At 63.7% G+C, this 57,671-nt stretch carries 51 protein-coding genes, 1 tRNA gene and 2 pseudogenes (1 of these 54 running past the window's edge); 16 read left to right on the plus strand and 38 right to left on the minus strand.

From position 1 onward, the window contains the following. Window positions 1-19 precede the first annotated feature (19 nt). Window positions 20-1,015, minus strand: coding sequence for an L-histidine N(alpha)-methyltransferase (egtD, locus tag SAJA_RS02875; RefSeq protein ID WP_123657154.1), 996 nt, complete (start codon window positions 1,013-1,015; stop codon window positions 20-22). A 68-nt stretch (window positions 1,016-1,083) separates the two neighbouring features. Here egtD and SAJA_RS02880 point away from each other — a divergent pair, with 68 nt between their 5' ends. Beyond that, complete coding sequence (locus tag SAJA_RS02880) at window positions 1,084-1,821, plus strand: class II glutamine amidotransferase (protein WP_184999715.1); 738 nt, start codon at window positions 1,084-1,086, stop codon at window positions 1,819-1,821. A 19-nt stretch (window positions 1,822-1,840) separates the two neighbouring features. Then, window positions 1,841-2,980: an SUMF1/EgtB/PvdO family nonheme iron enzyme gene (locus tag SAJA_RS02885; protein ID WP_123657156.1), complete on the plus strand. Its 1,140-nt coding sequence runs from the start codon at window positions 1,841-1,843 to the stop codon at window positions 2,978-2,980. 22 nt (window positions 2,981-3,002) lie between these two features. On the opposite strand, the gene metC is transcribed toward SAJA_RS02885, so the two are convergent. Then, the gene (gene metC, locus SAJA_RS02890; RefSeq protein ID WP_123657157.1) at window positions 3,003-4,169 is read right to left on the minus strand and encodes a cystathionine beta-lyase; all 1,167 of its coding nucleotides are present in this window, start codon (window positions 4,167-4,169) and stop codon (window positions 3,003-3,005) included. 94 nt (window positions 4,170-4,263) lie between these two features. On the opposite strand from metC, the gene SAJA_RS02895 reads away from it, so the two are divergent. After that, window positions 4,264-5,070, plus strand: a complete 807-nt coding sequence (locus SAJA_RS02895; RefSeq protein ID WP_184999716.1) for a glycerophosphodiester phosphodiesterase — start codon at window positions 4,264-4,266, stop codon at window positions 5,068-5,070. A 461-nt stretch (window positions 5,071-5,531) separates the two neighbouring features. Here the strand turns inward: SAJA_RS02895 and SAJA_RS02900 are convergent, their stop codons facing one another. Together SAJA_RS02900 and sppA are read right to left on the minus strand one after the other, a co-directional pair. Further along, window positions 5,532-6,512 carry a glutathione S-transferase family protein gene (locus SAJA_RS02900; protein WP_123657159.1) on the minus strand — a complete coding sequence of 327 codons (981 nt, stop codon included), beginning with the start codon at window positions 6,510-6,512 and terminating at the stop codon, window positions 5,532-5,534. Between the two features lie 11 nt (window positions 6,513-6,523). Beyond that, window positions 6,524-8,371, minus strand: coding sequence for a signal peptide peptidase SppA (sppA, locus tag SAJA_RS02905; RefSeq protein ID WP_123657160.1), 1,848 nt, complete (start codon window positions 8,369-8,371; stop codon window positions 6,524-6,526). Between the two features lie 125 nt (window positions 8,372-8,496). Here sppA and trxB point away from each other — a divergent pair, with 125 nt between their 5' ends. Further along, window positions 8,497-9,513, plus strand: coding sequence for a thioredoxin-disulfide reductase (gene trxB / locus SAJA_RS02910; RefSeq protein ID WP_221180098.1), 1,017 nt, complete (start codon window positions 8,497-8,499; stop codon window positions 9,511-9,513). 90 nt (window positions 9,514-9,603) lie between these two features. Then, entirely contained in the window at window positions 9,604-10,116 is a 513-nt protein-coding gene (locus tag SAJA_RS02915) for a C40 family peptidase (protein ID WP_184999717.1), read from the plus strand. Between the two features lie 108 nt (window positions 10,117-10,224). Here SAJA_RS02915 and rplS read toward each other — a convergent pair whose 3' ends face one another. The 5 genes and pseudogenes from rplS to ffh all read right to left on the minus strand — a co-directional run bounded on the left by rplS (window position 10,225) and on the right by ffh (window position 13,934). Further along, the gene (rplS, locus tag SAJA_RS02920; RefSeq protein ID WP_123657163.1) at window positions 10,225-10,578 is read right to left on the minus strand and encodes a 50S ribosomal protein L19; all 354 of its coding nucleotides are present in this window, start codon (window positions 10,576-10,578) and stop codon (window positions 10,225-10,227) included. Window positions 10,579-10,691: 113 nt separating this feature from the next. Beyond that, window positions 10,692-11,450 carry a tRNA (guanosine(37)-N1)-methyltransferase TrmD gene (gene trmD / locus SAJA_RS02925; RefSeq protein ID WP_123657164.1) on the minus strand — a complete coding sequence of 253 codons (759 nt, stop codon included), beginning with the start codon at window positions 11,448-11,450 and terminating at the stop codon, window positions 10,692-10,694. A 4-nt stretch (window positions 11,451-11,454) separates the two neighbouring features. Further along, window positions 11,455-11,985, minus strand: a complete 531-nt coding sequence (gene rimM / locus SAJA_RS02930) for a ribosome maturation factor RimM (RefSeq protein ID WP_123657165.1) — start codon at window positions 11,983-11,985, stop codon at window positions 11,455-11,457. 180 nt (window positions 11,986-12,165) lie between these two features. Beyond that, a pseudogene (gene rpsP, locus SAJA_RS15330) lies at window positions 12,166-12,402 on the minus strand (30S ribosomal protein S16); the annotation flags it as partial. A 128-nt stretch (window positions 12,403-12,530) separates the two neighbouring features. Next, complete coding sequence (ffh, locus tag SAJA_RS02940) at window positions 12,531-13,934, minus strand: signal recognition particle protein (protein ID WP_123657167.1); 1,404 nt, start codon at window positions 13,932-13,934, stop codon at window positions 12,531-12,533. 215 nt (window positions 13,935-14,149) lie between these two features. On the opposite strand from ffh, the gene SAJA_RS02945 reads away from it, so the two are divergent. Both SAJA_RS02945 and SAJA_RS02950 read left to right on the plus strand, forming a co-directional pair. Further along, the gene (locus tag SAJA_RS02945) at window positions 14,150-14,956 is read left to right on the plus strand and encodes a cytochrome C assembly family protein (RefSeq protein WP_123657168.1); all 807 of its coding nucleotides are present in this window, start codon (window positions 14,150-14,152) and stop codon (window positions 14,954-14,956) included. A gap of 59 nt (window positions 14,957-15,015) precedes the next feature. Continuing rightward, window positions 15,016-16,311: an HlyC/CorC family transporter gene (locus SAJA_RS02950; RefSeq protein WP_148070953.1), complete on the plus strand. Its 1,296-nt coding sequence runs from the start codon at window positions 15,016-15,018 to the stop codon at window positions 16,309-16,311. Between the two features lie 106 nt (window positions 16,312-16,417). On the opposite strand, the gene radA is transcribed toward SAJA_RS02950, so the two are convergent. After that, the gene (gene radA / locus SAJA_RS02955; RefSeq protein ID WP_123657169.1) at window positions 16,418-17,794 is read right to left on the minus strand and encodes a DNA repair protein RadA; all 1,377 of its coding nucleotides are present in this window, start codon (window positions 17,792-17,794) and stop codon (window positions 16,418-16,420) included. Between the two features lie 83 nt (window positions 17,795-17,877). Here radA and SAJA_RS02960 point away from each other — a divergent pair, with 83 nt between their 5' ends. Continuing rightward, window positions 17,878-18,837, plus strand: a complete 960-nt coding sequence (locus SAJA_RS02960) for an alpha/beta hydrolase (RefSeq protein ID WP_221180099.1) — start codon at window positions 17,878-17,880, stop codon at window positions 18,835-18,837. Window positions 18,838-18,896: 59 nt separating this feature from the next. On the opposite strand, the gene alr is transcribed toward SAJA_RS02960, so the two are convergent. The 8 genes from alr to rnr form a co-directional block, all read right to left on the minus strand. Then, on the minus strand, window positions 18,897-19,970 hold the full coding sequence (gene alr / locus SAJA_RS02965; protein WP_123657170.1) for an alanine racemase: 1,074 nt from the start codon (window positions 19,968-19,970) through the stop codon (window positions 18,897-18,899). Further along, complete coding sequence (dnaB, locus tag SAJA_RS02970) at window positions 19,970-21,325, minus strand: replicative DNA helicase (protein WP_123657171.1); 1,356 nt, start codon at window positions 21,323-21,325, stop codon at window positions 19,970-19,972. The genes alr and dnaB overlap by 1 nt, the downstream gene beginning before the upstream one ends. A 1,911-nt stretch (window positions 21,326-23,236) precedes the next feature. Continuing rightward, a complete protein-coding gene (gene rplI, locus SAJA_RS02975; RefSeq protein ID WP_123657172.1) occupies window positions 23,237-23,842 on the minus strand; it encodes a 50S ribosomal protein L9 in 606 nt (201 codons plus the stop codon). A 9-nt stretch (window positions 23,843-23,851) separates the two neighbouring features. Then, a complete protein-coding gene (rpsR, locus tag SAJA_RS02980; protein WP_120097870.1) occupies window positions 23,852-24,082 on the minus strand; it encodes a 30S ribosomal protein S18 in 231 nt (76 codons plus the stop codon). A gap of 11 nt (window positions 24,083-24,093) precedes the next feature. Beyond that, complete coding sequence (gene rpsF / locus SAJA_RS02985) at window positions 24,094-24,456, minus strand: 30S ribosomal protein S6 (protein ID WP_123657173.1); 363 nt, start codon at window positions 24,454-24,456, stop codon at window positions 24,094-24,096. Between the two features lie 126 nt (window positions 24,457-24,582). Further along, window positions 24,583-25,338, minus strand: a complete 756-nt coding sequence (gene rlmB, locus SAJA_RS02990) for a 23S rRNA (guanosine(2251)-2'-O)-methyltransferase RlmB (protein WP_123657174.1) — start codon at window positions 25,336-25,338, stop codon at window positions 24,583-24,585. Window positions 25,339-25,634: 296 nt separating this feature from the next. Continuing rightward, window positions 25,635-26,363, minus strand: coding sequence for a YiaD family glycine zipper/OmpA-like lipoprotein (locus SAJA_RS02995; RefSeq protein ID WP_123657175.1), 729 nt, complete (start codon window positions 26,361-26,363; stop codon window positions 25,635-25,637). A gap of 23 nt (window positions 26,364-26,386) precedes the next feature. Next, window positions 26,387-28,747, minus strand: coding sequence for a ribonuclease R (gene rnr / locus SAJA_RS03000; protein ID WP_123657176.1), 2,361 nt, complete (start codon window positions 28,745-28,747; stop codon window positions 26,387-26,389). Window positions 28,748-28,847: 100 nt separating this feature from the next. Here rnr and SAJA_RS03005 point away from each other — a divergent pair. Together SAJA_RS03005 and SAJA_RS03010 are read left to right on the plus strand one after the other, a co-directional pair. Next, window positions 28,848-28,934, plus strand: a tRNA-Leu gene (locus tag SAJA_RS03005). 111 nt (window positions 28,935-29,045) lie between these two features. Continuing rightward, on the plus strand, window positions 29,046-30,047 hold the full coding sequence (locus SAJA_RS03010; protein WP_184999718.1) for an adenosine deaminase: 1,002 nt from the start codon (window positions 29,046-29,048) through the stop codon (window positions 30,045-30,047). 82 nt (window positions 30,048-30,129) lie between these two features. On the opposite strand, the gene SAJA_RS03015 is transcribed toward SAJA_RS03010, so the two are convergent. The 13 genes from SAJA_RS03015 to SAJA_RS03075 form a co-directional block, all read right to left on the minus strand. Beyond that, a complete protein-coding gene (locus SAJA_RS03015; protein WP_123657178.1) occupies window positions 30,130-31,485 on the minus strand; it encodes an NCS2 family permease in 1,356 nt (451 codons plus the stop codon). Window positions 31,486-31,573: 88 nt separating this feature from the next. After that, window positions 31,574-32,869: an adenylosuccinate synthase gene (locus SAJA_RS03020; protein WP_123657179.1), complete on the minus strand. Its 1,296-nt coding sequence runs from the start codon at window positions 32,867-32,869 to the stop codon at window positions 31,574-31,576. Continuing rightward, on the minus strand, window positions 32,862-34,064 hold the full coding sequence (locus SAJA_RS03025) for an ATP phosphoribosyltransferase regulatory subunit (RefSeq protein ID WP_123657180.1): 1,203 nt from the start codon (window positions 34,062-34,064) through the stop codon (window positions 32,862-32,864). The genes SAJA_RS03020 and SAJA_RS03025 overlap by 8 nt, the downstream gene beginning before the upstream one ends. A 192-nt stretch (window positions 34,065-34,256) precedes the next feature. Beyond that, window positions 34,257-34,442 (minus strand): DUF2065 domain-containing protein, encoded by a 186-nt coding sequence (locus SAJA_RS03030; RefSeq protein WP_123657181.1) that lies wholly within the window; start codon window positions 34,440-34,442, stop codon window positions 34,257-34,259. A 5-nt stretch (window positions 34,443-34,447) separates the two neighbouring features. Beyond that, window positions 34,448-35,332, minus strand: a complete 885-nt coding sequence (gene hflC, locus SAJA_RS03035; protein ID WP_123657182.1) for a protease modulator HflC — start codon at window positions 35,330-35,332, stop codon at window positions 34,448-34,450. Next, window positions 35,329-36,732 carry a protease modulator HflK gene (hflK, locus tag SAJA_RS03040; protein WP_123657183.1) on the minus strand — a complete coding sequence of 468 codons (1,404 nt, stop codon included), beginning with the start codon at window positions 36,730-36,732 and terminating at the stop codon, window positions 35,329-35,331. The genes hflC and hflK overlap by 4 nt, the downstream gene beginning before the upstream one ends. A gap of 596 nt (window positions 36,733-37,328) precedes the next feature. Continuing rightward, window positions 37,329-38,666 (minus strand): ribosome rescue GTPase HflX, encoded by a 1,338-nt coding sequence (gene hflX, locus SAJA_RS03045; protein ID WP_123657184.1) that lies wholly within the window; start codon window positions 38,664-38,666, stop codon window positions 37,329-37,331. 12 nt (window positions 38,667-38,678) lie between these two features. Next, window positions 38,679-38,948: an RNA chaperone Hfq gene (hfq, locus tag SAJA_RS03050; protein ID WP_123657185.1), complete on the minus strand. Its 270-nt coding sequence runs from the start codon at window positions 38,946-38,948 to the stop codon at window positions 38,679-38,681. Window positions 38,949-39,005: 57 nt separating this feature from the next. Then, window positions 39,006-39,962: a tRNA (adenosine(37)-N6)-dimethylallyltransferase MiaA gene (gene miaA, locus SAJA_RS03055; RefSeq protein WP_123657186.1), complete on the minus strand. Its 957-nt coding sequence runs from the start codon at window positions 39,960-39,962 to the stop codon at window positions 39,006-39,008. After that, window positions 39,962-41,845: a DNA mismatch repair endonuclease MutL gene (gene mutL, locus SAJA_RS03060; RefSeq protein ID WP_123657187.1), complete on the minus strand. Its 1,884-nt coding sequence runs from the start codon at window positions 41,843-41,845 to the stop codon at window positions 39,962-39,964. The genes miaA and mutL overlap by 1 nt, the downstream gene beginning before the upstream one ends. 650 nt (window positions 41,846-42,495) lie before the next feature. After that, complete coding sequence (locus tag SAJA_RS03065) at window positions 42,496-43,044, minus strand: SprT family zinc-dependent metalloprotease (RefSeq protein WP_123657188.1); 549 nt, start codon at window positions 43,042-43,044, stop codon at window positions 42,496-42,498. 4 nt (window positions 43,045-43,048) lie between these two features. Beyond that, the gene (locus SAJA_RS03070) at window positions 43,049-43,714 is read right to left on the minus strand and encodes a hypothetical protein (protein WP_123657189.1); all 666 of its coding nucleotides are present in this window, start codon (window positions 43,712-43,714) and stop codon (window positions 43,049-43,051) included. Window positions 43,715-43,806: 92 nt separating this feature from the next. Continuing rightward, window positions 43,807-44,775, minus strand: coding sequence for a helix-turn-helix transcriptional regulator (locus SAJA_RS03075; RefSeq protein ID WP_123657190.1), 969 nt, complete (start codon window positions 44,773-44,775; stop codon window positions 43,807-43,809). A gap of 180 nt (window positions 44,776-44,955) precedes the next feature. Here SAJA_RS03075 and SAJA_RS03080 point away from each other — a divergent pair, with 180 nt between their 5' ends. Beyond that, window positions 44,956-46,380: an SDR family NAD(P)-dependent oxidoreductase gene (locus SAJA_RS03080; protein ID WP_184999719.1), complete on the plus strand. Its 1,425-nt coding sequence runs from the start codon at window positions 44,956-44,958 to the stop codon at window positions 46,378-46,380. After that, on the plus strand, window positions 46,367-47,641 hold the full coding sequence (locus SAJA_RS03085; protein ID WP_184999720.1) for an ABC1 kinase family protein: 1,275 nt from the start codon (window positions 46,367-46,369) through the stop codon (window positions 47,639-47,641). Before SAJA_RS03080 ends, SAJA_RS03085 begins: the two co-directional genes overlap by 14 nt. Before the next feature lie 3 nt (window positions 47,642-47,644). On the opposite strand, the gene SAJA_RS03090 is transcribed toward SAJA_RS03085, so the two are convergent. The 5 genes from SAJA_RS03090 to SAJA_RS03110 all read right to left on the minus strand — a co-directional run bounded on the left by SAJA_RS03090 (window position 47,645) and on the right by SAJA_RS03110 (window position 53,394). Beyond that, window positions 47,645-49,672, minus strand: a complete 2,028-nt coding sequence (locus SAJA_RS03090; RefSeq protein ID WP_123657193.1) for an NADPH-dependent 2,4-dienoyl-CoA reductase — start codon at window positions 49,670-49,672, stop codon at window positions 47,645-47,647. Between the two features lie 178 nt (window positions 49,673-49,850). Next, window positions 49,851-50,255 (minus strand): heme-binding protein, encoded by a 405-nt coding sequence (locus SAJA_RS03095; protein WP_123657194.1) that lies wholly within the window; start codon window positions 50,253-50,255, stop codon window positions 49,851-49,853. 89 nt (window positions 50,256-50,344) lie between these two features. Beyond that, window positions 50,345-52,048: an L-lactate permease gene (locus tag SAJA_RS03100; protein WP_123657195.1), complete on the minus strand. Its 1,704-nt coding sequence runs from the start codon at window positions 52,046-52,048 to the stop codon at window positions 50,345-50,347. 324 nt (window positions 52,049-52,372) lie between these two features. Further along, on the minus strand, window positions 52,373-52,690 hold the full coding sequence (locus tag SAJA_RS03105) for an AzlD domain-containing protein (RefSeq protein ID WP_123657196.1): 318 nt from the start codon (window positions 52,688-52,690) through the stop codon (window positions 52,373-52,375). Then, window positions 52,687-53,394 (minus strand): AzlC family ABC transporter permease, encoded by a 708-nt coding sequence (locus SAJA_RS03110; RefSeq protein WP_123657197.1) that lies wholly within the window; start codon window positions 53,392-53,394, stop codon window positions 52,687-52,689. The genes SAJA_RS03105 and SAJA_RS03110 overlap by 4 nt, the downstream gene beginning before the upstream one ends. Before the next feature lie 67 nt (window positions 53,395-53,461). Between SAJA_RS03110 and SAJA_RS03115 the strand changes: the two genes are divergently transcribed. After that, window positions 53,462-54,037 (plus strand): helix-turn-helix domain-containing protein, encoded by a 576-nt coding sequence (locus tag SAJA_RS03115; RefSeq protein ID WP_123657198.1) that lies wholly within the window; start codon window positions 53,462-53,464, stop codon window positions 54,035-54,037. On the opposite strand, the gene SAJA_RS03120 is transcribed toward SAJA_RS03115, so the two are convergent. Further along, the gene (locus tag SAJA_RS03120) at window positions 54,028-54,531 is read right to left on the minus strand and encodes a GNAT family N-acetyltransferase (protein ID WP_123657199.1); all 504 of its coding nucleotides are present in this window, start codon (window positions 54,529-54,531) and stop codon (window positions 54,028-54,030) included. The two genes, SAJA_RS03115 and SAJA_RS03120, sit on opposite strands and share 10 nt — an antisense overlap. A 41-nt stretch (window positions 54,532-54,572) precedes the next feature. On the opposite strand from SAJA_RS03120, the gene SAJA_RS03125 reads away from it, so the two are divergent. The 3 genes and pseudogenes from SAJA_RS03125 to SAJA_RS03135 all read left to right on the plus strand — a co-directional run. Beyond that, window positions 54,573-55,043: a hotdog fold domain-containing protein gene (locus tag SAJA_RS03125; RefSeq protein WP_123657200.1), complete on the plus strand. Its 471-nt coding sequence runs from the start codon at window positions 54,573-54,575 to the stop codon at window positions 55,041-55,043. 110 nt (window positions 55,044-55,153) lie between these two features. Continuing rightward, a complete protein-coding gene (gene coaA, locus SAJA_RS03130; RefSeq protein WP_221180101.1) occupies window positions 55,154-56,098 on the plus strand; it encodes a type I pantothenate kinase in 945 nt (314 codons plus the stop codon). Window positions 56,099-56,464: 366 nt separating this feature from the next. After that, window positions 56,465-56,686: pseudogene (locus tag SAJA_RS03135) on the plus strand (transposase); the annotation flags it as partial. Between the two features lie 177 nt (window positions 56,687-56,863). Here the strand turns inward: SAJA_RS03135 and SAJA_RS03140 are convergent. Then, on the minus strand, window positions 56,864-57,671 hold the end of the coding sequence (locus SAJA_RS03140; protein ID WP_123657203.1) for a GmrSD restriction endonuclease domain-containing protein. Its footprint extends 995 nt past the window's final position; only the last 808 of its 1,803 coding nucleotides appear in the window; its start codon lies beyond the right edge, outside the window; it ends in the stop codon at window positions 56,864-56,866.

Below are 57,671 nucleotides of genomic sequence, written 5' to 3' on the forward strand. Positions count from 1 at the left end.
CGCGGGGCATTAAACACGCCTATGCGCGGGTGGCCAGTATCAGCGAGTACGCCTGATTCTCGGCCTCGAAATGATCCATGGCGGCCATGTCGCAGCGCGCGAGCAGATCATCAATGGTCTGTCGCGTGAATTTGCGGCTGATCTCGGTCAGGATGCCCTCGCCGGCCTGCATGACAAAGCCGGCATCGAGCGCGCTGAAGTAGACCTCATGGGCCTGCTGGGCGACCAGCCACATCTCGATACGCTCGTCTTCTTCGTTGAACACGGCTTGATGACCATAGGCCTCGATCGGCATGTCGCCGCCCAGCTCGCGGTTGAGCACGTTGATCACGTTGCGATTGAAGGCCGCGGTATGGCCGGCGCGGTCGTCGTAGGCCGCTTCCAGCACGCCCGGGTCCTTCACGCGGTCCAACCCCAGCAAGAGCGCATCGCCCGGGTTCATCAAGGCACCGATCTCGTCGAGCATCGCCGCGGCGGCCTCGGGCTCGAAGTTACCCAGCGTGCCGCCAAGAAACACGAACAGACGCCGCCCGCCGTCCTCAGCCAGCGGCAGGTTCGACAGCCCGCCCGTGTAATCGCCGCTCATGGCGTCCACGCGCAGCCAGGGGTAGTCGTCGACCAGCGCATCGGCCGCATCGAGCATGATCTGGCTGCTGACCTCGAACGGCCAGTAGCGTGTGGCCACACCGGCCCGATGACAGGCCGCGATCAGGTGTCGGGTCTTTTTCGAGCTGCCGCTGCCCAGCTCGATCAGATGATCGGGGGCCACGCGGGCGATGATGGCATCGCTGGCCTGAGCCAGCAGTGCGTCCTCGGTGCGCGTCGGATAATACTCCGGTGTTTCGCAGATGGCCTCGAACAGCTGCGAGCCCCGGTCATCATAGAAGTATTTCGGCGGCAGTGTTCTGGGTGCCTGTAGCAGGCTGGCGCGTACGTCGTCGATCAGGCTGGGGATTCGGCGCGTGGGCGTCACCCCGTGATGCACAACCCGTGCATCGCTGGGCATGTCTGACATGTCTCGTCCGATAAGAGAATTGCACTGACGTTATCATGGGCGGCTGCTGTATCGCCTGGACCGTTTTCATGTGTCGTATCGCTGCTTTCATCGGCGCCCCGTGTCGTCTGGACACGTTCTTGAGCGCCCCGCCGCACAGCCTGGCGCGACAGGCCTGGGACGCGCGCGAGACAATCAGCTCGACCGTCAACGCCGACGGCTGGGGCGTGGCCTGGTACGACGATGCCCATGTGCCAGCGGTCTATCGTCATATCCTGCCGATCTGGGCCGACGGCAATCTCGACGCCCTGTCGCGCAGCCTCACCCGGCCCGTGTGGCTGGCCAACGTACGCAGCGCGACCAGCGGCCTGGGCACCGACCATGCCAACACCCAGCCGTTTACCGGCGACGGGCTGATCTTCGTGCATAACGGTTATATCGAGCGCTTTTCCGAGGGGATACGCGCCCGAATGCGCGCCGAGATCGATCCGGCCATCGAGGAAGACATCAACGGCAACACGGATTCCGAGTATCTGTTTGCCCTGCTGCGCTCCCAGCCCGGCACACCGGCCGAAAAACTGGCCCGCGCGCACGAGCGCACGCTGGCCCTGCTGGGCGAGACACCGTCGCGCAAGGCGCTGTTGAACATGATCGTGACCGACGGGCAGGCCATGACGGGCCTGCGCAGCAGCGTCAACGCGCCCGCCCCCTCGCTCTACGTGCATCACGATTGGCAGGGCGGGCAGGTCGTGGCCTCGGAAGCCTTCGATGATTCTCCAGGCTGGTCAGCCGTTAGTGCGGAAAGCTTTGTTACGGTGAGCGCATAACCAACATCAATGGCGCTTCATGACCGCCAATCCCCCAACCCGTCTGGCCCGCCTGCGCGAACGTACACGTAGCGTCCTGGCCGCCTACGACGAGGCCACGCTGCGCCGCCAGGCGCATCCTGATCTTTCGCCGCTGCTCTGGCACGTCGGCCATATGTTCTTTGTCGAGAACTACTGGCTGGCCGAGCGTGTCTTCGGCGATACCACCGTCACCGACCCGTGGCGCACGCTCTACTTCCCCGAGCTCTGTACCAAGGGTGAGCGCAGTGCACGCCTGCCGGGCCCGACCGAGATGCGGGCCTGGACACAAGATATCGCCGCCATCAACGACGGCTACTGGGCGCGCGCCGAGCACACCCGGCATCCGTTGCTGGATAACGGCTATCTGTTGTCGTTCGTGCGCCAGCACTACGCCCAGCACCTGGAAACCGTGCGCATGGCCGAAGCCCAGCTCGCGCTGGCAGCCTCGCCGAGCACGTCCCCCATCGTGGCCCGTGCGCTGGACACGCGTTTTGAAAGCCTGGCCGGTGCATCGGTCACACTCGGCACCGATCACGTGGATGCCTACGACAACGAGCAGCCGGTTCAAACGATCGCACTCGCGGCCTTTGCCATTGCCGATGCCCCGGTGACCAACGGCCAGTGGCTGGCCTTCATGAACGCCGGCGGCTATGACGACCCCACCCTGTGGGATCCCGCCGGCTGGGCGTGGCGCTGCGAGCACGGTATTGATCGGCCACAGCACTGGCAGGCCGCGAGTACGGGCTGGCGCGTGAACGATCTGGCCGGGCGTATCGGCACGACCAGCGACGACCCCGTACACGGCATCGGCTGGTATGAGGCCAGAGCGTTTGCCGCCTGGGCCGGCGCTCGCCTGCCGCGCGAGGCCGAATGGGAGGCCGCACGCCGCCGCGACAAGCTGGCTGCCACGGCCCAGGTCTGGGAATGGTGCGACGATGCCTTTGCCGCTTATCCCGGTTTTTCACCGTTTCCCTACGACGAGTATTCGCTGCCCTGGTTCGACGGCGCGCATTTCGTGGCCCGCGGGGCTTCGAGACACACCGAGGCCGATGTCATCCGCCCCGGCTTTCGTAACTTCTACCCGCCGACACACCGCCATGTCTTTGCCGGGCTGCGCCTGGCGCGCGACACGCGCTAGTTGCCACGCCTCGCGCCGGGCATCACAGTCCGGCGCGGGCCAGCCCGGCGGCCATGTCGTCGACCAGATCGTCGATATGTTCGAGCCCGGCGTGAATGCGCAGTAACGGGCCATCGGTCTGCCAGGTCTTCGCGCTTCGGCTATGGCTCGGGTCCACCGGCAACACGAGGCTTTCATAGCCGCCCCAGGACGCGCCCAGGCCATAGAAGTCCAGGCCGTCGATCAGCTGGGCAAGCCGGGTGCGATCGATGGGCGCCAACTCGACGGCGAACAGCCCGCAGGCGCCCGAAAAATCACGCAGCCAGCGCTCGTGCTGTGGATGATCCGCCCGCGCCGGGTGGATCACCCGCGCAACGCCGGGCTGTTCGGCCAGCCAGTTGGCCAGCGCCAGAGCGTTGGCCTCGTGTACCGGCAGACGCTGGCCCAGCGTGCGCAGCCCCCGGGCACCGAGATAGACATCGTCCGGCCCGGCACAGTAACCCAGCGCGATCGCGGTGCGCCGAATCCCCTGATAACGCGTCTCATCGACCGCGCTGATCGTGCCGAGCATGGCATCGGAATGGCCCACGATATACTTCGTGGCGGCATGCACCGATAGATCCACGCCGTGGGCCAGGCTGTCGAAATAGAGTGGCGTGCCCCAGGTGTTATCCGCGATCACGGTCAGGCCATGGGCATGGGCCGTGGCGGCCAGGCCCGGTACGTCGGCGATCTCGAAAGTCAGCGAGCCCGGCGCTTCGACAAACACGGCACAGGTCTCGGGCGTGATGTATCGCGCCAGTTCATCGGCCGCGATCAGCGGGTCGAAATACTCGGCAGTCACGCCGTAACGCGCCAGCAGGCCGTCACAGAACTTGCGCGTCGGGCCATAGACGTTATCGGCCACGAGAATATGCGCGCCCGCTCGCGCCACGCTCAGTATCGCGATGGCGATGGCCGCCAGCCCCGAACAGGTCGAGACACAGCCATGCGCGCCTTCGATGTCGGCCACCGCCGCCTCGAAGGAAAACTGCGTGGGCGTGCCCAGGCGGCCATAGTGCACGCCCGTGAACGGGTCGCGCTCGGAGGCATCGAAATCGGCCAGGCTTTCAAACAGCACGGTCGAGGCGTGATAGACCGGCGTATTGACCATGCCGTGGTGCGCGGCCGGCGTACGGCCGGCGTGGGCGAGACGGGTCGCTGTCTTCATGCGTGAAAAAAGCCGCGGACTGAGGCCGCCCAGAATACGCCAGCCGCCGGCTCCGGGCATACTGCCGGCCACGCCCTCTTTTTCAGGACCGGCTTTGGCGCCCTGGCTCGAACATATTCTGCTTGCCGGCTGCGAACGGCTTGTGGGCCTGCGGGCCCACAAGCCGACGCCAGAGCAGCTGGCCCGCACCGTCATCGTGGCGCATCGCGGCGAGCGTGATGGCAAACAGATCATTGAAAACACGCTGGCCGCCTTCGACCCGGTGGTGGCCGCCGGCGTGGGCGCCATCGAATTCGATATCCGCTATACCCGCGACGATGAGCCGGTCGTCCACCACGACGCGACCCTGGCCCGCACCTTCGACATCGATACCGCGATCGCTGATCTGAGCTGGGCCGAGCTGCAACGACAGGCGCCTGCCGTGGCGCATCTGAACACGATGATCGCGCGCTACGCCCGGCGCGCGGTGTTGATGATCGAGCTTAAGGAACGCGGCACGCCCGTGGCCGAGCAACGCCTGCACGCTGCCCTGCACGATCTGGTGCCGGTGCGCGATTATCGCTTCCTTTCGCTTGTACCGGCCCTGTTCGATGCCGTGGCCGATACGCCCGCCGCAGCACGCGTCATCGTGGCCAAGACCAACTGGCGCGACATGCGCGCGTGGTCGAAACAACACCCGTGTGGCGGCATCGCCGGCCCGTTTCTGTTCATTCGCCAGGCCGATATCGACACGCTCACCGCCGACAATGCGTTTATCGGCAGCGGCTTTCTCACCCAACACAGCGCGCTGATGCACGAAATCGCCCGCGGCGTGCCCTGGATCTTCACCAACCGGCCGTTGGCACTTCAGAGCATGGTCGACGCGGCGCTGGAAGAATCGTCCGCGAATGAACGCAAATAAACGCGAATAAGAAAAGACAATCCGCAGATTTCACAGATTGCGCAGATTGGTCAAGCGCCATGAGAGAGATCGGACTGCGACTAGAAGATCATCTTCTGAACTCTCGATTTCTTTTGCTTTTAATCTGTGCAATCTGCGTAATCTGCGGACAACCATCTGTATTCGTTCGCGTTTATTTGCGTTTATCCGCGGACGAATATTTCAGACACCATGCGATTCAAAGCGAATGAATACAGGCAGTTATCCGCAGATGGACGCAGATTCAACGCAGATGACTCAAGCGATAGTTCCAAGCCTAGCGTCATAATTCACGCGACGCTGGACACGAGAAAGCTTTCAAGGATAAACGCGCTTCATATTGGGCCCAGAGAGCTATCCCATTCATCTTTTTTATCTGCGTTAATCGGCGTGGATCTGCGGATTGTCTTTCCTTAATTCGCGTTTATTCGCGGACGAGTATTTCAGGAACCATTCGACAAGCCCAGATGATCCCGCCCGTGCGGCGCATTAAAGTCGAGCGCTGGGCCCAGTGGAACGACGCCGCTTGGATTGATATCCGGATGGCTGCGGAAATAGTGCTGCTTGATATGGTTCATATCGACCGTTTCGGCCACGCCGGGCACTTGATAGAGCTCGCGTAGATAGCCCGACAGATGGGTGTAGTCGGCGATACGGCGCTCATTGCACTTGAAGTGGCTGTAGTAGACGGCGTCGAAGCGCACAAGAGTCACGAAGATACGCCAGTCGGCCTCGGTGATGCGCCCGCCAGCAGCGTAGCGCTGATGCGCCAGGCGCGTGTCCAACCAGTCCAGGGTTTCGAAGACTTCGCCATAGGCATTTTCGTAGGCTGCTTGCGAGGTGGCAAAACCGGCCTTGTAAACGCCGTTGTTCAACGGCTCATAGGTGGCTTCGTTCACCCGGTCGATCTCGGCCAGCAGCTCGGCGGGGACATAGTCAGCCTCCGGCTGCCCGGCCATATCGTCGAATACGCTGTTGAACATGCGGATGATATCGGCCGATTCGTTCGACACGATGGTTTCGTGGCGCCTGTCCCAGAGCGTGGGCGTGGTCACGCGTCCGGTGTAATCGGGCGCGGCCTTCTGATACAGCTCGTGCAGATACGACAGGCCATAGAGCGGATCCGGCACCGCGCCGCGTACGGTCGAGAACTGCCAGCCTTTTTCGCCCATGTACGGGTCGACAACCGACACGCCGATGATGTCTTCCAGGCCTTTCAAGCGGCGCAGGATCAGCGCGCGATGCGCCCACGGGCAAGCCAGCGATACGTATAGATGATACCGGCCGGCCTCGGGCGTGAACGGCTCGTCTTCACCGGCGCGTATCCAGTTACGAAACCCCGGCGACTCGCGTACGAATGCACCGCCGTGGGCCTCGGTGTCGTAGCCCTGGTCATGCCAGACGCCGTCGATGAGCAGTCCCATATGTGGCTCCTTTATTGCACCGCAGACAGCGACACGCTGCGGTCTTCGATCGTGCAGAAACAGCGGGCATACATGCCGTTGGGATCGTTGAGCGTGGCCAGTGCGGCTGATGCGCCCGACGCGCGGCTCGCCTCGGCCAACCAGTCCGGCAACAAGGCGTCGATCGCACCGATGCCGATCGCCTGAGACAGCGCGCCGCGCCAGTTGGTCGGCGGCTGCAGCGTCTTGATCGATACGTTGTCCGGCGCCAGACCCATGCGCTTGGCCAGTGCGGCCTGGGCGGCCATCGGCCCGCCGAGCGCGTCGACCAGACCGATGCGCTTGGCATCCACCCCGGCCCAGACCCGGCCCTGGGCGATCGAGTCCACCGCGTCGCGCGACAGGCCGCGGGCCTGGGCCACGTTGCTCACGAAGGTGTCGTAGCCGTGCTCGATACCGGCCTGAAGAATACGCTTGGCCTGATCGGTCAAGGGCTTGTCCAGGCGCATGGCCCCGGCCAGTTCGGTGGTGCCCACGCCGTCGGTATGGATACCCAACCGATTGAGCGGCTCGTTGAAGGTCGGCACGATCGCGAAGATGCCGATCGAGCCGGTGATGGTCGCGGGCTCCGCCCAGATCTCGTCGGCGTTCATCGACACCCAATAACCGCCCGAGGCCGCCACGCCGGCCATCGAAACGACCACCGGTTTACCGGCCTGCTTGAGTGCCACCAGCGCACGCCGGATCTGTTCGGAGGCTGTGACCGAGCCCCCCGGTGAGTTCACGCGCAGCAGCAGCCCGCCGATCGCATCATCACGCCGGGCCGAGTCGATCAGCTGCGAAACGGTGTCGCCGCCGGCCGAGCCCGGGGTGGACGGCCCATCCACGATACTGCCTTCGATGGTGACCACGGCCAGCTGCTTGCTGCCATCGGCCGGGGCGGCGGGGCCGGTATCGGCCAGATACCCTTCGATGCCGATCTGGTTGAAGGTTGATTTATCCGCCGTCTGGCCAACGGCGGCCACCAGATCCGGGCGCAGCGCGTTGATGCTGGCCACGCGATCGACGAGCCCGGCATCGCGGGCCAGCCGGGCGGCATCGCCGTCGCTGTCTTCCAGGCGCGTGGCGTAGGTGTCGATATAGCCGTCGATGTCCTTGGCGGTCACGTCACGGGCCGCACTGATCTGATCACGATAGATGCCCCAGAGCGTGCCCGACCAGGCCAGCGCGTCGTCTCGGGCCTCGTCGGACATATCGTTACGGATATACGGCTCGACAAAGGATTTGTACTTGCCGACACGAAACACGTTGACGTTGACGCCGAGCTTGTCGATGGCGTCCTTGTAATAATTGTTGTACACGCCGTAGCCGGTCAGCAGCACATAGCCCAGCGGGTCGAGCGCCACCGTATCGGCATGGCTTGCCAGCGCGTACTGCGCCTGACTATAGGCATCCGACCAGGCAATGACGGGCTTGCCCGAGGCGCGGAAACGATCGATCGCACCCACCAGATCCTGCAGCTGGCCCGGCGTGGCGCCAGAAAAATCATCAAGTTTGAGCAGTACCTGGCGGATACGGTCGTCGTTTGTCGCCCGGTCGAGGGCGGTGATCAGATCCCGCGTCACACTGGGCGTATCCGCAGCGCGGCCCAGGCTCGAGAGTATCGACTCGACGCCGCTGGCCTGCTCGACCAGACCACCCGAGGGAGCGACCACCAGCACGGCCTTGTTCGGCACGCTCGGCGCGCTCGGATTCAGCGCCAGATAGATGCCCACCGGCACCGCGATCAGCAGCAATAGAAAAAACAACGAATACAGCAGCACGACGGTACGCCACAGGCCACCCGTCACGCGCCGGAACAAAGAAGGCTTGTCCGCCACGGTTCATCCTTGTCGGCCCGCGGCCGATAAACGCACGCAATGCGCCCGAGTGTATCGCAGGCCGCTTGAATTCGATGGCCAACCGCCGCACGTTTATCGCATTCAAACACACGCCGAGCGTCGTCATGAGTGAAAGCCAGCCGCAGCATCATCGCCTGATCATTCTGGGCTCGGGCCCGGCCGGTTATACCGCAGCCGTCTATGCCGCCCGTGCCAATCTGGATCCGGTGATGATCACCGGCATCGAGCAAGGCGGCCAGCTGATGACGACCACGGACGTGGATAACTGGCCGGGCGACGTGGACGGTCTGCAGGGCCCGGATCTCATGGCGCGCATGAAGGATCACGCCGAGCGGTTTGACACCCGTATCGTCAACGATCATATCCATGCCACGGATCTGTCGGCCCGGCCCTACCGCCTGGAAGGCGATTACGCCACCTATACCTGTGATGCACTGATCATCTCGACCGGCGCGACCGCGCGCTATCTCGGCCTGGAATCCGAGGCCGCGTTCATGGGCCGCGGGATCTCGGCCTGTGCCACCTGCGACGGGTTCTTCTATCGCAACAAGAACGTTGCCGTGATCGGCGGCGGCAATACCGCCCTCGAGGAAGCGCTGTATCTATCGAACCTGGCCGCGCATGTGACCGTGGTGCATCGGCGCGACAAGTTCCGCGGCGAGAAGATCCTGGCCGACAAGCTCTTCGACAAGGTCGAGAACGGCAATGTCTCGATCGTCTGGGATCATGAGCTCGACGAGGTGCTGGGCGACGACATGGGCGTGACCGGCGGGCGCATCAAGCATCGCGAGTCGGGTGAGACCCAGGAACTGGCCGTCGACGGTATCTTCATCGCGATCGGCCACAAGCCCAATACCGATATTTTTGCCAGCCAGCTCGATATGGAAGGCGGCTATATCAAGGTCGAGTCCGGCACCCAGGGCAACGCCACGGCCACCAGCATGCCCGGCGTGTTCGCGGCCGGCGACGTCATGGATCATGTCTATCGCCAGGCGATCACCTCGGCCGGCTCGGGCTGCATGGCCGCACTTGACGCCGAGAAATATCTCGACGCGCTGACCGAGGACGACTCGGCGCGGGATGCCCATGTGGAAAGCCAGGTCGCGCACCGCGAAGTCTGATTTGTTTTGTCCCTGCCCGGCACCGTGCTGGGCAGGGGTTCCTGCTTTAGGCATCATGAGCCGATGATGCGCTCGCACTCGATTCTGTCCATGTACAAACCCGTTGCCGGTCTTGCGGCCGTGACCCTGCTCGTTGCCGCCTGCGCCAGTTCGCCGACCACGTCACGCGTGGAAAAAAGCCTGGAACAGACCACGCCCACGCGTCAGACCGTGGCCACGACCGCACTGGCCCAGGTCGGCGATGCCTATGCAACGAACATGGCCGGCCCGAATCAGTATGACGATGCCGGCCTGGCGTATTACGCCTATCGGCAGAACGGCCGTGCTCTGCCGCGGGCCTTGTCCGATCAGCTGGATGCCGGCCAACCGATCGCGCTGTCCGAAGCACAGCCCGGCGATCTGGTCTTCTTGCGACTCGATGCACCCGACGGCTCGCGCCTGACGGTCGGCGTGCTGGCCGGGGCCAATCTGGCCGTGCTCGCCATGCCCGGCACGGCCCAGGCGGGCGGCGGCGTGCGGCGGGTATCACTGGCTGATGACTATTGGCGGGGGCGCTTCGTGGGCGTCAGCCGTATCCTGCCGCAGGCTGGCGCCGCGCGTTAGATGCCATCTCGCCCGCCTGAAGCCGAACACAAAAAAGACGCCTCGATGATCGAGGCGCCTTTTTTTGATCTGCGGATCAGGCAACCGTTGTTGCCCGGGCCGTTCAGCCTATTTCTTGAGCTTCTCGCGGATACGCGCCGACTTGCCACTGCGCTCACGCAGGTAGTACAGCTTGGCCCGACGTACGTCACCGCGACGCAGCACCTTGATTTCAGCGATGCCGGGGGAGAACGTCTGGAAGACACGCTCCACGCCTTCGCCGTGGGAGACCTTGCGCACGGTGAACGCCGAGTTCAGGCCGCGGTTGCGCTTGGCGATGACCACACCTTCGAAGGCCTGCAGACGCTCGCGGTCGCCTTCGACCACGCGCACCTGCACCACGACGGTATCGCCGGCCGAGAAGTCCGGAATGTCTTTGCCGTTTGTCTGTTCGGCGTCGAGTTCGTCGATGATGTTGCTCATGGCCTGCCTCTGAATCGTGTTCGTCGAGCCGTGGGTCGGCGTTCAAAGTCGGCGGAGTATACCGGAAACAATCCGTGTTGTGACCCCGCAGAACGCGTTTTCACGCGTTTTTTTCACTCATCGTGCGTAGCGGTGTTCTGCTCGGCGATGAATTCTTTTAAAAGACGTGTCTGTGACTGGCTCAAGGCCATATCGGCCACACGCTCCGGACGTCTGAGCCACGTCATGCCCAACGCCTGTTTCTCGCGCCAGGCCGCAATCGCTGCGTGATCGCCCGACAGCAGAACCGCCGGCACGTCACCGGCCTCGGCGTGGTCTGCCGGACGCGTATAGTGCGGATGATCCAGCGTATCGGCCGTGAACGAATCCTCGACCGCCGAGCGGGCATCGCCCAGCACCCCGTCCACCAGGCGCGCCACGGCATCGATGACCGTCATGGCCGCCAGCTCTCCCCCGGACAGGACAAAATCCCCCATCGACAACTCGATATCGACATGCTGATCGATAAAACGCTGGTCGATACCTTCATAACGCCCGGCGACGAGAATGAAGCCATCGCCTAGGGCCAGCCGCTCGGCCCAGCGCTGATCGAAGCGCTCGCCGGCTGGCGACATCAGAATGACCGGTGCGCTGTCGCCCCGTGCCCGGCGAATCGCGTCCAGTGTTGCCGCCAACGGGCCGTACTGCATGACCATGCCCGGCCCGCCGCCATACGGGCGATCATCAACCCGGCCATCGGCGCGCTGGCCGTGATCGCGCGGGTTCCAGCAGGCAAGCGTCAAGCGCTGCTCACGCAACCCTCGTCCGACCACGCCAAACGCCTCGAGCTGGCTGACCCAGTCCGGAAACAGCGTGATGACGTCGATACGCACGATGCTAGAAGTCGGCGTCCCAGTCGACCGTCATCTGCCCGGCCTCGAAATCGACATCAACGACAACGATATCGACCACCAGCGGAATCAAACGCTCGCGCTCGCCAGTGACGACCAATACATCGTTGGCGCCGGTTTCCATCATCGCGGTGACGGTGCCGAGCGCAACGTTTTGGGTATTGATGACCGTCAGGCCAAGAAGATCGACCCAGTAATATTCGCCGTCTTCGGGATCCGGAAGCTGGTCGCGTTCGACTGCGATATCCAGATCGAGCAAGGCAACGGCTGCATCGCGGTCCGGCAAGGGGTTGCCGTGATCATCGCCGAGCTGGGCGATCAGGGTCTTGCCCTGCATGCGACCGGCCAGGACACGAAACGGCCGCGCCTGGCTGGCGCGGCCGATCCACCACCGGTCATAGTCGAGAATAGCCTCGATCGGGCGTGTATGGGAATAGACCTTGATCCATCCCTTGACCCCGAACAGGCCATGCACCTGGCCGAGTACGACGGGCGTTTCTATACCCTGCCCGGCCATGACGGTGCGCTAGCTGGCGTTTTCGTCCAGACCGGACTCGTCGGTCTTGGCCTCGGCCGTTTCCGGGCCGGCCTCGGAGATATCGCCCGTGGCGCCTGCCGGCACCTGCTGGTTCTTGGCTTCCTTGACCTTGGACTCCGGCGGGGCCACGCGCTTGGCGGCTTCGCCTTCGCCATGCCGATTGAACGACTTGACCAGGTTGGTCACGCGCTCGGACAGCTGGGCGCCCTGGCCCTGCCAGAACTCGACGCGCTCGACGTCCAGGCGCAGCGGCACTTCACCACCGACTGCCACGGGGTTGAAAAAGCCGAGACGCTCTAGGTAGCGGCCGTCGCGCGCGTTGCGCTTATCGGTCACCACAATATGGTAGAAGGGTTTTTTCTTCGCGCCGGAGCGTTGGAGCCGGATTTTGACCATAGCGGGTTTCGTTTGTTGGGGCCGTGATTGGCTTCTAGATCATCAATGCCGGGCGTGCTTGCACGACGCGGCATTCAAAGATCGCGCATTGTACGCTGATTGGGCCAGATTGGAAGACGTGGCGACGATCACCGCCCCATGCCGGGTGGCAGGCTGCCGCCGCCCATACCCGGCGGCATACCACCACCGCCGCCGCCCATGCCCTGCATGGCGCGCATCATCTTCTTCATGCCGCCGCCTTTCATCTTCTTCATCATCTTGCGCATCTGGGTGTGCTGCTTGAGCAGGCGGTTGATGTCCTGCACCTGTGTGCCCGAGCCGGCCGCGATACGCCGCTTGCGCGAGGATTTGATGACATCCGGAAAGCTGCGCTCCTGCTTGGTCATGGAGTCCACGATCGCCAGCATCTTGGTGACCTGGGTCTCGTCGGCGGCGCCGGCCATGCCCTTGGGCATCTGGGCCCCGCCGGGCATCTTTTCCATCAGCGCGCCGATACCGCCCATCTCCTGCATCTGGCGCAGCTGATCGGCCAGGTCATTCAGATCAAAGCCCTTGCCTTTCTTGAGCTTCTTGGCCAGCTTGTCGGCCTTGTCGCGATCGACCTTGTGCTCGGCCTCCTCGACCAGCGAGAGCACGTCGCCCATGCCCAGGATGCGCGAGGCCACGCGATCCGGATGGAACGGCTCCAGGCCGTCGAGCTTTTCGCCCGTGCCCAGGAACTTGATCGGCTTGCCGGTGATCTCGCGCACCGAAAGCGCGGCACCGCCGCGGGCATCACCGTCGACCTTGGTCAACACCACGCCGGTCAGGGGCAGCGCATCGCCAAAGGCCTTGGCGGTATTGGCTGCGTCCTGGCCGGTCATGGCATCCACCACAAACAGCGTCTCGATGGGGTCGAGCACGTTGTGCAGCTCGCGCACCTCGCCCATCATCTTCTCGTCGATACCCAGCCGGCCGGCGGTATCCACGATCAGCACGTCGTAAAAGCCCTTGCGCGCGGCCTCGAGTGCCGACTTGGCGATCTTGGCCGGCTTGTCGGTGGACGCACTGGGATGAAAACCGACGTCGACGTCGCCGGCCACCCGCTCGAGCTGGTCGATGGCCGCCGGACGATAGACGTCGGTGGAAACCACCAGCACGGATTTCTTCTCGCGCTGCTTCAAGTAGCGCGCCAGCTTGCCCACCGACGTGGTCTTGCCTGCGCCCTGCAAACCGGCCATGAGCACGACCGCCGGCGGCTTGGTGCGCAGGTTCAGCGATTCGTTGGCCTCGCCCAGCAGCTTGGTCAGCTCATCGCGCACGATCTTGACCAGCGCCTGACCGGGCGTGAGGCTCGTCATGACCTCGGAGCCGACCGCCCGCTCACGGATATCGGCTATGAACTGTTTGACGACCGGCAGCGCGACGTCGGCCTCGAGCAAGGCCATGCGCACTTCGCGCAGCGTGGCCTTGATGTTGTCCTCGGTCAGCCGCCCTCGCCCGGAGAGCGTCTTGAAGCTGCGATTAAGCCGATCACTTAAGGAATCGAACATGCATCAATCCGTTGGTTTTTCGCGTGTCGCGCGGTTCTGGAATCGCGCCGGGCCGTCGGCGATCGTGCGCTGTCGGTGGCTTGGCCACACACAACCAGCACATCGCCGATCACCATCGAGCGCCCTAGTATAACGACGATCAGGCCGTCGTCGTTTCTCGAACGATGAAATACGGCACAATACGGTGTTATGAAGCGTGTTCAAACGAGCAACTGATGGCGTTCGTGGTCATCGAAGTCCTGCTGGCAGCCCTGGCCTACAGTGCGGCAACACGCGCGGTCTGGCAGCACCATGCCCAGGGCACGACCTATCTGCCGGTCACGCTATGGGCCGGGGCTGGGCTGGTGCTCCAGCTGGTATCGCTGGCTCATCTGACATTGTCGGCCGGGGCGATGATCATCGGCCTGGGCACCGCACTGTCGCTGTTCGCCTGGCAGGCCGCCCTGCTGCTGTGGCTGTTTTCACTCAAGGAATCGGTCGGCGCGCTGGGGCTGGTGATGTATCCGGTGGCGGCCATCTGTGCCGTGGCCGGGCTGCTGGTGCCCGACCCCAACGGCGCGCGCGAAGCGCTGGATTGGCCGATTCAGGCGCATATCCTGTTGTCGATACTCGCCTATGGGCTGCTCACGCTCGGCGCGGTACAGGCCGTGGTGCTCTCGCTGCAGCACAGCCAGCTGCGCCGGCGCCCGCCCGCCGGGGTGTTCGCCACGCTCCCGCCGTTGCAGACGATGGAGACACTCCTGTTCCGTCTGATCGGCGCCGGGTTCTTCCTGTTGAGCCTTGCGATCGCCACCGGTGCGTTGTTCATCGACAACCTGTTCGCCCAACATCTCGCGCACAAGACAATCCTGTCGATCTTCGCCTGGCTGGTGTTTGCCACCCTGCTGTTTGGACGCTGGCGCTATGGTTGGCGCGGCCGGCTGGCCGTGCGCGGCGTGCTGGTGGGCTATGTCCTGCTTGTGATGGCTTACTTCGGCAGTAAATTGGTACTCGAGCTTATCTTGGGCGAACATTGGTCCTGAGCTGAGAGGCCCGCCCGGCATCGCGCCGGGTATTCCATTTGTTCACGAGTTATTAGTCCTTGGACGCGATTCCCTTATGGGTGCTGTTCTGCATCCTGATCGGCATGCTCATTCTGTCGGCATTCTTTTCCGGCTCGGAAACGGGTCTGATGACCCTGAACCGTTATCGCATGAAGCATCTGGCCCAGACCGGGCACGGCGGCGCGACGCGGGCCGCGGCCATGCTGGAGACCCCCGACAAGCTCATCGGGCTGATCCTGCTGGGCAACAATCTCGTCAATATCATCGCCTCGTCGCTGGCAACGGTGATCGGCATTCGTCTTTACGGCGATTTCGGCGTCGTGGTCTCCACGATCGCGCTGACCATCGTGGTGCTGATCTTCTCCGAGGTCACGCCGAAAACGCTCTCGGCGTTGTATCCCGAGCGTATCGCCTATCCGGCGGCTTATATCTACAAGCCGCTGCTCCGGGTGTTCTGGCCGCTCGTCTATCTGTTCAATTCGGCCGGGCGCGGCGTGCTGTGGCTGCTGCGGGTCTCACCCGATGACGCCGCCAGCCATTCGCTGTCCTCGGAAGAGCTGCGCACGGTCGTGACCGAGGCCGGCGCCATGATTCCGCGTCGTCACCAGCAGATGCTGTTGTCGATTCTGGATATGGAAAACGCCGCCATCGAAGACATCATGGTGCCGCGCAACGAGATCGTGGGCATCGATATCAGCAAGCCCTGGCCCGAGATCCTCGAACAACTCGTACACAACCAGCACACCCGCCTGCCGCTCTATGACGGCTCGATCGACGAGATCCGCGGCATCGTGCACATGCGCCGCATGCTGGCGCTGGTGTCCAACAACGAGCTGGACAAGGAACATCTACTGTCCCTGGCGCGCGATCCGTATTTCATCCCGGAAAACACGCCGCTCAATCAGCAGCTCCTGAATTTCCAGAACCAGAAGCGCCGTATCGGCTTCGTGGTCGACGAATACGGCGATATCCAGGGCCTGGCCACGCTCGAGGATATCCTTGAAGAGATCGTGGGTGAGTTCACCACCGACCCGCTCACTCGCGTGAAAAATGTCGCCATGGACGGCGAAAACAGCTATCTCGTCGACGGCACGGTGGCCATACGCTCGCTCAACCGGGCGCTCGGCTGGCGCCTGCCGGTCGACGGCCCGCGGACCGTCAACGGCCTGATCACCGAACAGACCGAAACCATCCCCGAGCCCGGCACCCGCTTGAAGATCGGAAAATATGTCTTCGAGATCGTCGAAACCGGCGCCAACCTCGTGCAAACCGTGCGGGTACGCCCGCCGCGCCGCAAGCGTCGCTCACGTGCTGTAGATACAGACGACGGCTGAGTTTCGGGCCGCGTTCTTGTTATCGGCCGCACGTGCATGTCAATTGGCGTGTATTTGCGGACCGGAAAAAATGGGCCGCGCCAACAAGCCGCCATGCCCGGCACACCTAGGACGAGGTCACAGCCTCAATGGCATCGCCCAGGCGCGCCACGCCGACAACTTCCAGCTCGCCGACCCGCTTGGATTTGGGCGCGTTGGCCTTGGGCACGATCGCCCGAGTGAAACCGTGCTTGGCGGCCTCGGCCAGGCGCTCCTCGCCGCCGGGCACGGGCCGGATCTCACCGGCCAGGCCGACTTCGCCAAAGATGATCAGCCGCTCGCCCAGCGGCTTGTCACGAAAGCTGGACAGTGCGGCCAGAAGCACGGCCAGATCGGCCGCGGTTTCGGATACCCGCATACCGCCGACGACGTTGACGAAGACATCCTGATCGCCTAGCGGAATACCGCCGTGGCGATGCAATACCGCCAGCAACATGGCCAAACGCTGGGCGTCGGGACCCAGCGCGACGCGGCGCGGATTGGACAGCTGAGATTCGTCGACCAGCGCCTGTACCTCGACCAGCATCGGGCGCGATCCCTCGCGTGTGACCATGACCGCGCTGCCCGGCACGGCGGTCTCGTGGCGCGATAGAAAGATCGCGCTGGGGTTGGTGACCTGTTTCAGCCCGGCGCCGGACATGGCGAACACGCCGAGTTCGTTGACGGCACCGAAGCGGTTCTTCACCGCGCGGATCACCCGGAAACGCGATGAGGCCTCGGCCTCGAAATAAAGCACGGTATCGACCATGTGCTCAAGCACACGCGGCCCGGCGATCGTGCCCTCCTTGGTCACATGCCCCACGAGAATGAGCGCGGTGCCCGTGGCCTTGGCAAACCGCACCAGCATCGAGGCAGACTCGCGCACCTGCGAGACACTGCCGGGCGCCGAGGAAAGTGCCTGGGAGAAGACAGTCTGAATCGAATCGATCACCAACAGCCGCGGCGCCTGGGGCTTGGCCAGGGCCAGCACGCGCTCGACGCAGGTTTCGGCCAGCACGGCCAGATCCGCATCAGCCACCCCAAGGCGCTGCGCACGCAGCTGGACCTGCTCCAGCGATTCTTCCCCGGTGTCATAGAGCGCCGGGATATCGGCCGATAACTGCGCCAGCACCTGGAGCAGCAGCGTGGACTTGCCGATACCGGGGTCCCCGCCGATGAGAATAACCGATCCCGGCACCAGCCCACCGCCCAGAACCCGGTCCAGCTCGGACAGGCCGGTCGGCGTGCGCGGCGTCTCGCGCGGCGTGATGGCGTTGAGCTTCTGTACCTGGGGCGTGGTGTCGCCAAACGAGACCGGCGGCGCCGCGGCCCCGGGCTTGGACGGCGCCGCCGGCACGGTCTCGGTCAACGTGTTCCAGGCGCCGCAGTCCGGGCATTGGCCCGACCATTTCGGCTGGGTGGCACCACAGGATTCACAGACGAACACGGTCTTGGATTTGGCCATGCAGAATCGGCTCGCGCTTGGCTGGCAAAAGCAAACGGGCATACTAGGGACCAAGACCTATCGATGCACGCGCTAGCCACCTAATGACCGACGCCGCCATGCCCGCCGAGCCATCGTCTGATATCGACCGCGAGGACTTCGAGTTCGACAGTCATGGCACGACCTGTCGCGCCTGGTTCTATGCCGCACAGCATGAGGGCCGAATGGATGGGCGCGGCGTGCCCTGTATTGTCATGGCCCACGGCCTGGGCGGCACGCGCGATGCCGGTCTTGCGCCCTATGCCGCGGCCTTTGCCGAGGCCGGCTTCGCCGTACTGCTATTCGATTATCGTTATTTCGGGGCCAGCGATGGCCAGCCGCGCCAGCTGCTGAAGGTTTCGGCGCAGCAGGCCGACTGGCGTGCCGCGATCAAGGCGGCCCGCGCGGTCGACGGCGTGGACGCCGAGCGTATCGCACTGTGGGGCACGTCGTTCTCGGGCGGGCATGTGGTGGCCGCGGCCGCCGCCGATTCACGGATTGCTGCCGTGGTCTCCCAGGGCCCGATGCTGGACGGGCTGGCCTCGGTGTTGGAAGTGCTCAAGCAAAACGGGCTATGGCACGTGGCCAAACTCACCTTCGCCGCCCTGCGCGACCAGCTGGCGGATCTGGCCGGCGCGGCGCCTTATCGTATTCCGCTGGTTGGCCGCCCGGGCGAGCTGGCCGCCATGAATACACCCGATGCTCGTGAGGGCTATCTGGCCATTGCCCCGGATGGTTTCGACAACCGTATGACCGCGCGCATGGTGGCTACGCTGGCGCTCTACCGGCCGGGCCGCAAGCTGGGCAAGATCCATTGCCCGGTGCTGGTCCAGATCTGCGATGACGACAGCGTGGCCCCGGCGGCGGCCTCCGAGGCCATGGTTGAGCACGGCGACGACAACATCATCGAGCGTCATTATCACCTGGGCCATTTCGATATCTATCGCGGCGCTGGCTTTCGACGCGCCAACGCCGATCAACTCGACTTCTACAAGCGTGCCCTGGCACGTCGCCTAGATGTTTAGTCCCGACATTTGATGGGGCGACACGACAAGCCCCGTCAACACGAAGACCGCCACATCCTCTACAGAACGTCGAAACGCACTCGCGGGGTCAACCGGCAGAATAATTCATACGCGATGGTACCGGCGGCCTGGGCGACATCATCGACGGGCAGGCCGCGGCCCCAGAGCGTGGCACGGTCGCCGATGGCGGCATGGGGGGCTGCGCGCAAATCGACCGTGATCATGTCCATCGATACCCGCCCGACGAGCGGCACGATGGCATCGCCGATCGCGACTGGCGTACCCGAGGGCGCGTGGCGCGGATAGCCATCGCCATAACCGATGCCGATCACGCCGATCGGCATCGGCTCGGGCGTGAGCCAGGTCGCCCCATAACCGATTGGCTCACCCGCGCCCAGATCACGTCGGCTGATCAGCGGCGCGCTCAGGTGCATGACCGGTGCCAGATCCAGATCTGCGCTGGTGCGGTCGGTCATCGGCGAGCTGCCATAGAGCATAATGCCCGGACGCAACCGGTCGGCGTGGCTGGCCGGCCAGGCGATCACGCCGGCCGAATTGGCGATCGAGCGCGGCATGTCCAGGCCGGTCAGCGCCTCGTCGAAACAGGCCAGCTGATGATGGGTCAGCGGATCACGCGGGTCATCGGCACAGCCCAGATGGGTCATGCAGCCGGCCAGCCGTACCTGGGTCATGGCCTTGATATCGGCCGTCAGGGCACGTGCCTCGTAGGCCGGGAAGCCCAGACGATGCATGCCGGAGTCCAGTTTGAGCCAGGCGGCGAGTTCCGGCCCGCGATAATCGGCCAGCGCGGCCAGATGCGCGCGCTCGAAGATCACCGGCGTGATGCCGTGCTCGCCCATCGCCGCCAGTACGTCGGCGGTCAACGGTTGGGACAGCGTCATGATCGGCCGTGTAATACCGGCCCAGCGCAGCTGTAGGGCCTCGTCGAGGCTGGAGACCGCAAACCCGTCACAGCCGGCCTCGGCCAGCGCCGTGGCAACAACGCCCGCGCCGTGGCCATAGCCATCGGCCTTGACCGCAGCAAAGACCTCTCGCGCTGGTGCCAGGTCCCATACACGGGCCAGGTTATGCACGAGTGCGGCGCGATCGATTGTGGCAACAGCGCGTTCCATCAGTCGATGAAGTCCTCGTCGTAATGATCCTGCAGATTTTCGAAACGGGTCAGATGCGACAGGAACGCCGTGCGTGCCACGCCCAGCGGGCCGTTACGCTGCTTGCCGATGATGATCTCGGCCACGCCCTTGTCGTCGCTGTCTTCGTTGTAGACCTCGTCACGATAGACGAACAGGATCACGTCGGCGTCCTGCTCGATACCCCCGGACTCACGCAGATCCGACATGCGCGGGCGCTTGTTGTCACGCTGCTCGACCTGGCGGTTGAGCTGGGACAGGGCGATGACCGGCACGTTGAGCTCCTTGGCCATGGCCTTGAGCTGACGCGAGATCTCCGAGATTTCGTTGGTCCGGTTTTCCTTGGTGCCGGGGACCTGCATGAGCTGCAGGTAATCGACCACGACCAGCCCGATATCGTGTTCGCGCTTGAGACGCCGCGCCCGGGCACGCATTTCCGACGGCGACAGGCCGGCCGTGTCGTCGATGAACAGTTTGGCGTTCTCGTTCATGATCCCGATGGCCGAGGTGATCTTTGGCCAATCGTCCTCGGTCAGCCGGCCGGATCTCAGGCGCGACTGATCCACCCGCCCCCAGGACGAGATCATACGAATCACGAGCTGCTCGGCCGGCATTTCCAGAGAGAACACGGCCACCGGAATCTTTTCCTTGATGGCGATGTTCTCCACGATGTTCATGGCCAGCGATGTCTTGCCCATCGAGGGCCGGCCGGCCAGGATCAACAGATCGGCCGGCTGCAAGCCATTGGTGAGCTTGTCGAACTCGGCCAGGCCGGTCGGCACGCCGGAGAACGCGCCTTCGCGCGCGACCAGCTGCTCGATGTGATTGACGGCCTTGGTCAGCAGGGCGTTGAGGCCGATCGGCCCTTCGCCGCCCTTGCGCCCGCGCTCGGCGATGGCAAAGATCTCTTTCTCGGCCCCGCCCAGCAATTCATCGGCCGTCTGGCCCTGCGGATCGAACGAGGACGTGGTGATCTGGTCGCCAGCGCGGATGAGCTGGCGCATGACCGATCGCTCGCGCACGATATCCGCATAGGCCTTGATATTGGCCGCGCTTGGAATATCCGCGGCCAACTGGCCGATATAGGTCGCCCCACCCGCTTTTTCGAGCAAGTCGTTGGTCCGCAACCACTCGGTCAGCGTGACCAGATCGCGCGGCTGGTTGCGATCCGCCAGATCCGCCAGGCCGCGATAGAGCAGGCGATGATCCTCGCGATAGAAATCGCCCTCGTGGATCGCCCCGGCCACGTCGTCCCAGGCTTTCTCAGACAACAACAGACCGCCGATGACCGATTGTTCGGCCTCGAGCGAATGCGGGGGCAGCTTGGATTCGGCCATGGGCAGGCGCGCTCGGTCGCTAAGGAACGCGCAGTTTACGTCAGGTGGCGTTGCGACTTCACGGCTTGTGATTCTCGCCGCCCTGCGCTCGCGTTATAGCCTGCGGTGGCCACTTGCGCCCTGTGCTCTCTTTGAGACTCGTGTACTGCTTGTTGGCACGTTCCGCTTGGTTTTTCCGGTCCGCAAATGCACGCGAACAGACGCGAATATTGGGCGTGGCGAGGACTTTAGCTCGGGCGTTTTTGCTGGCTGCCTGCGGGCGCGGCGGGATGGTCGCAAGGCGATGGCTGGTTCGCGGACCTGTCGGCCAGTCGTTCGCAGGCGTTTCGATTTGGATGGCTTCGTTCCTGAATGATCGCGAATAAGCGCGCTCGCTTCAGGGTTAGACGGGCTTTGCGTGATTGTTTGTTGGTGCGTTCCGCTTTGTTCTTCCGGTCCGCAAATGCACGCCAATAGACGCGAATATTGGGCGTGGTGGGCACTCTAGTTCGGGCGTTTTGACTGGCTGCTTGCGGGAGGGGCGGGATGGTCGCAAGGCGATGGCTGGCTCGCGGACCTGTCGGCCGGTGTGGCGCAGGCGTGTAGATTTGGGGCTTCGTTCCTGAATAATCGCAAATAAGCGCGGGCGCTTTCGGATTTGCGGGACTTGGCGTCGTGGTTGGTTGGTGCGTTCCGTTTTGCTCTTCTCGTCCGCAAATGCACGCCAATAGACGCGAATATTGGGCGTGGTGGGTACTTTAGTTCGCGTGTTTTGACTAGCTGCTTGCGGGAGCGGCGGGATGGTCGCAAGGCGATGGCTGGCTCGGCCGGTCGTTCGCAGGCGTTTCGATTTGGATGGCTTCGTTCCTGAATGATCGCGAATAAGCGCGGGCACTTTCGGGTTCGCGGGACTTGGCGTGCTGGTTTTTTTGACGCGTTTTGCCTTATTTTTTCGGTCCGCAAATGCACGCCAATAGACGCGAATATTGGGCTTGGTGGGCACTCTAGTTCGCGTGTTTTGACTGGCTGCTTGCGGGAGCGGCGGGATGGTCGCAAGGCGATGGCTGGCCCGCGGACCTGTCGGCCAGTTGTTCGCAGGCGTTCGAGTTAGATGGCTTCGTCCCTGAATGAACGCGAATAAGAGCGGGCGTTTCTCGGTTTGAAGGATTGACGTGGCATGGGGCGACGACATATCGCGTTCATACATGCGCGTAGTCGGGCAGCGCGGTTGTCCCGCGCTACTGCTGACCGAAAACACGACGGGTATCGGCCCGCTTCAACGCTCGAAGTTTCTCGATTTGAATCTGTGTCTATCCGCGTCCGTCTCCAGACAAATTAAGCCCGAGTACCTCGAAACCCAGCACGCCAGTCCCGCAAACCCGACCGAGCCTGCTCTTATTTGCGGTCATTCAGGACCGGAGCCGCAAATACACACGCCTGCACCACACCGGCCGACAAGTCCGCGGGCCAGCAAGCGCCCAACGACCATTCATCCGCGCCCGCAAGCATTTGACCCAAGCATTGAAACAACGAGCGCCACCAGGTCCAACATTCGCGTCTATTTGCGTACATTTGCGGACCGAAAAAAATAAGGCGAAACGCGCCAAAAAAACCAGCACGCCAAGTCCCGTAACCTCCGGGCGCCCGCTTTTATTTGCGGTCATTGAGGACCGAAGCCGCAAATTCACACGCCTGCACCACACCGGCCGACGCGTCCGCGGGCCAGCAGGCGCTCGACGACCATTCATCCGCCGCCGCAAGCACTCAACCCAGGCGTCAGAACAACAAACACCACCCGGCCCAACATTCGCGTCTATTGGCGTGCATTCGCGGACTGATGCTTTCAGGAACAGCCGCCAAAACAGAACATCGGAACAAAAAAAAACGCCGCCTTGGAGGGCGGCGTTTTTTCTAGCGTACGAGAAGCGCGGTTTAGGGCTCTTCGCGCTCGCCGATCGGGGCATCAGCCTCGGTAGCCGAGGCATCGGCCGGCTCGCCGGCGTCTTCGACGCGCTCGCCTTCGACTTCTTCAGCCGTGGCATCGTCTTCGGTGTTCTCATTGATGCGCGCGGGCATGTTCACGCCCATATCAGTCTGTTGCGCAACAACGATTTCAATATCGACAACGACCTCGGCGTGCAACGTCAGCTCGGCGTTGTAGTAGCCAACCTGACGGATCGTGCCTTCGGTCAGCGTGACTTCACGCGGATCGAGCTCGATGCCGTCGTCATTGACCTTCTCGGCGATCTCCTGCGGGCCAACCGACCCGTAGAGCTTGCCTTCGTCCGAGGCACGCATGGCGATCACGAAAGACTGGCCACGCAGCTGGCCGGCCCGCAGATTCGCGCGGTCTTCGCGCTCCTGCGATGCGGCTTCCAGCTCGGCGCGACGCTCTTGGAAGACGGCCATGTTGTTCTTCGTGGCCGGCAGGGCCATGCCACGCGGAAACAGATAGTTACGACCGTAACCGGCACGCACCTTCACGGTGTCGCCGAGATCGCCCAGGTTGCGGATTTTCTGTAGCAGTACGACGTCCACAAATGCCTCCTACGACGAATGACGGTCGGTGTACGGGAGCAGCGCGAGAAAACGCGCGCGTTTGACGGCGGTCGACAGCTGACGCTGGTAGCGTGCGGCCGTGCCCGTGATACGGGAGGGAACGATCTTGCCGGTTTCGGTGACGTACTGCTTGAGCGTCTCGATATCCTTGTAATCGATCTCTTCAACGCCTTCGGCGGTGAACTTGCAGTAGCGACGGCGACGGAAAAAACGAGCCATTTGATGCTCCTTTAGCTGGCGGCCGGGGCCTTGGTGTCGGACTTCTCGGACTTCTCGGCGTTCTTGGACAACGGCGAGGGATCAACGTCGGCCTTGTGGCGCGCCACAACCAGATGGCGCAGCACCGCGTCGTTGAAACGGAACAGGTCTTCCAGTTCCTCGCGTGCTTCCTGTGAACACTCGATGTTCATCAGCACGTAGTGGGCCTTGTGGATCTTGGTGATCGGATAGGCCAGCTGACGACGGCCCCAGTCCTCATGGCGATGCACCTTGCCGCCGTCGTTTTCGACGACGCCTTGGTACTTCTCGACCATGGCGGGCACCTGCTCGCTCTGATCCGGATGGACCAGGAACACGATTTCATAATGTCGCATGGATATTCCTTGTGGTTGAAAGCCCCTGAGCCTTGACGGCCATGGAGCAAGGACATGCAGCCGTGGCGGCCGCAAGGCGCGCGATTCTAGTCGCTTGCGCCGGTTATCGCAATCGTGATCATCATTTTAAGCCCTGGCCGCGCGCTGTCGTCGGGTTTCAAACAGCGCGATCGCCGTGGCCACCGAGACATTGAGGCTTTCCATCACCGGCTCCATGGGGATCGAGACCAGCAGATCACAGTGATCAGCGGTGAGCGCCCGCAGACCGTCGGCCTCACCGCCGGCCACCCAGACAATCCGCGCCGGTAGATCGGTATCGTGAATCGAGGCATGGCTTTCTCCGGCCAGCCCGACCGCCCAGAACCCGTCGGCCTTGAGCCGCTCGATAGCCCGCGAGAGATTGGTCACCGGCACGAAGGGCACGATCTCGGCCCCGCCGGCCGCCACTTTTCTGGCCGCCCCGGTCAGCCCGGCGGCGCGCTTGCGCGGGGCGATGACCGCAGTCACACCGGCCGCAGCGGCACTACGCAGACAAGCACCCAGATTATGTGGATCCTGAACCTGGTCGAGTGCCAGCACCCAGGGGGTGTCGGTGCGCGCCAACAGATCAGCCAATTCCGACTCGCGCAGGATATGGCCCGTCACGATCTCGGCGGCACACCCCTGGTGATTGATATCAGGCAACGCCTTGTCGAGTGCGCCGCGATCGTGGCTCTCAACCGGCACACCGGCCGCCTCGGCCGCCGCGATCAATGCCCGCGTGCGGCCATCGGCCTTGTCGCGCGCCAAGCGGATACGAACGACCTTTTGCCCGGCATCCAATGCGGCCGTGACGGCGTGTACGCCACCGATCCAGTCTGTCGCCTGCCCCTTGTCGCTCATTCTTTTACTCTTTTTTCAGGGAGTTGGGGGCTGTTCTTCATGTTTTGTCCGCGAATGAATACAGACAGGAATCCGCCGATGAACACCGATGGCCGCAGATAAAAGAAAAAACGATCACTGAATAAAACAAAGATCGTTTCGCCTCAAAACGAATAGAGCTCGTCGGATCAGCGTTGTCTTATCTGCGTGAATTCGCATTCATTTGCAGACAATGTTTAGCGAACGATCGAAAGAGCCGGACACAACTTTTTGTCTTTATCGGCGGCTCACGGCCCATCGGCGGATTGTCTTCGGCGCTACGGCGAATTGAACTGCGGATTGCCCAGATTCGGCGGCGCGGTGAAGGCCTGTTTTTCCTGGCCCTCGACGATCGGCTTGATGATGATCGCGACCCGACGGTTCTGGGCTCGGCCGGTCTCGGTATCGTTGGAGGCCACGAACTCGGTTTCACCACGGGCCCATGTCAGCAGGCGCTGTGAGCTGACCCCGCGCGATCCCAGGAACTGCGCCACAGACTGTGCGCGGTTTTCCGAGAGCTCCAGATTATGCTGGGTGCTGCCGGTGCTATCGGTGAAGCCGACCACGTGAATCGCCGTTTTGTCGTAGTCCTTCAGAACATTGGCGATACTATTGAAGGTGTTTTGTGCGGTCGGGGTCAGGTTGGCGCTATCGACCGGAAACGAGGCATCGCTGGCCACACCGACCTGCAACGTGTTGTTGCCGAGCTCGGTGATCGATAGCTGGTCGGCCGCCTGTTGCTCGGCCAGTTTCTCGTTCAACTCGGCTTTTTGGCGATCCATGTAATGACCGACACCGGCGCCGGTGAGCGCGCCCACGGCCATGCCGATTGCGGTGTTGGTGGTCGAGTGGTCGCCCAGCAACGAGCCGATCGCCCCGCCAACGGCCGTGCCGACACCGCCGCCGATCTTGGCGCGGCGGTTGGGGTCGCCCGCACAGGCCGTGACGGCCAGCGTAGCGGTCAAAAGCGCAATGACGGGTGCGCGCGTCCGGCGTATCGAGATCATCGTCGAATCCTTTATGGGGTCAATCAGGAAGAGTTTTTCTTCCGGCGATTACCGTTCTTGGACCGTCGATTATTGTTTTTGTTGCCGCCCTTGCCCGACGATTTGTTACCGCCGCCGGGCTTGTTGCCACCGCCGCTCTTGTTGTCGTCGGCGGGACTGGCAGCGTGTTCATCGTCACCACGAACACTGGCGCGTTCTTCGACCGGCTCGAAATCGATCTTGCGCTCGTCCAGATCCACCCGAGCCACCTTGACCCGCATCTTGTCGGCCAGGCGATAGACCCGGCCCGAGCGCTCGCCTTTGAGTGCACGGGATTTCGCATCGAAGTGATAGAAATCACTCGACAGGCTGGACACATGCACCAGGCCGGTGGCGAAGATGCCCTCGAGCTCGACAAACAGCCCGAAGCCGGTCACGCCGGTCACGGTGCCGTAGAACATCTCGCCCAGGGAGTCGCGCATGTACTCGCACTTGAGGAAGTCATCGACATCACGCGTGGCGTCATCGGCGCGCCGCTCGGCCTCCGAGCATTGCTGACCCAGCGCTTCCATGCCGGCCAGATCATAATCGAAGTTCAGCGGCTTGCCGCCGGCTTCCAAATGCTTGATGCCGCGATGCACCAACAGATCCGGATAACGCCGGATCGGCGAGGTGAAATGCGCGTAGTCGTCCAACGCCAAGCCGAAATGGCCGTCGTTGTGCGGCGAATAGACCGCGCGCTGCATGCTGCGCAGCATGACGGTCTGGATGAGATGCGAATCGGGCCGTGTGGCCGCCTGGGCCAACAGTTTGGCGTAATCGGCGGCCTCCGGATCATCCCCGCCGGTCAGCGTCAGACCACGCTCGGACAGGAATGAGCGCAGGTCCTCCAGCGAATCGGCGGTGGGCGTGGCGTGCACGCGATACAACAACGGCATCTTGCGCTTGCCGAGGTATTTCGCGGTCGCGACGTTGGCCGCGATCATGCACTCCTCGATGATCTTGTGCGCCACGTTGCGCTCGGTGGGCACGATCCGCGCGATCTTGCGATCGGCGTTGAACTCGATCTTCGTGGCCTGGGTCTCGAACTCGATCGCCCCACGCTCGCGTCGCTGCTCCAGCATGGCCTGAAACAGACCATGGAGATCGTCCAGCGGCGTTTTCAGATCGGCGTGGCGGGCCGGCAGGTTGTCCGGGTTTTCCAGCCAATCGGCCACCTGCTCATAGAGCAGACGCGCATGCGACCGGATGACCGCGGAATAGAACTTCGAGGCCTGCAGCTCGCCGGCGGCATTGAAGCGCATCTCGCAGACCACCGACAGGCGGTCGACATCCGGATTGAGCGAGCACAGCCCGTTGGACAGGGCCTCGGGCAGCATCGGCACGACGTGATCGGGGAAATACACCGAGGTCGCGCGCTCAACGGCTTCGACGTCCAACGGCGAGTCTTTTCTCACGTAGTGCGACACATCGGCGATGGCGACCCACAGCTTGTAGCCACGCGGCGTCTTCTTGGCATAGACCGCGTCATCGAAATCACGCGCGTCCGCCCCGTCGATGGTCACCAGCGGCAGATCGCGCAGATCCACCCGGTCTTTCTTGTCAGCCTCGGCGACTTCATCGCCACAGGTCTTGGCCTGTTCGATCACCTCGGCCGGGAACTCGTGGGGGATGCCGTGCGAGCGGATGGCGACCTCGATCTCCATGCCCGGCGCCATACGGTCGCCCAGCACTTCGATGACTTCGCCCACCGGCTCGCTGCGCTTCGACGGCGCTTCGATGATGCGCACCGTGACGACATCATTGTTCTCGGCCCCGCCACGCTTGCTCTCGGCGATACGGACTTCCTGAGGAATCCGTTGGTTGTCAGGCACGACCATCGACACGCCGGATTCGACCACGAACCGGCCCACGATGGTTTCGTTGACGCGCTCGAGCACTTCGACGATACGGCCTTCGCGACGCCCGCGCTGATCCCGCCCGGTCACATGCACCACGACACGATCACCGTGCATGACCTGACGCATCTGGCGCGGCGCCAGAAACACGTCGTCACCGCTGGTCTCGTCCGGCAATAGAAAACCGAAGCCGTCGCGATGGCCCTGAACGCGCCCGCGCACCAGATCCATCTTGTCGATGGGCCCGAGTGCGCCGCGGCGATTCTCCAGCAGCTGGCCGTCACGCAACATCGCGCGCAGCCGGTGCTCGAAAGCCTCGGCCGCGTCGTCATCGAGCGCGTAGTACTCGATGAGCTCGTCGTGGGTCATGGGATGGCCTTCAGCGGCCAGATCGTCCAGGACCAGCTGGCGACTGGGCACGGGGCTGTCGTAGGCGCCCTGCTCGGCCTGATGGTTGGGGTCGCGTTCGCGCCAGTCGGCGGCGCGATCGTCGTTTGGCTTACTCAATATCTCGCTCCATAGACCGCGTACGATACCGGAAGTGAAAAAAGGCTCAAGCAGTAATTGACAACCGGGGAGCCGACTACTACATTACGCGCTCTTCGTTGCCCGGGTGGCGGAATTGGTAGACGCGCTAGCTTCAGGTGCTAGTGACCTAACGGTCGTGGAGGTTCAAGTCCTCTCCCGGGCACCAGATTCGAAAAGGCCCGGATCGCTTAAATGCGGTCCGGGCTTTTTTTTTGCCCTGTATTCAGGCACTTGCATGCCGAACATCGCATCTCGCGATGATCCTGGAGCTTTGATCGTGAACAACAACTGGCTAATTGGCCTGCCCAAGGCCGAACTGCATCTGCATATCGAAGGCACGCTCACGCCCGAACAACAGTTCGAGCTGGCAAAGCGCAACGGCATCACCCTGGCCTACGACAGCGCCCAATCTTTGCGCGCGGCCTACGAGTTTGACGATCTTTCCGCGTTTCTTGCGCTGTATTACCAGGGCATGGACGTATTGATCACCCAGGATGATTTCTACGATCTGGCCATGGCCTACTTCGAGCGGGCCGCGGCTGACGGCGTACGCCATGCCGATATCTCGTTCGACCCGCAGGCACATCTGGCCCGCGGCGTCGCGCTGGACACCTGTTTCGACGGCCTGCTGACCGCCATGCGCGATGCCCGGGCCCAGTTCGATGTCACCAGCGCCTTGATCATGAGCTTCATGCGTGATCGCGATGCCGATGAGGCGCTGGAAGTGCTTGAGGATGCCGCGCCTTGGTACGGCGAGATCGCGGCCATCGGCCTGGACAGCGCCGAGGTGGGCAACCCGCCCGAGAAGTTCCGTGAGGTGTTTGCCCGCGCGTGCGAGCTTGGTCTACCCCGCGTGGCGCATGCCGGCGAAGAAGGCGGGCCGGACTATGTCACGGGCGCGCTGGATATCCTGGATGTCTGTCGTATCGATCACGGCGTGCGCGCGATGGAAGACGCCGACCTTGTGGACCGCCTGCGCGATAGCCAGATGCCGCTGACGGTCTGCCCGTTGTCCAACGTGTATCTGAAAGGCGTGGCACGCCTGGAGGACCACAACCTGCCCGACATGATCGCGGCTGGGTTGAACGTGAACATCAACTCGGATGATCCGGCTTATTTCGGTGGCGGCATGGTCAATAACTTCCTGGCCTGCGTGGCCGCCTTCGATTGGGATCAGGCCACCTGTCGGACCATCGCCGGCAATGGCCTGCGCGAGGCCTTCATGTCAGACGCACGCCGCGAGACACTCTTGGCGGCGCTGGCGGACTACGCAGATTAGATCGCGTGCCCCGGCGGTCGCACCCGCGGCGGCCGGGGGAGTTATCAGGCGAAAGCGTTAGCTTAGGCCCTTAGACCAGGCGTTAGGCGAGAAACGCGAAATACGCCACGAACACCGCGAACAGGCCGTAGAGGATCGGGTGCAGCTCACGGGCCCGCCCGGCAAAGACCATCGTCACCGGATAGATCACCAGTCCCAGGGCGATGCCGTTGGCGATGCTGTAGGTGGCCGGCATCGCGATGAGCGTGAGAAACGCCGGCACGGCGATCTCGAGGCGTTTCCAGTCGATCTCATCGAGTGCGGCCACCATCAGCACGCCCACGATGATCAGCGCTGGCGCGGTCACGTTGGCCGTCACCACAGCAAGCAGCGGCGAAAAGAAAAGTGCGGCCGCGAAGAACCCGGCCGTAATCAGCGCCGAAAAGCCGGTCCGTGCGCCGGTGGCCACACCCGCGGTGGACTCGATGTATGAGGTCGTCGGCGAGGTGCCGATCACCGCCGAGGCCACCACCGAGGATGAATCAGCCAACAGCGCGGCACGCGCCCGCTTCATGCGATTGCCCTGCATCAGCCCGGCCTTGCTGGCCACGGCCATGAGCGTGCCCGCGGTATCGAAGAACTCCACGAACAGAAACGTCAGGACCACAACAGCCAGATTGAGGGTGAAAACCTCCTCCGGATGCGCGAACAGCTGCGTGACGGCCACGCCGAATACCGGCGCCACGGACGGAATGCCGGACACGATGGCACCCGGGACATCAATCACGCCCGTGGCCATGCCGGCCAATGAGGTGGCGACCATGCCGAAGAAGATCGCCCCGGGAAAGCGCCGCAACATGAGTGCGACCGATAACACGAGTCCGAAGATCGTGAGCAGCGTGGCCGGCGCGGTCAGATCGCCGAGTGTGACCAGCGTGGCCTGGCTGTCGACGACAATGTTCGAATCCTCCAGGCCGATGAGCGCGATGAACAGCCCGATGCCACAGGCCGCGGCCAGCTTCAGATCCAGCGGAATGGCATCGAGAATCATCTCGCGGATACGAAAGAACGTGATCGCCACGAAGATGATGCCGGAGAACAACACGCCAACCAGCGCGGTCTGCCAGGACACGCCCATGCCCAGGACCACGGAATAGGCAAAGAAAGCGTTCAACCCCATGCTGGGCGCGATGCCCACGGGATAACGCGCGATCAGGCCCATGAGCGCCGTGCCCACTATCGCGGCCAGCGCCGTGGCCGTGAATACGGCCCCGCGATCCATGCCGGCGGCCGCGAGGATCGTGGGGTTCACGAACATGATGTAGGCCATGGCCAGGAAGGTGGTCAACCCGCCCAGCGTTTCGCGCCGAAAATCGGTGCCCTCGCCCGCAAAATCGAAATGTCGGGCGATGGCACCAGCCATGCCGGTCCGTGAGGGTCCGTAGGGGGAATCGTTCATGGCCGCAGGCAACAAATGAAAAGCGGTGATCGACGCGCAGGTCGATGGCAGGCGCCCGGGCCGCGGTTATCTCGCCGGCCCGGGATATCTAGTCGGCCAGCGGGTGCTTGAGCACGATCGTGTCGGCGCGATCCGGCCCGGTCGAGATGATATCGATCGGCACGCCCACAATCTCGGCCACGCGATCCAGATAGGCCCGGGCGTTGGTCGGCAGGGCGTCGTAATCGCGCAGGCCAGACGTCGCCTCGGACCAGCCGGGCATTTCCTCGTACACCGGCTCACAGTCGGCCAGCGCCTCGGCGCCCGTGGGCGGCACGGCCAGGGCCTGGCCGTTGTGACGGTAACCGGTACAGATACGAATCGCGTCCAGGCCGTCGAGCACGTCCAGCTTGGTGATACACAGCCCGGACAGGCCGTTGTTGAAGGCCGCCCGGCGCAGGCCCACGGCATCGAACCAGCCACAACGGCGTGCCCGGCCGGTGGTGGCACCGAATTCGGCGCCTTTTTCAGCCAGATGCCGGCCGTAGTGGTCGTCCAGCTCGGTGGGGAACGGGCCCGAGCCCACGCGTGTGGTATAGGCCTTGACCACACCCAGCACATGATCGAAACAGGTCGGGCCAACGCCGGACCCGGTCGAAGCGCCGCCGGCCGTGGTGTTGGACGACGTCACGAAGGGATAGGTGCCGTGGTCGACATCCAGCAGCGCACCCTGCGCGCCCTCGAAGACGATCGATTCATCGGCGACATAAGCCTGGCGCAACAGCTCGGCCACATCGGCGACCATTGGCCCGATCGCCTCGGCCTGGGCCAGGCAATCGTCGAGCTGCTTCTGGAAATCAACCGGCTGGGCCTGGAAATAGTTCTTCAGCACGAAGTTGTGATAATCCAGCGCCTCGCCCAGCTTGGCGGCCAGCATCTCGCGCTTGAACAGATCCCCCACGCGTACCGCACGCCGGGCCACCTTGTCTTCATAGGCCGGGCCAATGCCACGGCCCGTGGTGCCGATGGCCGCAGCACCGCGCGCGGCCTCGCGCGCCTTGTCCAGGGCCACATGGCTATCGAGAATCAACGGACAGGCCGGGCTGATCTTCAACCGCTCGGCCACCGGCACCCCGCGCTCGGTGAGCATGGCCATCTCTTCAAGCAGCGCGCTGGGTGAAAGCACCACGCCGTTGCCGATATGACAGGTCACGCCTTCATGCAGGATGCCTGAGGGAATCAGGTGCAGCACGGTCTTTTCGCCGCCGATGACCAGCGTGTGGCCGGCGTTGTGCCCACCCTGGAAACGCACCACATGACGGGTGCGGTCGGTCAGCAGATCCACGATCTTGCCCTTGCCTTCGTCGCCCCATTGGCTGCCGATGACGATGACGCGTTTACCCATGACTGTCGCTCTTGGTTGTGATGGCGCGAACGCGCCACGTGCCGTCGATGTGTTCGAGAAGCCGGTCGCAGCCGGGCGCATCCGCGGCTTCGGGCGAGCCGGTGACCACGCGCTCACCGGCCGCGCGCAGCCGGCGGATCTCGGCAAGCAGCGCGGCATCGGTATTGTCGCCCGGCGCGGCAATGCCGGTGGCCGGGCGCTGGTCGGCGAACTCGCCGAGCGCGGCCAGCAGGTTCAGGTCGGCCGAGAAACCGGTCGCCGGCCGCGGCCGGCCGAACGCACGGCCGACGTCATCATAACGTCCGCCGCGGGCCAGCTCGCGGCCCAGCCCGGGCGCGAAGGCGGCGAACAGCAGCCCTGTCTTGTAGCGATAGCCCCGCAGCTCGGCCAGATCCAGATACAGCGGCATCTCGGGGTAGTGATCCTGAACGAGCGCGACCATGGCGGCCAGCTCGTCGAGCGCGGCGTCGATGGTGCTGTCGATACCGCCGAGAGCGCTGCGGGCCTCGGCCAACACATCGGCCGGCCCGTTGAGTTCGATCAACGCCGAGAAGCGGGCGTGAGTGGTCGCATCGATCCGCTGATCAGCGGCCAGCCGATCCAAATCCGGGCGTGACTTGCGCTGGACAACATCGAAAACCGTGGGCTCCAGCTCGGCGTCGATGCCACAGGCCACCACCAGACGCCGATAGATCGCCACGTGGCCCAGATCGAGATAGCTGCGGCTGATGCCCATCACGGCCAGGGTTTCCAGCATCAGCGACACGATTTCGAGATCGCTGGCCAGATGGCCATCGCCGAATTTCTCCACGCCGACCTGCAGCGGCGAGCGCGAGCCGCCCGGCTCTTCCGGACGCGTGCGCAGCACGGAACCGATATAGCAGTAGCGCGCCGGCCCTGTGGCCGCCAGGCGGTGCGCATCGATACGCGTGGCCTGGGTGGTCATGTCAGAGCGCACGCCCATCATGCGGCCATTGAGCTGGTCGGTCAGCTTGAACGTTTGCAGATCCAGTTCGTGTCCGGCGCCGGTCAACAGCGACTCCAGATACTCGATCAACGGCGGGCGGATGAGATCGAAGCCCCAACGCCAGTACAGATCAAGCAGCGCACGACGCGCGGCTTCCAACCGCCACGATTCCGGCGGTACGGTTTCTTGTACGCCCTCGGGCAGGAGCCATCGTTTGGATTGCATCAATGGGCTCCGAGGCGCGCGCGGCACCCGCGCGGCGTGCGCTGTGCGGGTGCTGCAAACAAGACGTACTGAACTGCCAAGAACAAGCTGATCTCCCGATCACGAAGGTGTCGCGCCGCGAACGCTATCGCAAGACAGCGCGACAGGGAAGACCGCGCCGTCGAACAGCCGGAAAACCCGTTTCAGTAGACCCGTTTAATGCACGAGCTGAAGCACCACCACGCCGGCGGCGATCAACACGCCGCCAAACAAACGCAGCCGTCGCGCGTCGATCTCGGCCAGCCGGATCATGGTGTCGCGCCACGCGCTGGGGGCGATGAACGGCGCCAGGCCCTCGATCACCGCCACCAGGGCCAGCGCCCGGATCACATCAATCCACACGCGCCCTAGCCGCCGCTCGGCACACTGGCGCCCACGGCCGGGTTGAAGTACTGGAACAGCTCACCCTTGGGATCGAGCAGCAGGAAGTCGTCGCTACCGATGCTCTGGCGATAGGTTTCCATACTGCGATAGAAGCGATAGAACTCGGCGTCCTTGGTATAGGCCTTGGCATAGATGCCGGCCGCGGTCGCATCACCCTCACCCCGAATCTGCTCGGCACGGTTATATGCCTTGGCCAGCACTTCCGTGCGCTCACGGTTGGCATCGGCTCGGATTTCCTTGGCCGCGGCCTCGCCCTGGGCACGCAGCGTACGGATCACTTCCTGACGCTCCGAGCGCATACGCTCGTAGACCGTATCGCTGACCTTGTCCGGCAGGTCGAGCTTCATGATGCGCACATCCTGAATCTCGATGCCGAGCTGCTTGGCGGCCTGATTCACCTGAACCTGTACGGCCGCCACGATCTCGTTGCGATCATCCCCCACGGCCTGGCGGATGGTGCGCTTGGAGAATTCGGCCAGCACGTCGTTTTCGATCGACTCGGTCAACAACGAGCGGGCGCGACTGACATCGCCGTGCGTGGCCAGAAAATACTTGACCGGGTCGACGATGCGCCATTTCACGAAGTAATCGACCGACAGGTTCTTGTTCTCCGAGGTCAGCACACGCTCGATATCGCCGGTCAACGTCATCACACGACGATCGAAGCGATACACCGTCTGGATGACCGGCAGCTTGAAATGCAGCCCCGGGTCATAGTCAGCGCCGACGATTTCGCCCATCTGCACGAGCACGATGCGCTCGCGCGGGGTGACGGTGAACGTCGATGCGTAGGCAACCACGGCCGCCAGCAAGACGACAACGATGATGGATATCTGCTTGGGATTCATGAGTTGCGGCTCCGGCTGCGCAGGGCCTGGGATTCATAGTTCGACGTATCGCTCTGGCCATTGTTGCCGCTGGCCGAGTCGCCGTTGTTCTGTGACCCGCTGGACGACGACGGCGAAGACGGCATGTCACCACCGACGTTGTCGGAATCAGCACTCGGCGCGTTGTCGTTGGCCGGTTTCTTGGCGCCCGACTTGTCGATGATCTTGTCGAGCGGCAGATAGGTCATGGAATTGCCGTCGCCGGAATCCAACACCAGATGCGAGCCCGACAGGACCTCGCCCATGGTTTCCAGATACAGCCGCGAGCGCGTGACCTCGGGGGCTTGTTCGTATTGCGTCAGCAGATCAGAGAAACGTGCGGCCTGACCTTCTGCGCGGTTGACCTTGCGTGACTTGTAGGCACGCGCCTCGGCGATCATCTGGGCTTTTTCACCCTGGGCCGTGGCCACCACCTCGCGGGCATAGGCTCGCGCGATGTTCTTGAGCCGTTCTTCTTCCTCGCGGGCCTTGATGGCCTCCTGGAAAGCGCCCTGAACCGGCTCGGGCGGCTGTGCGTACTGCACGTTGACCGCCACGATCTGCACGCCGGCATCATACTTGTTCAATGTGAACTGCATGATCTTGCGCACGTTGGTGGGCAACTTGGCCCGTGAGCGATCGGTGATCTGCGGGTATTCGTTCTGTTTCTGCTTGATCTGGCCGACCAGCTCGCGATCGATGTCCTTCAGGCCGTCTTTCTTCTTCGGTTGGCCCGAGCCCTCTTTCAGATCCACGTTGTTGATCGCGCGATCCTCGAGCTGGTTGACCTGCACGCCTTCCTGGATCACCTGATTCATGTTCGAGGTGCCCACGATCTCGCGCACGGCCGAGCGCAGAACCTGCTGCACGGTCTGATCCGGGTTTTCCAACTGGAACAGATAGTTCATGGCGTTGGAGATGCGGTATTGCGCGCTGATCTCCACATCCACGATGTTCTCGTCCTTGGTCAACATGACCGCGCGGTTGCTCACGCGCCGCACCTGCTGCACATCCACCTTCGACACGGTGGCAATCGGATACGGCAGATGCCAGTGCCAACCGGGGCTGGCGGTATCGACATACTCGCCAAAGCGCAGCACCACGCCTTTTTCGCCGGGCTGGACGACATACAGCCCGCCGAAGACCAGCCAGGCGCCTGCGAGAATCGCGATCACCACGGCGATCAGCCCCGAGGGCACGCCGGCCCCGCCGGATCCCCCGTTGCCACCGCCCTGATTGCCCGAACCGCCGTTACCGCCGAATCGTTCACGAAAACGCTTCCAGATCTGGTCCAGATCCGGTGGCCCGTTGCCTTGGTTGTTCTTGTTGCGGTCGCCGCCGCCCCAGGAATCCTTGCCCTTACCGGGCTCGTTCCATGCCATGCGTCAAAGCCTCTGATCGAGTCGGATCGAGCCGGGCTATCGTCGTATGCCCGCTCGACTGCATCCAGCGCCCAGCGATCGTATCTGGCCAGGCGTATCTGGCAGACCGTATCTGGGGGAGTGTCCTGTCGTCGTTCGTTTGTTCTCGGCGCCCGGCTGGGCCGGCGCAGCTGACGGGTCGGCCCGGCAAACCGTTGTATAGGCCAGCCTGAAACCCGCCCTGCGACCGAGCGACAAGTCTAGGGCCTGTTGCCGTTTCATGCGAGCGCCGCGTTGGAGACCGCAAATCGGGGCCTGCCAGGCGCGAGTCGAAGCATCGTGGCGTGCCACGATCAAGACTCGCAACGCCGCAGGGCGCCCATCTTCAATTTTTATGGGCGGCCCAACCCTTCGGGACAAGCGCCCTGAAATTAACGATACGTCGGCAATACAGCGTTCTAGCCCACTAGCGCAGAGTAACTGCGCGGCGTGAGCTACGCCTCGTCTTGCCGCAAAACAGCGCTTGGCGCGGGCTCGCATGAAACGGCAACAGGCCCTAGCGAGCACGCCATACCCTGTCGAATGTCGCCCGGCCGGATAACACCGGCCGCGATCGCTCAGTCGGCGGTCACGTCGGCCATCTCGGCAGCGTCTACGCGAATCGGCCGGCGTTCGATGAGCACTTCGTCAAACACCAGCCCGGCCTGGGCCACGATTCGCTCCAGATCGGCCTGGGATGCCGTGACCGACAACAGCGCGTTGCCCTGGCTGTCGTAGTCCTCGGCCGCAACCAGGCCCAGCTCGAACAACTGCGAGCGTAGCCAGCCCTCGGTGGGCGGCACACACAACGTGCCCTCGATGGTGTCGGGATAACAAAACGCCGCCAGGGCATGACGCAATGTTTCCATGCCGGCACCGGTGGCCGCCGATACATAGACCCGCAGAGGCCGGCCATGGGCGTCGTACTCGACCCGCGCGGTCTCTTCCTCGGTGCGATCGATCTTGTTGAAGACCTCAAGCTGCGGCACCTCGTGCGCGCCGATCTCGGCAAGCACGGCGTTGACCTCGCGTGCATGCGCACGCCGCTCCGGATCAGAGACATCAATGACGTGTACCAGCACATCCGCCTCACGGGTCTCTTCCAGCGTGGCACGAAACGCCGCGACCAGCTCGTGGGGCAGATCGCGAATGAAGCCCACCGTGTCCGCCAGGATCAGCGGCTCACCGACCGGCACGTTCATGCGGCGCAGCGTGGGGTCCAGCGTGGCGAACAATTGATCGGCCGAATAGATGTCTTCGCCCGTCAGCTGGTTGAACAACGTGGATTTGCCGGCGTTGGTATAGCCGACTAACGACACCACCGGGGTACGCGCCCGGCGGCGCGAGGCTCGGCCCTGATCACGCCGGGCCAGCACCTTGTCCAGCCGATCACGCAGCATCTTGATGCGATCGTTGAGCAGGCGCCGGTCGGTTTCGAGCTGTGACTCACCCGGCCCGCGCAGGCCGATGCCGCCTTTTTGACGCTCCAGATGCGACCAGCCGCGCACCAGGCGCGTGGCCAGATGCTGAAGCTGGGCCAGTTCGACCTGCAGCTTGCCTTCGTGCGAGCGCGCCCGACGCGCAAAGATATCGAGAATCAGCCCGGCCCGGTCGAGAACCCGGGCCTTGAGGCGTTTTTCCAGATTGCGTTCCTGGCTCGGCGACAGATCGTGGTTGAACACGACCAGCTCGGCGCCCAGCTCGGCCACGGCTTCGGTGACTTCATCCACCTTGCCGCCGCCGATGAAGTAACGCGGGTCAGGCACTCGGCGAGAACCGCCGATATGCGACAGCACATGCGCGTCCGCGGATTCCACGAGCTCGCGGAATTCGCGGTCGGCCTCGGCATACTCATCGTTGCCGAAGGCCAGATGCACGATGACCGCCGCCTGGCCGGTCGGCGGGCGCTCAAACATGAGGCTTAAACATCATTCGGGGCTCGCTGACGAATCGTCGTCGGACTCCTGCGACATCTCGTCTCGTATCTCGCTACGTACGTTGCGCGACGGCACGATCGTGGAAATCGCGTGTTTATAGACCATCTGGCTCACAGCATTGCGCAGCAGCACCACGAACTGATCGAACGATTCGATCTGGCCCTGCAGTTTGATGCCGTTGACGAGATAGATCGACACCGGCACGCGTTCCTTGCGCAGCGCGTTCAGGAAAGGTTCTTGTAATGTTTGGCCTTTTGCCATGACCTAAGGCTCCGTAATTCTTATTAGATAAGGTTTAATAATTCGTTAAGGATATTATCACGCGCGCCGCACGTCGGCGCCCGCGGTCACCTGCTCGATCAACGCTTCGACCCGTGATCGATTATCCCTGGCCTGGCTGTCCAGCCAGTGCGCGTCGTTCAGGCTGCGCAGCCAGGTCAACTGTCGCTTGGCCAGCTGTCTTGAGGCCGTGACGGCCAGGGCCTGGCCGGTGGCCAGATCGTGTTTGCCGTCGAGCACCTGCCAGAGCTGTCGATAGCCCACTGAGCGCATCGACGGCTGTGTGAGGTCGAGATCAGGTCGGGCATGAAGCTTTTCAACCTCTGCCAGGAAACCCTGGTCCATCATCTGGTCGAAACGCTGCGCGATGCGTGCATGCAAGGCGTCACGTCGGCCCGGACAGACGATGATCTTGCTGATGACATCGTCGATCCGCCGGCCGGCGTCACGAGCATGAAGCACGCTTGGCGTTTCCCCCGTGATCTCGATGATCTCGAGCATGCGCTGAATACGCTGGGCATCGTTGGGGTGGATGCGCCCCGCGGTCTTGCTGTCGGCCGCGGCCAGGCGGGCATGAAGACTGGCCCAGCCGATGGTCTCGGCCTCGGCGGTCAAACGGGCACGAATCGCCGGGTCACGCCCCGGCAACGCTGACAAACCGTGCTCGTAGGCCCGGAAATACATGGATGTGCCGCCGGTGAGAATCGGCAGCCGACCGTTGGCGCGGATACGGGCGATCTCGCGATCGGCATCGGCGACAAAATCAGCCGCCGAGTAGGCATCGGCCGGATCCCGCAGGTCAATGAGCGCATGCGGGGCAGCGGCCAGCGTGGCCGCATCGGGTTTGGCCGTGCCGATATCCATCCCGCGATAGACCATCGCCGAATCCACCGAGACGATCTCACCGATGCCGCGCGCCACGAGATCGACCGCCAGACCGGTCTTGCCCGAGGCGGTCGGGCCCATCAGGAAAAGCAGCGGGCCGTGTTCGGCCATCACTGGCCCCGCATGAACAGACGATCGAGGGCGGCACGATCCACGCTCACCCAGCTGGGCCGGCCGTGGTTGCAGTGCCCGGCCCGGTCGGTATGTTCCATATCACGCAGCAGCGCGTTCATCTCGGTCAGCGTCAGTCGTCGCCCGGCCTTGACCGCGGCCTTGCAGCCGATATCGGCCAACACATCGTCGAGTGCATCCCGCACCGTATCCGCCCCGCGCGCACCGTCGTCGATCTCGGCGATCACGTCGCGCGCCAGCGACAGATAGTCGCGCTGGGCCATCAGGCTCGGCACGCCGCGCAGCATCGCCTCGCAGGGCCCGCTTCGCGTCAGATCAAAGCCCACCTGGGCCAGTGCCTCGCTCGAGGTTTCGACGGTGGCAGCCTCGCTTTCCGACAGCGACAAGGCTTCGGGCACCAACAGGCGCGAGGCCTGAATCCGGCCGGCTGAAAACTCGGCCTTGAGCCGCTCATAGAGCACCCGCTCATGGGCGGCGTGCATATCCACCAGGATCAGCCCCTCACGGTTCTGCGCCAGGATATAGATATCGTGGAGCTGGCCGATGGCATAACCGAGTGTCGGCGCTTCTGCCTCGGCTGTTTTATCGGTATTGGCCGTATCGTCATCATCAGTGTCGGCGGGCACCCCGCCCAACTCGGGCGTATGCGACGACATATCACGACCTGAAGACCCCGCTTCATGAGCCTGCCCTTCGGCGGCCGGTGCCTGAAATCGATAGGCCGCCGCGTTTTCAGCCAGGCTCGATACCGCGCGCTGGCCGGCCGACGACAGATCCAGGCCGCGCGGCTTCATCGGGACCTGGGCGGGCGCTGCGCCCGTGGGCGCGGCCGCGGCTTCCAGCTCGATCGCACGGGATTCGGTGGGCGTGGATTCAGCGGCTTCCAGCGCCCGGGCCACGCTACGAAAAACGAAGTCGTGAACCAGGCGCGATTCACGAAAGCGCACCTCGGCCTTGGCCGGGTGCGCATTCACATCGACCTGACGCGGGTCCAGCTCCAAGTACAGCGCATAGGCCGGGTGACGCTGGTTGTGCAACAGATCCCGATAGGCCAGACGCACCGCATGATTGAAGATCTTGTCGCGAATCGGGCGATGATTGACATAGCTGAACTGACGATCAGCCTGGCCACGCGAGAACCCCGGCGTGGCCACCCAGCCGGTCAGGCGCATGCCGGCCGCGCGCTCGTCCACGGGCACGGCGTGGGCATCGAACTCGGCGCCCAACACATCGGCGGCCCGGCGTTTGGCCTGCGCCGGCGACAGCGCCTGAGCCAATGCAACGCTTTCTACCCCGCCGTGGCTCAGACGAAACGCCACATCAAAACGCGACAGGGCCAGCTGATGGAACGTCTGGCGGATATGCTTGAACTCCGTGGCCGGGGCGCGCAAGAACTTGCGCCGTGCCGGAATCCGCGCGAACAGCTCACGCACGTCTACCGACGTGCCCGGTGTGCCCACCGCCGGGCGCACGCTGGCCTCGCGCTGGGCCACCAGGCAACTGGCATGCTCGGCCTCGGCGGTCCGCGAGGTCAGGCTTAACTCGGCCACGGAGGCCATGCTGGCCAGCGCCTCGCCGCGAAACCCCAGGCTGGCCACGCGCTCGAGCCCGGCCAGCGAATCGATCTTGCTGGTGGCATGGCGGGCCAGCGCCAAGGGCAGCTGATCGGGCGTCATGCCATGGCCGTTATCGGTCACACAGATCCGGCGCAGCCCACCCTCCTCGATCACCACCTCGATACGATCGGCTCCGGCATCGAGGCTGTTCTCTACCAGCTCCTTGACGATGGAGGCCGGGCGCTCGACCACTTCGCCGGCCGCGATCTGGCTGATCAATCGATCGTCGAGCAGTTGAATGGGCATGATTGCCTCTTGCGGAATCAGTTCAGGTCGCACGAACACGCCGCTGGGCGTTTCCGGCGTCGATATCGGTGACGTGGGCGCCCTGATGTTCAGGGTTGTTCGGGACGGCCGCCTGCAATGTACTCGATGCAAGAGCCTGTAGCCGGCACGAGGCCCGCGGTTCAAGGCTGATCGCCGTACGTGCTCGCATCACCTCGTCATCCATCCATTGGCGGTATTTCGAAACCAGCTGACGATAGCCGCGAGGCAGTGGCCCCGGCCGGATCGAGCCCTTGCCCCCGCGACGCCGACGTCGTCGTCGTCGTCGTGCTGCATGGTCATTGCCTCTTGGCGCGGAGGGCACGGTTCATAGGCAGATGATCCTCGATCTCCGACGGTGTGCCAACGCCCGGCGTGCGTTCGGTCATCTCGAGATGGCTGACAACGGATAGCAATATACCAAAGCGAAGTATCACCAGCCGGGCAAGCGATCCGACACGCTCACCTGCTTTTCCACGATGGCCGACGAGTCGGGTTTCATCGAGACAACGCAGGCGTGTCGTCAGTCGGCGCGCCGGTAACCGGGCCTGTAGATCGGCCCGTTCGAAACGCGCCGCGGCGCTGACGGGCCTTGCCTGATACGGCCGGCCGCCGCCATGCCGCGGCTCATTTCATGACGACACGTCTTCGCCCGGATCAGCCACGAGCACCTGGCGACAGCGCCGACACTGATAGCGTGTGCCGGCCTTGGCGCGTCGGTGGCGGATACTCGTCAGCCAGGCCGGCTCGGCGCAGCCGCAGGTATAGCGGTACTGCGTGAGCCGGCGCGCGGGCGTGGTCGTCATGTTGTGGCAGGCCGCGGCATCGACGCCAAAAGCCGCCATCAAGGCTTTCCACTCGGCCCCGTGCGGCTTGGCCCGCATGCCGTAAAGCCGGTAGACCACGACATGGGCCACCTCATGCGGAACCGTCACGGCCAGCATGTCGTCAGGGTAGGCGGCCAACAGCCCGGCGTTGAACCGGATATGACAGCGCCGGCTGCGCTTGGCATACACGGCCTGGCCGGCCGAACGCCCGCGAAGATCGAAAAGCACCTCGGGTACCGGCAGGCGCCGCGGCGTGGCGCCGGTGATCTCGCGCGCGGCCACGATCCAGCGGGCCGTAGCTGCGCGAACGCGCTCGATCTGATCGTCGCTGGGGCTACGGGTTGCTGCGCTCATCCCACTACGATACGACAGCCGCGCGATCGTTGTCGGCCCCTGCGCGCCTCATGTTTTGTGTATTGGCGATCCGCTGACGGGCCAGCCATGCCGGGTCGGCTAGCTTGTCGCGCATGTTGAATGGAAAACTCTGGGCCATGGTCTCAAGGCGACGATCGGCGGCATTACAGGCACGCGCCAACCGGGCATGCTCGCGCTGTAGTGATAGCCGATCGGCCGGCCAGCGGGCCATGCGAATCAGTGTGCGGGTTTCTGACCAGGCCGTGACCAGCGCGCTGCGATCACCGCCGCGAAACGCGCGCACGATACGCTGCCAAAGCCCGTCGCCGATCTTGAGATAACCGTCCGGGGCGACTTCCGGGTGCACGAGCACGAGCAGGCTACGAAAAATCGTGCGCACGTCATCGGTTTCTGTCTTGGTCAGCCGCGGCCAGTCCTTGCGGGCCAGAAGCGTATGCAAGGCGCCCGCGGCCTGGGTGGCATCCGGGGCGAGATCGCCCACGGCCTGCCAGTAGCGCGCCGCCCATTCCGGGCCGTCGTGATAGCGCCAGTCATACTCGATGGCCAGCGCGTGGGCCAGGCGGTCGCGCAGCGCGCGGCTGGCAACATGAAGCTCGTGATCGGCCGGGGTGTCCAGCGGCAGACGGATTTGTTGGATCGTATCGGGCATGACGAAGTCCTCGCGTTGACACGGTGTATCGATCGTGTGAACACAGGATGCGCCCGGGGGTGGGTCAAATCGCGACCCGGAGCTGTATGAATTTACAACTCGTACAGGCGCGCGGCGGCCGCCAGGCGTTCGGCGATGGCATCGCGCAGGGACAGCGGCCCGATCACCTCGGCCTCGGGGCCGTAGGCCAGCACGTCGCGCAACAGCTCCTCGGCCGCGGCATACGGCACGCGCAGCTCGTAGCGCCCGTCGGGCAGGAACATGCCCTGCTGGTCGGGATGCCATTGCTCGTCGGCCACCCAACGCGCCGCGCGAGCCGAAAATCGCAGGATGGCTGTCGCCTCGGCCGGGCCGGAAAAGATGCCGTAGCCGGCACCGAGGGCGGTGTCCAGCGCGTCGGCGGTCATCTCGTGGGCAGCGCTATCGCGCACCTCGGCGGCCTCGATCCGGTCCAGCGAGAAACTGCGCAGGCCTTGCGCGTCATGACACCAGGCATCGAGATACCAGTTGTCGCGGTAATACACCAGGCGCTGTGGCGAGACCTCGCGCTGGCTGCGGGTATCGCGTGCTCGCCCGTGGTAGGTGATCTTCAGGCGACGGCGCAGAGCCAGCCCGCTGGCCACATCAGCAAAAGCGGCACCCGGCGCCCGTGCGGTGGCGCGTAGTACACGGGTGCGCTGTGACAGCTCGCCGGCGCCCATCGCCCGGCTGTCCAGAATCCGTTCCACCCGGCGCCGAACCGGCGCCAGATCGGCCGAGAGCAGCCCCGGCTGGACGGATTCCAGTAATTGATCGAGCGCTAACAGCGAGATCAGCTCGCCGGCGCTGAACCAGAGCCCGGGCAGCTCAAAGTGCGCATCGGTATCGCGATCGTAGTAATAGCCGTTGTATTCGCGGTCATACTCGATAGGCGCATCGAGATACAGGCGCATGTCACGAATCAGGCGCTTGACCGTGGCCGGCGAGCATTCAAGGCGGGCTTCCAGCGTGGCCTTGGCGATCGGCCGCCGGGCGCCGGCCAGCTGCTTGTGCAGCGCATAGATCCGGTCGAATACGTTCATGGCCCGAGTGTCGCACGACCCAAGCCCCGACGGACGCCGGCCAAAAGGCCGCGCCGAAGACGGGCGGATTCCCTGTTACGCAAAGCCCACGCCGCCCAAGCGTAAACCCGGCTGAACTTGATGGCGCGACAACAGGTCAACAGACTGCAATACTGTTCGACCCTTGTCGTATTGATTGATATGACGACGATAACTATAGAACGCGGCGCCACGGCCCCGCGGGCCATCGCCGACTGCTATCGGTATCTCGCCGATTTCTCGACCTGTGAGCAGTGGGATCCGGCGGTCTATCGCGCCGAGAAACTAACGCCGGGCCCCCCGCGCCCCGGCACCGAGTTCCGGGTGATCGTCTCGATCGGGCCCAGACGCAAGACGTTGCGCTATCGCCTGGATGCCATCGCCCCCGGCGAGCGTCTCGAGCTGACCGGTCGCGGCGCGGGCATCAAGACTCACGAAACGCTGACGTTCACGCCCGGCGAAGACGGGGCACGTACGCATATCGCCTATCACGGCGAGTTCTCGCTGCGCGGCCCGCTGGCCCGGGCCGCCCGGCTGGCCCGCCCCGCGATCAAGCGCATGACCGCCCAGGCCATGACCGGCCTGATTGACGCGCTGACCATCAAGACCGCGACACCCCGCCAGGGCTGGCTGAGCTACGCCGCCGATCGCACGCTGCTACCCGGCGAGGCGCTGTATACCGATCGCGGCTATTTCGCCATGAGCGATCGCGCGCACGCCGAATTCATGGATGACAAAACCGTGGCCATCACCGGAGCCACAGGCGGCATCGGGCGCACGATCGCCGCCGAATATGCCCGCCTGGGCGCGCGGGTGCTGCTTGTGGGGCGCGACAGCCAGCGCTTGGCCGCCGCTGCCGAGCACGTCCGCGGCGTGGCCGGCTGTGACCCGGAGCATATCGACACCGTCGAGGCCGATCTGGCCACCGTGGCCGCGGCCCAGGCCGCCGGCCAACAGATCGCCGCCCGCATGCCGCACCTGGATGTGCTGGTCAATAACGCGGGCGCTTTGTTCGAGTCCTACGGCCAGACCGCCGACGGGCACGAGCAGACGCTGGCGATCAATCTCATCGCCCCGTTCGTGCTCACCGAAACCCTCATGCCGGCGCTGACGGCCGCCCAGGGGCGTGTGATCAACATGTCCAGCGGCGGCATGTATGCCAAGGGCCTGGATCGCGGGGCGCTGGAACCCAGCGGCGACGATTACAACGGGCTGGGCGCCTATGCCCGAACCAAACGGGCGCTGGTCGCACTCACCCGGCACTGGTTTCGGCGCTACGGCGATGAAGGCGTGCGCTTCAACGCCATGCATCCCGGCTGGGTCGACACGCCCGGCGTGGCCGATGCCCTGCCCCGCTTCTATTACCTGCTGCGCCCGGTGCTGCGCGATACGCGCATGGGTGCGGACACGGCCGTATGGCTGGGCGCGGCGCGCCGGGCCGGCGCACTTAACGGTGCGTTCGTCTTTGATCGCACGCCGCGGCCCACGGCACTCTTGCCCGGTACGGCGGTCAAACCGTCCGAGGCACAGAGCCTGTATGGATGGCTTCGCAACAAGACAGGCATCGACGTTCATGGCCTCCGATAACAACGACTCGAAAACACGGCGCCGGCGACTGATCGGCGCCGGTATCCGCACACTCTCGCGCGGGGCGCTGCGCACCATGCCGGGCTATGACCGCGCCAAGAGCTGGCAGAAAACCGGCCAGGATTGGTACGACACGCTGGGCGGCATGAAAGGTGCGGCCATGAAGCTCGGCCAGATCGCCTCGCAGTACGAAGACGTGCTGCCGCCCCAGATCACCGAGCAGCTGGTACGCCTGCAGCGCGACGCCGAGCCGTGGGAATTCTCGCGCCTGGAAGGCGTGCTGGACGCCTACTGGACCGATGAAGAACGCGCCATGATCGCCGAGATCGATGAAACCGCGATCGCCGCGGCCTCGATCGGTCAGGTGCATGCCGCGCGCCTGACCGACGGCCGTGAGGTGGTGGTCAAGATTCGTTATCCGGGCGTGGCTGATTCTATCGATGCGGATGTCGCCAATCTGGCCCGCCTGCTCAAGTGGTCGCGCATGTTGCCGGTGGGCGGGGCGGATCTGGACAGTATCCTGGGCGAGCTGCGAGACCGCTTCGTCGAGGAGACCGACTATCGCCGCGAGCTGGCCAATCTGGATACGCTGCGCCAGCTCGATCTGGCGGGATTCGAGCTACCTACGGCCATCAAACCCCTCTGCAACGAGGCGATCTTCGTGAGCACTCGGCTGGATTCGCACCCGGTCGAGCAGGCCGATCCCGCCATGGGCCATGCCATCATCGAAGCCATCAACCGCCAGATCTTCGAGCTGGGTGCGCTGCACGCCGACCCGCACCCGGGCAACTACGGCGTGACCGAGCGCGGCACCATCGCGCTCTATGATTTCGGCTGCGTTAAATATCTCGATCACGACACGCGCCTGGCGCTGCGCGGCCTGCTTGAGCGGGCGTTTGTCTCGGACTGGGAAGGCGTGCACCGGCATATGGAGGCACTGGGTGCGGTGCCGACCGGCCGCTGGGCCGAGGACGGCGAGGTCTATGCCGAGATCTATGCCCGCCATGCCGCCTCGGCGATCGAGCCCTTGAAGGCCGAACGGCCCTATGTCTTCGAGCGCGATGCCCTGATCAGCTCGATCCGCGCCGAGATCGGGCGTTCGATGAAGTACTGGCGCTATTTCCGCGCCGCCCCGGACATGGTCTTCGTATTGCGCACGCTCTCCGGGCTGTACTGGATCCTGCGCAGCATGCACGCCGAAGCCGATCTGTATGCCGGGCTGGAACGCATCGTGGCCGGCGAGTACGGGCCGCACGCCTAGGGCCTATAAACGCGCGGCCAGTTCGGCGGCTTCCAGAATGGCGCGCTTGGCATCCAGCTCGGCGGCCCGCTTGGCCCCGCCGATGACATGAGTCTCGATGCCTCGGGCCGCCAGCGCCTCGGCCAGCTCATGCCGTGTCTGCTGGCCGGCACAGATCACGATCGTGTCCACCGCCAACAGCCGCGGCTGATCGTCGACACGAATATGCAGCCCGGCATCGTCGATGCGTTCATAGGTCACGCCGGCGATCATCTCGACGTCCTTATGACGCAGCGATGCGCGATGCGCCCAGCCACTGGTCTTGCCGAGATTCCGGCCCGGTTTCTCATCGGTGCGTTGCAACATATACACCTGGCGTGGCGAGGGCGCCGGCGCGGGCTCGACCAGCCCGCCGCGACGGGCCAGCGTCGAGTCCACACCCCATTCGGCATAAAACACGGCTTTGTCCTCGGCAGGCGACGGGCGCTCGTGGGTGAGAAACTCGCTGACATCAAACCCGATACCGCCGGCCCCGATCACCGCAGCACGCCGCCCCGCGCGCACCTTGCCGGTCAGCACATCGATATACGAGGCAACGCTTGCATGCTCGATGCCCGTAATTGCCGGCGTGCGCGGCAAGACCCCGGTGGCCACGATCACGGCCTCGACCCCCTCGGCGGCCAGGGCCTCAGCGCTCATCGTCTGCCCCAGATATATCGTGACGCCCGCCAGCGCGAGCTGGCGCCGGTAATAACGAAGCGTTTCATGAAACTCTTCCTTGCCCGGAATCTGTTTGGCCAGATTGAACTGGCCACCGATCTCGTCAGCGCTGTCGTACAGGCTGACGTGATGCCCGCGCTCGGCCAGGCGCATGGCGGCTTCAAGCCCGGCCGGCCCGGCGCCTACCACCGCCAATCGTCGCGCCCGGTTGGCCGGCTCGAACGTTAATGTGGTTTCGCGCCCGGCGCGCGGGTTGACCAGACAGTGCGCGCGTTTCCATTGGAATGTGTGGTCCAGACAGGCCTGGTTACAGGCGATACAGGTATTGATCGCGTCCGCGCGCCCGGTCGCGGCCTTGTTCATGAATTCAGGATCCGCCAGAAACGGCCGTGCCATCGAGACCATGTCGGCGGCCCCGTCGGCCAGCAGTTGCTCGCAGGTCGCCGGCGTATTGATCCGGTTGGCCGCACAGATCGGCACGGCAATCTCGGCCTTGAGCGCCTGCGTGACCCAGGCGAAAGCCGCTCGCGGCACCCGGGTGACGATCGTGGGTACGCGGGCCTCGTGCCAACCAATGCCGGTATTGATGATCGTGGCCCCCGCGGCCTCGACCGCGCGGGCGAGCTGCACGATCTCATCCCAGCGCTGGCCGTTGTCGACCAGATCGAGCATCGACAGCCGGTAGATGATGATGAAGTTGGCCCCCAGCGCCTGCCGGATACCGGCCACGATCTCCACCGCCAGGCGTTGCCGATTCTCGACACTGCCACCGTATTCATCGCGCCGGTCGTTGACCCGCGCCACCAGGAACTGATTGATCAGATAGCCTTCCGAGCCCATCACCTCCACCCCGTCATAGCCGGCCTCGCGGGCCAGCTCGGCGCTGCGGATATAATCGCCAACGGTGGCCTTCACGGCCTTCGTGCTGAGCGCACGCGGCGTGAACCGCGAGATCGGCGATTTCTTGGCTGATGCTGACACCACAAACGGATGATAGCCATAACGCCCGGCGTGCAAGAGCTGCATACAGATCTTGGCATCGTGCGCATGCACCGCGCGCGTGATCTTCTCGTGGGGCCGGACATGCCAGCGCCTGGACATCTGCCCGGCAAACGGCGACACCCAGCCCGCCACGTTGGGCGCGATACCGCCGGTAACGATCAGCCCGACCCCGCCGGCCGCCCGCTCGGCGAAATACGCGGCAAGATCATCGTAGTGCCAGAAGAAATCCTCCATGCCGGTATGCATGGAGCCCATCAACACACGGTTCTTGAGCTGGGTGAAGCCCAGATCCAGCGGCTCGAACAGGTTCGGGTACGTCGTTGTTATCATCGTGAATGATGCGGCTCGTTGCCGCTCGAAGGCCGTTGGCTGATTGAAGCACGCCGAGCGCTGCTCGGCCACGTCGCGATGTTACGTGCGGCGCGCTGAGCGTGTGGTTTGGAAAACACAAAAAAAGCCGGGGCTCATCCGAGCGCCCGGCCTGGTCTTGCCGCAAAAACGCGCGCGATCAGCCGATGGCGGCCACGCCGGCCTTGGCGGTCTGGGCATCCTGATCAGGCTTGACGCCGGAGACACCCACAGCGCCTACGACCTGGCCATCGACCATGACCGGCACGCCGCCAGTCATCGTGCCCTGCAGCACGGGCGCGGACAGAAACGCGTTACGCCCGTTGTTGATCATTTCCTCGAAGACCTGGGTCTCCTTGCGGCCGAGTGCCGCCGAGCGGGCTTTTTCTGTGGCGATATAGCTGCCCATCGGCGCACAGTCGTCCAGGCGACGCAGAGCCAGCGGATGCCCGCCGTCGTCGACGACAGCGATCGCGACGTTCCAGCCCTGGGCCTCGGCTTCGGCCTGAGCCGCGTCGAGAATACGATTGACGTCGGCGAGGCCGAGCACGGCTTTCTGTTGCATGAGAGTCCTTAAAACGAATGAATTCGGTGACACAAAATAACCCGGGCATTGCTGATTGACGATGCCCGGCCGGTATTACTGGCCGCGGACTACGCCCCGGCCGTCAGCAACGGATCCGCCAGGCCCAGCAGATAAAAGCCGATCAGCCCGATCACCCCCGCCAGCACACAATAATAAAGCGTGGGCAACATGGTCTTGCGCAGGATCGTGCCCTCACGGCCCAACAAACCTACCGTAGCCGAAGCCGCCACCACGTTATGAATCGCGATCATGTTGCCGGCCGCCGCGCCCACGGCCTGCAAGGCCACCATGAAGGCGGTGGACAGCCCCAGCGCTTCGGCGATGTTGAACTGAAAGTCAGCGAGCATGAGGTTCGATACCGTATTCGACCCCGCGATGAAGGCGCCCAACGCGCCGACGGCCGGGGCGAACAACGGATAGATATCACCCACCCCGTTGGCCACGAACTGCGCCATCGCCACCGGCATGGACGCCAGATCCGCCCCGTTGACGCCGGAATTGATCAGCACGCGCACCATGGGGATGGTAAAGATCAGCACGAAACCCGCGCCCAGAATGGTCTGCGTGGATTCGGAAAACGCCTGGCGTGCGGCCGACAGCCGCATGCGATGGATACCCACCGTCAAAAGCACGGCGATCACGATGATCCCGCCCGGCAGATACAAGGGCTCGATCGAGCCGGAAATACCGGCCTCGCCCAGGATGTTGTTCCAAGACAGCGCGACGGACTTCAGTGCCTCCTGAACCGGCGGCACCATGCGCGAGATCACCAGCAGCACGGCCAGCAGGCCGTAGGGCACCCAGCCCATCAGCGTGGACATGGGCGCGCGACCGGCCACATCCTCGAACTTGATCTCCATCGAGCCCATCCACTCGGCCGGCCACTGCTCGGCCGGGGCGAACTGCCAGCTCTTCTTGGGCATGAGAAAGCCGCGGCGCGCGGCGGGCACCACGATGGCAAGCCCCACCAGGGCGCCGATCATCGACGGGAACGAGGGGCCCAGAAAAATACCGGCCAGCGCGAACGGGAGCGCAAAGGCCAGGCCGCCAAACAGGCAGAACGGCAGCACTTCGAAGCCGTGGGTCCATTTCTTGTCGGTGCCGAAAAAGCGCGTGAGGATCGTTACGAGAATGAACGGCATCGTCACGCCGCAGATCGCGTGGATGATGGCTACCTCGGACGTCACAAGCTGTAGATACTGGGCCCAGCTGGCGCCCTGCGCGGCCAGATCGGTGGCGATGGCTGACTGATGCACGCCGCCGGTCACCCCCACGATAATCGGCGTGCCGACCGCGCCGAAAGACACCGGCGTGGACTGGACCATCAAACCCATGACCACCGCCGGCAGCGCCGGAAAGCCGAGAGCCACCAGCAGCGGCGAGGCCACCGCGGCCGTTGTGCCGAAACCCGAGGCGCCTTCGATGAAGCAGCCGAACAGCCAGGCGGCGATCACCACCTGAATACGCCGATCATCCGTGATGCCGGAAAAGCCGTTACGAATCGCTGAAATACCGCCCGAATGCTTGAGCGTGTTCAGCAGCAGGATCGCCCCGAAGATGATCCACAGGATCGAGATCGTGAGCATCAAACCTTGCAGCGACGAGGCGATGACCCGCACGAACGGCATCTGCCAGGCCAGAATGGCCAACAGCACGGTATACAGATACACGATCGGCATGGCCGTACGCGCGGCGAGCCGCAGGCCGATCAACAAGATAGCGGCCAGCAGCAACGGCGTGAATGCCAGAAGCGACATCAGCGTCGAGGTCATAGATTGTAATCCTTGATCCGATGACCGATTGCGCCCCAATGCTTCGACGGGCGACCGGTCTCGTTTGTTGTCTCCTCCACGAGCCCGCGGCTCGCCGCTCTATAAAGCATGAAAGCGCAGGCGCGCTCAATACGACCCAGCGATGGCCGACAGCGCACGATGCCCCCCGCTGGAAAGCCGGCACCCGCGATAGCCCGTGAGCCGGGCGCTCGCCACGATGAGCGGCTGCTAGGAGCCGAAAACACGCCGTGTTGCAAGATCGACAAATTGATTAGGCGACAGGCGCTATCGGCCCGGGCCATCAATTCGGTTTTGCGCGACCTGTCACGCCCCACAAAGGCGCAACAGGGCTGCCGTAGCCGCCGCACCCACAACGATCATCACCATCGTCTGACCGCGCCAGGCAAGCCCGGCGCCGACCGCCACACCCGCGATGCGGGCCGCATCAATCGATACGCCGCGACTCTCTTCACCGCTCAACGTGGCAACGAGCGCGACACTGACCAGCAGTACAACGGGCGCGATCTCCGAAAGCTCGGCCAATGCGGTGCCCGGCTGCCATCGTGCACCGGCCAACGGCCCGATCAGGCGGAACAGATAGGTTCCCAGCGCAATCGCCGCGATCAGCCATAGCCAGCTCATGGCTGGCCTTGCCACCCTGGCCGCCGGCAAGGCCACACCAGCACCACACAGCCGAGCAGCGAAGCCAGCACCGGCCAGCCCGGCGGTAGAACGGCCAGCCCGACCAGGCTGGCCAATGCCCCGGCACCTACGGCCGCGCGGACACGAGCGCCGTGAAGCGCGTCGGCCACCAGGGCAAGCAAAATTGTCGGCAACACGGCGTCCAGTCCCAGCGCATGCACGTCCCCCAGATGATCGCCCAGCATCACGCCCGCCAGCACGGCCATATTCCAGCAGACAAAGATCAAACCGCCGGCGCCCCAGAACAGACGCCGCCGGCGACACGGGTCTGAGACGCCCAGCACGAGTGCGGTGTTCACGTCCGTGATCAGATGCGCGCCAAAGAACCGATGCCAGCGGTGCCGGCCCGTGGCATCCGCCACAGCGATACCATAAGCCAGCATGCGCGCATTGATGACCAACCCGGCCAGGATTGCCGCAACCAGACCGCCACCGCCCATCACGATCCCGATGGCCGCAAACTGCGCACTGCCGGCGAACACTGCGGCCGACATGGCCGGCGCCACCCAGCCCGGTATGCCGGCCGATACCGTGATCGCGCCAAACGAGATACCGACCAGGGCATAGGCCAGACAAATCGGGGCGACCTGGCGCCACAACACCGCCCCGACCGTCGCAACCGATGAATCATAAGATGAACGCATCGTTCGATATATAAAACACTTTTCGCTCAGTGTACGCTTTTCACCGCCTGCCGAAACTGCTTGTTCAATGCCCGACGCGACCGACAACACACCCCAGAGTGCTTTGCTGGGGCATATCGCCGATCAATTGCGGCGTCTGCGCGCCTCGCGCGGGTTATCGGCCTCGGCGTTGGCACGACAGGCCGGGATTGCGAAATCGACTTTGACCCAACTCGAGCTCGGCCGGGGCAATCCAGGCATCGAGACGCTATGGGCCCTGGCGAGCACATTGGGCGTGCCCTTCGCCGAGCTGATCACGGCCGCACCCGCGGATGTCGCGATCGTGCGCGCCGGTCAGGGAACGACCACCGAAGACGAGCAGGCCACGATGCAGGCCACGCTCATTGATACCGCCTGGTCCGGCCGACGACAGTCGCTGTATCGCCTGCATTTGGCCGCCGGCGCGGTCCACGTCTCGCAGGCCCATCTGCCGGCGACGATAGAGCACCTGTACGTGATCTCCGGCCGTCTCAGTGCCGGCCCCCAGGATCAGCCTGTTGTGCTGGCACCCGGTGATTACATGCGATATGCCGGCGACGGCGCGCATGTCTACCAGGCCCATGAGACAGACGCCGAGGCCCTGCTGATCATGACCTACGATTGATCAGACGGGTCTGTAACCACCCGATCGACGCCGAAGCCGCGGGCCCGATAGTTGGCCAGCGCGTTGGGATGATCGAAGTTACAGGTGTGCAGCCATACCCGCTGTGTGCCCGGCAGCTGCCAGGCGGCAGCCACGCCGGCGGCGAGCACCGCCCCGCCGTAGCCGTGGCCCACGAAAGCCGGCAACAGACCAAAATAAGCGATCTCCACGCCACTCGCCTGATCCTGGGCCAGCTCACAAAACCCCACAGACCGGTCGGTTTCGGCCACCCATAACGACACGCCGGGCCGGCGCGCGCGGGCAGCCCAGTCTGCCGCCGACCAGCCCAGGCGATCACGCCATTGATAGGCCGCACCGACATCATGATAGAACCCGCGCAGCCGATCCGGGTCGGCCGGCTGCACGCGATGAAAATCAAACGCCGGAACCACGCGCGGCCAGACCAGCGCTGACGGATCGGTCATCGACAGGTAAGTGACGATTTCATCAGTCATGGCAGGCTATTCTGGCAAGACCTTCTAGAACGGGAAACCTCATGGCCGATCTACTCACCCTGTGGCAACGCGCCAATCGGCTGCCCGGCGGGCGCCACGTATTTTCGCGCGGCGTGGCTTGGCGTGCACCGTATTTCGCCACGATACGGCCCTTTTTTGAAAGCGTCACGCGTGAGCGCTGTGTCGTGCACATGGCCAAGCGCCGGGCTGTTCAAAACCACATCGGCACCGTGCACGCGATCGCGATCTGCAATCTGGCCGAGGCCGCCGCCGGCGTGCTGGCCGAAGTAAGCGTGCCGCGTACGCACCGATGGATTCCCAAGGGCATGCAAGTCGCCTATGTGGCCAAGGCCACGACGGATATTCGCGCCACCGCGGTGGCCCGCACGCCCCGGCCGGTGTTCACCGACGGCATGGCCTACCCGATCGTCGTCGATCTTGAGGATACACACGGCACGACGGTCGTCTCGGCCGTGATTTCAATGTGGGTAACGGCACGCCCCACCCGCTAGCCACACGGCTGGCCGCGCCCATCGGCATGACGAGATGGTTACACTGCGGCTTCACCGCGTCGGGGGCGTCGATCACCGCGCGCTCGTTTTGGCTTCAAGGAATCGTCGTCATGCCCGAAAAGACGGCATACAGCCCCTACATGCATTTCTCGCGAGATCAATGGGCCGCGCTTCGCAACGCGGTGCCCATGACGCTGACCGCGGACGAGATCGATACGTTGCGCGGTATCAACGAAGAACTCTCGATGGCCGAGGTCACCGAAATCTACCTGCCCTTGGCCCGGCTGCTGGATCTGTATGCCAGCGCGCATCAGCAACGTTCGACCACGCTGGATCAGTTCCTGGGCAACCACGCTCGACGGCCCCCGTTCGTGATCGGCATCGCTGGGAGCGTGGCCGTGGGCAAGAGCACCACCGCCCGCGTGCTCCAGGCGCTGCTCGATCGCTGGCCGACCTCACGGCGCGTCGCACTCGTGACCACCGATGGTTTTCTCTATCCCAATGCCACGCTGGATGCACGCGGTTTGATGGCCCGCAAGGGCTTTCCCGAATCGTTTGATATCGCTCGCCTGCTGGAGTTCGTCTCCGAGCTCAAGGCCGGCGCACCGAAACTCGAAGTCCCGCTATATTCGCACCTGGTTTATGACGTGCTCAGCGATCGCACACAGATGGTTGATCAACCGGACATCGTGATTCTGGAAGGCCTCAACGTGCTGCAGTCCGGCATGGATTATCCGCAGAACGCCGATCATGTCTTCGTCTCCGACTTCCTGGACTTCTCGATCTATGTCGATGCCGATATTGATCATCTGAACGCCTGGTTCCTGAATCGCTTCATGACACTGCGTGAAAGCGTGTTCGCCGATCCGAACTCTTATTTCCACAAATATGCCCACCTATCGGAAACCGAGGCACAGGCAACCGCCAACCGCATCTGGCGAGACATCAACGAGAAGAACCTCGTGGAAAACATCCTGCCCACCCGCGAGCGCGCCAGCCTGATTCTGACCAAGGGCGCCGAACACGCTGTCGAACAGGTCATGTTGCGCAAATAGTCCGCATGGCCTCGATGCCTGTGCCCGCGGGCACACGGTTTGATCAATTTCTGATCATCGATCGCAAAACCGTTGGCAGCCGGGGCTTGCGGCGCATGCACACAGTGTTATCCACAGTTTTTGTGGGTTGTTGTGTGGATCGAGATGACCGACGGCGCCGGCCGGGGTCGACGAAACCGTCGGGCTAACGAGGCCGCCCGTCGCCGCAGCTGCGCTTGGCGCCCCCACGGGAGAGGTTATTCGCGGCTGCGCCGCTCACCTGTTCGGGGCCAGTACAGTGTGGCCGTCCTGTCCGGCTCAGCCATCCCGCGCGGTAAAGTAGCAGCCCGATCTGGAGTCCAATCCCCCGAAGCCTGGAGCTTGGATATGAAGAAGCGCTATATCGAAAACCAAATCATTGGTCTTCTGAAGAGGCCGAGACCGGTACACCGGTTAAAGAGTTATGCCGCCGACACGGGTTTTCCCGAGGCCAACTATTACACGTTTCAAAACAAGTTCAGCGGCATGGGCATACCGGGTGCCAAGTGGCTCAAGGCGCTCGAAAACAGTCGCTTGAAGCGGCTGTTGGCCGAGTCGATGCTCGAAAACGTGCAGTAGAACGAAGTCAGGTCTTGCATTACGACATTCAGCCGGGAAAACCTACCGCGTCGGTCCAACTTAGCTAATCAATTCGAGTCTCGCTTTTTATCGGTAGTTGGCTTATCAAAATTGTGGCAATGCAAGACCTGACTCCGTCACCCAGCCCCCTGCAGCAGATATTATCTTTCAAGCGGCCACATCGTTTTCAGCAATGCGCTTACCCATGACTTTCTCGATCAGACTGAGCAGAAGTCGCCGACGCTCGTCGATAAAACCGTGGAAGTCGTCTTCCCGCAAACGCGCCGCTGGAACACAATGGCTAGCCAGAATCGTGTCCATCTCGGCATCGCTCATCTGCACCTGCGGATCGTTCTGTATCTTGTACAGATAATGCGACGGCGCATCGCCACCGATTTTGCGATTCGCCTTGTACGAAATCGGCGTCTTATTGAGGATGTTGTCGTATTGCTTGACTTGGATACTCTGTGTTTCGCACCAGTGGCTGGGAAATATATGGTGTATGTCCAAGGCGATCTCCTGGGCGTCGAGCTCCTGAATGCCGGCCTTCCAGAAGAAGTCCTCGGCCCCTTCGCGCAATACCAGAACGTTGATCGCCTTATAGGCCGCGCTATTGCGGGTGCGTAGCGAAGACAGACGCTCGGGTTGGAATGCCGCATCGGTCACGGTGCGCGGCACGGCCTCATCGTCGTCAAACCACTGCATAAGCTCGTCCACGTCGTTCGCCACGCGTGTTTCCACGGCGCCACCGTAGAGCTCGCCCAGCACGCCGCACCAATACCACTGCGCCAGTTTTGCGTAGATACGCGGCTCGCGCCAACGCTCACCGAGCAGCGTCATCACTGCGGCCAACGGAACCACCTGTGTGCCGTAGGGCACCTCGCGCGCGGCATAGAAGCACTCCTTGCGCAGGAAATGGGCGGCCCGCATATAGCCGGCCTCCACCGCATCCGCCCAGCGCTTATAAGCATCTAAC

It is taken from the genome of Salinisphaera japonica YTM-1, from assembly GCF_003788585.1.
In the GTDB taxonomy this organism is placed as follows: Bacteria; Pseudomonadota; Gammaproteobacteria; order Nevskiales; family Salinisphaeraceae; genus Salinisphaera; species Salinisphaera japonica.

Bases quoted from the DNA above. Each gene is read 5' to 3' on its own strand.
- egtD (WP_123657154.1), bottom strand. From the start codon at position 1,015: ATGTCAGACATGCCCAGCGATGCACGGGTTGTGCATCACGGGGTGACG.
- SAJA_RS02880 (WP_184999715.1), top strand. From the start codon at position 1,084: ATGTGTCGTATCGCTGCTTTCATCGGCGCCCCGTGTCGTCTGGACACG.
- SAJA_RS02885 (WP_123657156.1), top strand. From the start codon at position 1,841: ATGACCGCCAATCCCCCAACCCGTCTGGCCCGCCTGCGCGAACGTACA.
- metC (WP_123657157.1), bottom strand. From the start codon at position 4,169: ATGAAGACAGCGACCCGTCTCGCCCACGCCGGCCGTACGCCGGCCGCG.
- SAJA_RS02900 (WP_123657159.1), bottom strand. From the start codon at position 6,512: ATGGGACTGCTCATCGACGGCGTCTGGCATGACCAGGGCTACGACACC.
- trxB (WP_221180098.1), top strand. From the start codon at position 8,497: ATGAGTGAAAGCCAGCCGCAGCATCATCGCCTGATCATTCTGGGCTCG.
- SAJA_RS02915 (WP_184999717.1), top strand. From the start codon at position 9,604: ATGTACAAACCCGTTGCCGGTCTTGCGGCCGTGACCCTGCTCGTTGCC.
- rplS (WP_123657163.1), bottom strand. From the start codon at position 10,578: ATGAGCAACATCATCGACGAACTCGACGCCGAACAGACAAACGGCAAA.
- rimM (WP_123657165.1), bottom strand. From the start codon at position 11,985: ATGGCCGGGCAGGGTATAGAAACGCCCGTCGTACTCGGCCAGGTGCAT.
- ffh (WP_123657167.1), bottom strand. From the start codon at position 13,934: ATGTTCGATTCCTTAAGTGATCGGCTTAATCGCAGCTTCAAGACGCTC.
- SAJA_RS02945 (WP_123657168.1), top strand. From the start codon at position 14,150: ATGGCGTTCGTGGTCATCGAAGTCCTGCTGGCAGCCCTGGCCTACAGT.
- radA (WP_123657169.1), bottom strand. From the start codon at position 17,794: ATGGCCAAATCCAAGACCGTGTTCGTCTGTGAATCCTGTGGTGCCACC.
- SAJA_RS02960 (WP_221180099.1), top strand. From the start codon at position 17,878: ATGACCGACGCCGCCATGCCCGCCGAGCCATCGTCTGATATCGACCGC.
- alr (WP_123657170.1), bottom strand. From the start codon at position 19,970: ATGGAACGCGCTGTTGCCACAATCGATCGCGCCGCACTCGTGCATAAC.
- dnaB (WP_123657171.1), bottom strand. From the start codon at position 21,325: ATGGCCGAATCCAAGCTGCCCCCGCATTCGCTCGAGGCCGAACAATCG.
- rpsR (WP_120097870.1), bottom strand. From the start codon at position 24,082: ATGGCTCGTTTTTTCCGTCGCCGTCGCTACTGCAAGTTCACCGCCGAA.
- rpsF (WP_123657173.1), bottom strand. From the start codon at position 24,456: ATGCGACATTATGAAATCGTGTTCCTGGTCCATCCGGATCAGAGCGAG.
- rlmB (WP_123657174.1), bottom strand. From the start codon at position 25,338: ATGAGCGACAAGGGGCAGGCGACAGACTGGATCGGTGGCGTACACGCC.
- SAJA_RS02995 (WP_123657175.1), bottom strand. From the start codon at position 26,363: ATGATCTCGATACGCCGGACGCGCGCACCCGTCATTGCGCTTTTGACC.
- SAJA_RS03015 (WP_123657178.1), bottom strand. From the start codon at position 31,485: ATGAACGATTCCCCCTACGGACCCTCACGGACCGGCATGGCTGGTGCC.
- SAJA_RS03020 (WP_123657179.1), bottom strand. From the start codon at position 32,869: ATGGGTAAACGCGTCATCGTCATCGGCAGCCAATGGGGCGACGAAGGC.
- hflC (WP_123657182.1), bottom strand. From the start codon at position 35,332: ATGAATCCCAAGCAGATATCCATCATCGTTGTCGTCTTGCTGGCGGCC.
- hflK (WP_123657183.1), bottom strand. From the start codon at position 36,732: ATGGCATGGAACGAGCCCGGTAAGGGCAAGGATTCCTGGGGCGGCGGC.
- hflX (WP_123657184.1), bottom strand. From the start codon at position 38,666: ATGTTTGAGCGCCCGCCGACCGGCCAGGCGGCGGTCATCGTGCATCTG.
- hfq (WP_123657185.1), bottom strand. From the start codon at position 38,948: ATGGCAAAAGGCCAAACATTACAAGAACCTTTCCTGAACGCGCTGCGC.
- miaA (WP_123657186.1), bottom strand. From the start codon at position 39,962: ATGGCCGAACACGGCCCGCTGCTTTTCCTGATGGGCCCGACCGCCTCG.
- mutL (WP_123657187.1), bottom strand. From the start codon at position 41,845: ATGCCCATTCAACTGCTCGACGATCGATTGATCAGCCAGATCGCGGCC.
- SAJA_RS03065 (WP_123657188.1), bottom strand. From the start codon at position 43,044: ATGAGCGCAGCAACCCGTAGCCCCAGCGACGATCAGATCGAGCGCGTT.
- SAJA_RS03070 (WP_123657189.1), bottom strand. From the start codon at position 43,714: ATGCCCGATACGATCCAACAAATCCGTCTGCCGCTGGACACCCCGGCC.
- SAJA_RS03075 (WP_123657190.1), bottom strand. From the start codon at position 44,775: ATGAACGTATTCGACCGGATCTATGCGCTGCACAAGCAGCTGGCCGGC.
- SAJA_RS03080 (WP_184999719.1), top strand. From the start codon at position 44,956: ATGACGACGATAACTATAGAACGCGGCGCCACGGCCCCGCGGGCCATC.
- SAJA_RS03085 (WP_184999720.1), top strand. From the start codon at position 46,367: ATGGCCTCCGATAACAACGACTCGAAAACACGGCGCCGGCGACTGATC.
- SAJA_RS03090 (WP_123657193.1), bottom strand. From the start codon at position 49,672: ATGATAACAACGACGTACCCGAACCTGTTCGAGCCGCTGGATCTGGGC.
- SAJA_RS03095 (WP_123657194.1), bottom strand. From the start codon at position 50,255: ATGCAACAGAAAGCCGTGCTCGGCCTCGCCGACGTCAATCGTATTCTC.
- SAJA_RS03100 (WP_123657195.1), bottom strand. From the start codon at position 52,048: ATGACCTCGACGCTGATGTCGCTTCTGGCATTCACGCCGTTGCTGCTG.
- SAJA_RS03105 (WP_123657196.1), bottom strand. From the start codon at position 52,690: ATGAGCTGGCTATGGCTGATCGCGGCGATTGCGCTGGGAACCTATCTG.
- SAJA_RS03110 (WP_123657197.1), bottom strand. From the start codon at position 53,394: ATGCGTTCATCTTATGATTCATCGGTTGCGACGGTCGGGGCGGTGTTG.
- SAJA_RS03115 (WP_123657198.1), top strand. From the start codon at position 53,462: ATGCCCGACGCGACCGACAACACACCCCAGAGTGCTTTGCTGGGGCAT.
- SAJA_RS03120 (WP_123657199.1), bottom strand. From the start codon at position 54,531: ATGACTGATGAAATCGTCACTTACCTGTCGATGACCGATCCGTCAGCG.
- SAJA_RS03125 (WP_123657200.1), top strand. From the start codon at position 54,573: ATGGCCGATCTACTCACCCTGTGGCAACGCGCCAATCGGCTGCCCGGC.
- coaA (WP_221180101.1), top strand. From the start codon at position 55,154: ATGCCCGAAAAGACGGCATACAGCCCCTACATGCATTTCTCGCGAGAT.